The sequence below is a fragment of the Microvirga sp. Mcv34 genome (assembly GCF_024519725.1).
Lineage (GTDB): Bacteria > Pseudomonadota > Alphaproteobacteria > Rhizobiales > Beijerinckiaceae > Microvirga.
Genome location: NZ_JALJRK010000036.1, coordinates 1 through 54,715 on the forward strand (window position 1 = coordinate 1; position 54,715 = coordinate 54,715).

Annotated in this window: 59 protein-coding genes and 1 tRNA gene (1 of these 60 cut by a window edge); 38 read left to right on the top strand and 22 right to left on the bottom strand. The window is 63.4% G+C overall.

Features of this window, described 5'->3' with window-relative positions; all coding sequences use genetic code 11:
- Positions 1–277 precede the first annotated feature (277 nt).
- From OC446_RS18115 to OC446_RS18180, 14 genes are all read left to right on the top strand, one after another.
- The gene (locus OC446_RS18115; RefSeq protein ID WP_262030423.1) at positions 278–751 is read left to right on the top strand and encodes a YidB family protein; all 474 of its coding nucleotides are present in this window, start codon (positions 278–280) and stop codon (positions 749–751) included.
- Between the two features lie 220 nt (positions 752–971).
- Positions 972–1,211 carry a hypothetical protein gene (locus tag OC446_RS18120; RefSeq protein WP_262030424.1) on the top strand — a complete coding sequence of 80 codons (240 nt, stop codon included), beginning with the start codon at positions 972–974 and terminating at the stop codon, positions 1,209–1,211.
- 72 nt (positions 1,212–1,283) lie between these two features.
- Positions 1,284–1,583 carry a hypothetical protein gene (locus tag OC446_RS18125; RefSeq protein ID WP_262030425.1) on the top strand — a complete coding sequence of 100 codons (300 nt, stop codon included), beginning with the start codon at positions 1,284–1,286 and terminating at the stop codon, positions 1,581–1,583.
- A 114-nt stretch (positions 1,584–1,697) separates the two neighbouring features.
- Positions 1,698–1,961, top strand: a complete 264-nt coding sequence (locus OC446_RS18130) for a hypothetical protein (protein WP_262030426.1) — start codon at positions 1,698–1,700, stop codon at positions 1,959–1,961.
- Between the two features lie 565 nt (positions 1,962–2,526).
- A tRNA-Ser gene (locus tag OC446_RS18135) sits at positions 2,527–2,617 on the top strand.
- Positions 2,618–2,941: 324 nt separating this feature from the next.
- On the top strand, positions 2,942–4,468 hold the full coding sequence (locus OC446_RS18140) for an ABC transporter substrate-binding protein (protein WP_262030427.1): 1,527 nt from the start codon (positions 2,942–2,944) through the stop codon (positions 4,466–4,468).
- Between the two features lie 37 nt (positions 4,469–4,505).
- A complete protein-coding gene (locus OC446_RS18145; protein ID WP_262030428.1) occupies positions 4,506–5,513 on the top strand; it encodes an ABC transporter permease in 1,008 nt (335 codons plus the stop codon).
- On the top strand, positions 5,510–6,412 hold the full coding sequence (locus OC446_RS18150) for an ABC transporter permease (protein ID WP_262030429.1): 903 nt from the start codon (positions 5,510–5,512) through the stop codon (positions 6,410–6,412). The genes OC446_RS18145 and OC446_RS18150 overlap by 4 nt, the downstream gene beginning before the upstream one ends.
- 1 nt (position 6,413) lies before the next feature.
- Complete coding sequence (locus OC446_RS18155; protein ID WP_262030430.1) at positions 6,414–7,403, top strand: ABC transporter ATP-binding protein; 990 nt, start codon at positions 6,414–6,416, stop codon at positions 7,401–7,403.
- Positions 7,400–8,398: an ABC transporter ATP-binding protein gene (locus OC446_RS18160; protein WP_262030431.1), complete on the top strand. Its 999-nt coding sequence runs from the start codon at positions 7,400–7,402 to the stop codon at positions 8,396–8,398. The genes OC446_RS18155 and OC446_RS18160 overlap by 4 nt, the downstream gene beginning before the upstream one ends.
- Positions 8,398–9,468, top strand: a complete 1,071-nt coding sequence (locus OC446_RS18165) for a C45 family autoproteolytic acyltransferase/hydolase (protein WP_262030485.1) — start codon at positions 8,398–8,400, stop codon at positions 9,466–9,468. The genes OC446_RS18160 and OC446_RS18165 overlap by 1 nt, the downstream gene beginning before the upstream one ends.
- A gap of 117 nt (positions 9,469–9,585) precedes the next feature.
- Entirely contained in the window at positions 9,586–10,569 is a 984-nt protein-coding gene (locus OC446_RS18170) for a sigma-54 interaction domain-containing protein (RefSeq protein WP_262030432.1), read from the top strand.
- Between the two features lie 184 nt (positions 10,570–10,753).
- Complete coding sequence (locus OC446_RS18175; RefSeq protein ID WP_262030433.1) at positions 10,754–12,112, top strand: DUF1446 domain-containing protein; 1,359 nt, start codon at positions 10,754–10,756, stop codon at positions 12,110–12,112.
- Between the two features lie 11 nt (positions 12,113–12,123).
- Positions 12,124–12,438, top strand: a complete 315-nt coding sequence (locus tag OC446_RS18180; protein ID WP_262030434.1) for a DUF4387 domain-containing protein — start codon at positions 12,124–12,126, stop codon at positions 12,436–12,438.
- A gap of 72 nt (positions 12,439–12,510) precedes the next feature.
- On the opposite strand, the gene OC446_RS18185 is transcribed toward OC446_RS18180, so the two are convergent.
- Positions 12,511–12,738: a hypothetical protein gene (locus OC446_RS18185; RefSeq protein ID WP_262030435.1), complete on the bottom strand. Its 228-nt coding sequence runs from the start codon at positions 12,736–12,738 to the stop codon at positions 12,511–12,513.
- A 92-nt stretch (positions 12,739–12,830) separates the two neighbouring features.
- Here OC446_RS18185 and OC446_RS18190 point away from each other — a divergent pair, with 92 nt between their 5' ends.
- On the top strand, positions 12,831–13,184 hold the full coding sequence (locus tag OC446_RS18190) for a RidA family protein (RefSeq protein WP_262030436.1): 354 nt from the start codon (positions 12,831–12,833) through the stop codon (positions 13,182–13,184).
- A 4-nt stretch (positions 13,185–13,188) separates the two neighbouring features.
- Here the strand turns inward: OC446_RS18190 and OC446_RS18195 are convergent, their stop codons facing one another.
- The 3 genes from OC446_RS18195 to OC446_RS18205 form a co-directional block, all read right to left on the bottom strand.
- On the bottom strand, positions 13,189–13,992 hold the full coding sequence (locus tag OC446_RS18195; protein WP_262030437.1) for a glycosyltransferase family 2 protein: 804 nt from the start codon (positions 13,990–13,992) through the stop codon (positions 13,189–13,191).
- A 63-nt stretch (positions 13,993–14,055) separates the two neighbouring features.
- Positions 14,056–14,670, bottom strand: a complete 615-nt coding sequence (gene gstA / locus OC446_RS18200) for a glutathione transferase GstA (protein ID WP_262030438.1) — start codon at positions 14,668–14,670, stop codon at positions 14,056–14,058.
- Positions 14,671–14,852: 182 nt separating this feature from the next.
- Entirely contained in the window at positions 14,853–15,662 is an 810-nt protein-coding gene (locus OC446_RS18205; protein WP_262030439.1) for an endonuclease/exonuclease/phosphatase family protein, read from the bottom strand.
- Between the two features lie 349 nt (positions 15,663–16,011).
- On the opposite strand from OC446_RS18205, the gene OC446_RS18210 reads away from it, so the two are divergent.
- The 5 genes from OC446_RS18210 (at position 16,012) to OC446_RS18230 (ending at position 21,393) form a co-directional block, all read left to right on the top strand.
- Positions 16,012–18,537, top strand: coding sequence for a heavy metal translocating P-type ATPase (locus OC446_RS18210; RefSeq protein ID WP_315986521.1), 2,526 nt, complete (start codon positions 16,012–16,014; stop codon positions 18,535–18,537).
- A complete protein-coding gene (cueR, locus tag OC446_RS18215; protein WP_262030440.1) occupies positions 18,534–18,989 on the top strand; it encodes a Cu(I)-responsive transcriptional regulator in 456 nt (151 codons plus the stop codon). Before OC446_RS18210 ends, cueR begins: the two co-directional genes overlap by 4 nt.
- A 624-nt stretch (positions 18,990–19,613) precedes the next feature.
- Positions 19,614–20,273, top strand: a complete 660-nt coding sequence (locus OC446_RS18220; protein WP_262030441.1) for a L,D-transpeptidase — start codon at positions 19,614–19,616, stop codon at positions 20,271–20,273.
- A 191-nt stretch (positions 20,274–20,464) separates the two neighbouring features.
- The gene (locus tag OC446_RS18225; RefSeq protein ID WP_262030442.1) at positions 20,465–20,689 is read left to right on the top strand and encodes a DUF2892 domain-containing protein; all 225 of its coding nucleotides are present in this window, start codon (positions 20,465–20,467) and stop codon (positions 20,687–20,689) included.
- Positions 20,690–21,012: 323 nt separating this feature from the next.
- The gene (locus OC446_RS18230) at positions 21,013–21,393 is read left to right on the top strand and encodes a DUF1622 domain-containing protein (RefSeq protein ID WP_262030443.1); all 381 of its coding nucleotides are present in this window, start codon (positions 21,013–21,015) and stop codon (positions 21,391–21,393) included.
- Here OC446_RS18230 and OC446_RS18235 read toward each other — a convergent pair.
- The gene (locus OC446_RS18235; RefSeq protein WP_262030444.1) at positions 21,385–22,335 is read right to left on the bottom strand and encodes a homocysteine S-methyltransferase family protein; all 951 of its coding nucleotides are present in this window, start codon (positions 22,333–22,335) and stop codon (positions 21,385–21,387) included. The two genes, OC446_RS18230 and OC446_RS18235, sit on opposite strands and share 9 nt — an antisense overlap.
- A gap of 233 nt (positions 22,336–22,568) precedes the next feature.
- On the opposite strand from OC446_RS18235, the gene OC446_RS18240 reads away from it, so the two are divergent.
- From OC446_RS18240 to OC446_RS18255, 4 genes are all read left to right on the top strand, one after another.
- Positions 22,569–23,318: an EAL domain-containing protein gene (locus OC446_RS18240; RefSeq protein ID WP_262030445.1), complete on the top strand. Its 750-nt coding sequence runs from the start codon at positions 22,569–22,571 to the stop codon at positions 23,316–23,318.
- Between the two features lie 321 nt (positions 23,319–23,639).
- Positions 23,640–24,491: an alpha/beta fold hydrolase gene (locus tag OC446_RS18245; protein WP_262030446.1), complete on the top strand. Its 852-nt coding sequence runs from the start codon at positions 23,640–23,642 to the stop codon at positions 24,489–24,491.
- Positions 24,492–24,760: 269 nt separating this feature from the next.
- Positions 24,761–25,060 carry a hypothetical protein gene (locus OC446_RS18250; RefSeq protein ID WP_262030447.1) on the top strand — a complete coding sequence of 100 codons (300 nt, stop codon included), beginning with the start codon at positions 24,761–24,763 and terminating at the stop codon, positions 25,058–25,060.
- Positions 25,061–25,149: 89 nt separating this feature from the next.
- Complete coding sequence (locus OC446_RS18255) at positions 25,150–25,278, top strand: hypothetical protein (RefSeq protein ID WP_262030448.1); 129 nt, start codon at positions 25,150–25,152, stop codon at positions 25,276–25,278.
- A 125-nt stretch (positions 25,279–25,403) separates the two neighbouring features.
- On the opposite strand, the gene OC446_RS18260 is transcribed toward OC446_RS18255, so the two are convergent.
- A complete protein-coding gene (locus tag OC446_RS18260; protein ID WP_262030449.1) occupies positions 25,404–26,135 on the bottom strand; it encodes a LuxR C-terminal-related transcriptional regulator in 732 nt (243 codons plus the stop codon).
- Between the two features lie 356 nt (positions 26,136–26,491).
- On the opposite strand from OC446_RS18260, the gene OC446_RS18265 reads away from it, so the two are divergent.
- Positions 26,492–26,755, top strand: coding sequence for a hypothetical protein (locus tag OC446_RS18265; protein WP_262030450.1), 264 nt, complete (start codon positions 26,492–26,494; stop codon positions 26,753–26,755).
- 181 nt (positions 26,756–26,936) lie between these two features.
- Here OC446_RS18265 and OC446_RS18270 read toward each other — a convergent pair whose 3' ends face one another.
- Together OC446_RS18270 and OC446_RS18275 are read right to left on the bottom strand one after the other, a co-directional pair.
- Positions 26,937–27,332 carry a hypothetical protein gene (locus OC446_RS18270; RefSeq protein ID WP_262030451.1) on the bottom strand — a complete coding sequence of 132 codons (396 nt, stop codon included), beginning with the start codon at positions 27,330–27,332 and terminating at the stop codon, positions 26,937–26,939.
- Between the two features lie 99 nt (positions 27,333–27,431).
- Entirely contained in the window at positions 27,432–27,599 is a 168-nt protein-coding gene (locus OC446_RS18275) for a hypothetical protein (RefSeq protein ID WP_262030452.1), read from the bottom strand.
- A 253-nt stretch (positions 27,600–27,852) separates the two neighbouring features.
- Between OC446_RS18275 and OC446_RS18280 the strand changes: the two genes are divergently transcribed.
- Positions 27,853–28,074: a NepR family anti-sigma factor gene (locus tag OC446_RS18280; RefSeq protein WP_262030453.1), complete on the top strand. Its 222-nt coding sequence runs from the start codon at positions 27,853–27,855 to the stop codon at positions 28,072–28,074.
- 46 nt (positions 28,075–28,120) lie between these two features.
- Here OC446_RS18280 and OC446_RS18285 read toward each other — a convergent pair whose 3' ends face one another.
- Both OC446_RS18285 and OC446_RS18290 read right to left on the bottom strand, forming a co-directional pair.
- Entirely contained in the window at positions 28,121–28,483 is a 363-nt protein-coding gene (locus tag OC446_RS18285; protein ID WP_262030454.1) for a hypothetical protein, read from the bottom strand.
- Positions 28,484–28,574: 91 nt separating this feature from the next.
- Positions 28,575–28,970, bottom strand: coding sequence for a response regulator (locus OC446_RS18290; RefSeq protein ID WP_262030455.1), 396 nt, complete (start codon positions 28,968–28,970; stop codon positions 28,575–28,577).
- Between the two features lie 470 nt (positions 28,971–29,440).
- Here OC446_RS18290 and OC446_RS18295 point away from each other — a divergent pair, with 470 nt between their 5' ends.
- Positions 29,441–29,689, top strand: coding sequence for a hypothetical protein (locus OC446_RS18295; protein ID WP_262030456.1), 249 nt, complete (start codon positions 29,441–29,443; stop codon positions 29,687–29,689).
- Between the two features lie 101 nt (positions 29,690–29,790).
- The gene (locus OC446_RS18300; protein ID WP_262030457.1) at positions 29,791–29,940 is read left to right on the top strand and encodes a hypothetical protein; all 150 of its coding nucleotides are present in this window, start codon (positions 29,791–29,793) and stop codon (positions 29,938–29,940) included.
- Between the two features lie 791 nt (positions 29,941–30,731).
- Here the strand turns inward: OC446_RS18300 and OC446_RS18305 are convergent.
- The 6 genes from OC446_RS18305 to OC446_RS18330 form a co-directional block, all read right to left on the bottom strand.
- The gene (locus OC446_RS18305) at positions 30,732–31,991 is read right to left on the bottom strand and encodes a porin (protein ID WP_262030458.1); all 1,260 of its coding nucleotides are present in this window, start codon (positions 31,989–31,991) and stop codon (positions 30,732–30,734) included.
- A 289-nt stretch (positions 31,992–32,280) separates the two neighbouring features.
- Entirely contained in the window at positions 32,281–32,571 is a 291-nt protein-coding gene (locus tag OC446_RS18310) for a hypothetical protein (protein ID WP_262030459.1), read from the bottom strand.
- Between the two features lie 109 nt (positions 32,572–32,680).
- The gene (locus OC446_RS18315; RefSeq protein WP_262030460.1) at positions 32,681–32,968 is read right to left on the bottom strand and encodes a hypothetical protein; all 288 of its coding nucleotides are present in this window, start codon (positions 32,966–32,968) and stop codon (positions 32,681–32,683) included.
- A gap of 25 nt (positions 32,969–32,993) precedes the next feature.
- Positions 32,994–34,649: a hypothetical protein gene (locus tag OC446_RS18320; RefSeq protein ID WP_262030461.1), complete on the bottom strand. Its 1,656-nt coding sequence runs from the start codon at positions 34,647–34,649 to the stop codon at positions 32,994–32,996.
- 505 nt (positions 34,650–35,154) lie between these two features.
- Positions 35,155–35,835, bottom strand: a complete 681-nt coding sequence (locus OC446_RS18325) for a hypothetical protein (protein ID WP_262030462.1) — start codon at positions 35,833–35,835, stop codon at positions 35,155–35,157.
- A gap of 133 nt (positions 35,836–35,968) precedes the next feature.
- Complete coding sequence (locus OC446_RS18330; protein WP_262030463.1) at positions 35,969–39,619, bottom strand: DEAD/DEAH box helicase; 3,651 nt, start codon at positions 39,617–39,619, stop codon at positions 35,969–35,971.
- A gap of 879 nt (positions 39,620–40,498) precedes the next feature.
- On the opposite strand from OC446_RS18330, the gene OC446_RS18335 reads away from it, so the two are divergent.
- Both OC446_RS18335 and OC446_RS18340 read left to right on the top strand, forming a co-directional pair.
- The gene (locus OC446_RS18335) at positions 40,499–41,281 is read left to right on the top strand and encodes a Crp/Fnr family transcriptional regulator (RefSeq protein WP_262030464.1); all 783 of its coding nucleotides are present in this window, start codon (positions 40,499–40,501) and stop codon (positions 41,279–41,281) included.
- Positions 41,282–41,353: 72 nt separating this feature from the next.
- Positions 41,354–42,877, top strand: coding sequence for a sensor histidine kinase (locus OC446_RS18340; RefSeq protein ID WP_262030465.1), 1,524 nt, complete (start codon positions 41,354–41,356; stop codon positions 42,875–42,877).
- Here OC446_RS18340 and OC446_RS18345 read toward each other — a convergent pair.
- Positions 42,867–43,673: a Crp/Fnr family transcriptional regulator gene (locus OC446_RS18345; protein ID WP_262030466.1), complete on the bottom strand. Its 807-nt coding sequence runs from the start codon at positions 43,671–43,673 to the stop codon at positions 42,867–42,869. The genes OC446_RS18340 and OC446_RS18345 overlap by 11 nt on opposite strands.
- Positions 43,674–43,712: 39 nt before the next feature.
- Between OC446_RS18345 and OC446_RS18350 the strand changes: the two genes are divergently transcribed.
- The 4 genes from OC446_RS18350 (at position 43,713) to OC446_RS18365 (ending at position 47,998) form a co-directional block, all read left to right on the top strand.
- Complete coding sequence (locus OC446_RS18350; RefSeq protein WP_262030467.1) at positions 43,713–43,838, top strand: hypothetical protein; 126 nt, start codon at positions 43,713–43,715, stop codon at positions 43,836–43,838.
- 388 nt (positions 43,839–44,226) lie between these two features.
- A complete protein-coding gene (locus tag OC446_RS18355; RefSeq protein WP_262030468.1) occupies positions 44,227–45,444 on the top strand; it encodes a hypothetical protein in 1,218 nt (405 codons plus the stop codon).
- A complete protein-coding gene (locus OC446_RS18360) occupies positions 45,441–45,977 on the top strand; it encodes a hypothetical protein (protein WP_262030469.1) in 537 nt (178 codons plus the stop codon). The genes OC446_RS18355 and OC446_RS18360 overlap by 4 nt, the downstream gene beginning before the upstream one ends.
- Complete coding sequence (locus tag OC446_RS18365) at positions 45,974–47,998, top strand: AAA family ATPase (protein ID WP_262030470.1); 2,025 nt, start codon at positions 45,974–45,976, stop codon at positions 47,996–47,998. The genes OC446_RS18360 and OC446_RS18365 overlap by 4 nt, the downstream gene beginning before the upstream one ends.
- 77 nt (positions 47,999–48,075) lie before the next feature.
- Here the strand turns inward: OC446_RS18365 and OC446_RS18370 are convergent, their stop codons facing one another.
- On the bottom strand, positions 48,076–48,615 hold the full coding sequence (locus OC446_RS18370) for a hypothetical protein (protein WP_262030471.1): 540 nt from the start codon (positions 48,613–48,615) through the stop codon (positions 48,076–48,078).
- A gap of 92 nt (positions 48,616–48,707) precedes the next feature.
- A complete protein-coding gene (locus OC446_RS18375; protein ID WP_262030472.1) occupies positions 48,708–49,514 on the bottom strand; it encodes a GGDEF domain-containing protein in 807 nt (268 codons plus the stop codon).
- Between the two features lie 236 nt (positions 49,515–49,750).
- Here OC446_RS18375 and OC446_RS18380 point away from each other — a divergent pair, with 236 nt between their 5' ends.
- From OC446_RS18380 to OC446_RS18390, 3 genes are read left to right on the top strand one after another with little or no spacing between them, the layout of a single operon-like run.
- Positions 49,751–49,981 carry a type II toxin-antitoxin system ParD family antitoxin gene (locus OC446_RS18380; protein ID WP_262030473.1) on the top strand — a complete coding sequence of 77 codons (231 nt, stop codon included), beginning with the start codon at positions 49,751–49,753 and terminating at the stop codon, positions 49,979–49,981.
- Positions 49,959–51,758, top strand: coding sequence for a PAS domain S-box protein (locus OC446_RS18385; RefSeq protein ID WP_262030474.1), 1,800 nt, complete (start codon positions 49,959–49,961; stop codon positions 51,756–51,758). The genes OC446_RS18380 and OC446_RS18385 overlap by 23 nt, the downstream gene beginning before the upstream one ends.
- A 39-nt stretch (positions 51,759–51,797) precedes the next feature.
- A complete protein-coding gene (locus tag OC446_RS18390; protein ID WP_410055093.1) occupies positions 51,798–52,175 on the top strand; it encodes a response regulator in 378 nt (125 codons plus the stop codon).
- Between the two features lie 33 nt (positions 52,176–52,208).
- Here the strand turns inward: OC446_RS18390 and OC446_RS18395 are convergent, their stop codons facing one another.
- Positions 52,209–52,409, bottom strand: a complete 201-nt coding sequence (locus OC446_RS18395; protein WP_262030476.1) for a NepR family anti-sigma factor — start codon at positions 52,407–52,409, stop codon at positions 52,209–52,211.
- A 237-nt stretch (positions 52,410–52,646) separates the two neighbouring features.
- On the opposite strand from OC446_RS18395, the gene OC446_RS18400 reads away from it, so the two are divergent.
- The gene (locus OC446_RS18400; protein ID WP_262030477.1) at positions 52,647–52,853 is read left to right on the top strand and encodes a GcrA family cell cycle regulator; all 207 of its coding nucleotides are present in this window, start codon (positions 52,647–52,649) and stop codon (positions 52,851–52,853) included.
- A gap of 121 nt (positions 52,854–52,974) precedes the next feature.
- On the opposite strand, the gene OC446_RS18405 is transcribed toward OC446_RS18400, so the two are convergent.
- Both OC446_RS18405 and OC446_RS18410 read right to left on the bottom strand, forming a co-directional pair.
- Complete coding sequence (locus OC446_RS18405) at positions 52,975–53,781, bottom strand: inositol monophosphatase family protein (protein WP_262030478.1); 807 nt, start codon at positions 53,779–53,781, stop codon at positions 52,975–52,977.
- Positions 53,782–53,819: 38 nt separating this feature from the next.
- Positions 53,820–54,715, bottom strand: partial view of a metallophosphoesterase family protein gene (locus OC446_RS18410; protein ID WP_262030479.1) — the 3' portion only. It continues 463 nt past the right edge of the window; the window shows 896 of its 1,359 coding nt (coding positions 464–1,359); its start codon lies off the right edge, out of view — the gene reads right to left on this strand; the stop codon is at positions 53,820–53,822.

A 54,715-nucleotide genomic window follows, 5' to 3' on the forward strand; every position in this document is an offset into this window, starting at 1 on the left:
GATCACGCGCCGCCCCCGACTGGCGAGTTCGAAGAGCGCGGCGCTTCCCATCGCCCCCAACCCGATCACCGCCACATCGAACGTCGCCATCGCTCTCACCCTTCAAGACTCTCCCGAATGCGGGCGCATACATTCGGCAGCGGGCAGAGGTTCGTCAATCCGGCCCTTTGGCCGCCTCCTCGGGCCGCGGATTCCCCGCCATTGCCACAACGCCGCCTGTAAATTGGAACTCTTTCGGGGCGGCCGGGATTCTCGTGCATCGGACGAGGAGGAACACATGAGCCGAGGCTTTCCATCCATGACTGCCCTTCTGGGGCTTCTTGCCATCGCTGGCTACCAGAACCGGGACAAGATCGCTGAAATGCTCGGCGGTGCGGCGTCCAACAACAATCCCGCAGGCACACCACCGGCCAATCCTGGCCAGGCGCAAGGTGGCCTGGGGGGTTTGGGCGGGTTGCTGGGGGGCTTGAGCGGCCAGAACCCGGGCGGTGTCCTGAGCGGCGGCCTGGGCGAGCTGATCGACAGCTTCCGGCAGAGCGGTCACGGCGACGTTGCCGATTCCTGGGTGGGTACCGGCCCGAACAAGGAGGTCGCGCCCCAGCAACTGGAACAGGCCATCGGGCCCGACGTCCTGGCGACCCTGACACAGCAGACCGGCCTCTCCCGCGAGGAGATTCTCTCCCGCCTGTCCAGGGAGCTCCCGCAGGCCGTCGACAAATACACACCCGACGGTCGGCTACCTTCCCTCTGAGCGGACATGAGTGAACCATGACGAACAGGTGCCGTCGGGGTGACCGACGGCACCGGCTTTACGGCGGCCGGCGCCCCTTAGAGCGCAACGGGCAATATTGGGCTCGAGCGGCGGCACAGCTCTATCCCTTTGACCAGCCGCCTACCCCCATCGCCTCGTTCCCGAAGGACCGCAATCGGGTAGCCTGCCAGGGCTCGGTTGCTAGGCATGGGAGGGGCTGATGCATACGGACCGCTTCGTCGTCTTCAAATTCCAGGACGAGTGGCTGGTGACATATGCGGACCGGGAGCAATCAGCCTTCGCAACACGGCAGGATGCGGAGCGATCGGCTTTCGACGCGGCCGACACTCTCGCGTCGCACGGCCATGCGGTCTCCGTGCTCATTATTCCGGATACCACGGGCGATGCTTCGAAGCCCTGCCTTTCTGCACTAGGACCCGAGAAGCAGAGCCTGAATTGACCCGCTCGCCTGCCGGCTCGCATTGGATTAGGATGATCATGAGACTGGGTTCCTCAGGTCGGGAAGTCGGCGATGCTCTGGGCAAAAAAGGCTGTCGATCCCGCTGAGTGGGAGCCGATGCAGGATCGGTTCGAGGAACTGTTCGTCAAGCTCGGAAGCCCGAAGCAGATGATGCTCGCCGCGGCGTGCGACCGGGTATCGGGCGAAGCGATCCTCCTCATGAGCCTCCCGAACACGGCCTATCTTGGACTCTTCCCGGGCTTCGAATCCGTAACCGAGGACACCCTGCCCCCTGAAGCCTCCCTCCTTGTCGGTCATGGAGACGAGCTGCTCAAGCGGTTCAGATATCCGGCCCGCCGAGTCGTGCCTTAGGGTGACCTGCTCTTTTCCGTTGAACGTCCAAGCCTGAACCAAGCTTGGGCATTCGGTTGCCACAATTGCCTGCCAATGCGCGAACCCGTTCGAGACTTCGCAGTGGAGAGCATCGTGACCGCAGCCCACGATTTGGACGAGATGGTGGACCTTCTTGCCCTCACCCGACCCTATGAGCAGTCGGCGGGCATGAACGTGGCGTGCAAAATCGCGACATTGCCTCTTCGCGATGCTGTCACCGTGGTTGTCGAGGATTGGGCCGACGACAAGTTCAGGCAGTTGAGCGCCGTCATTGTCAGGCCCTCCGGTCCCACTATCCGCAGCTTCGAGGAAATTCGACACCTTTACGGGCAAGCCGAGATGAGCCCTGCCTCCTGAGGAAGCCCTTGATTGGCCGAAAACATCGATCTTGCCCGGCATTTAGTCGTAAAGACTCATATTTCACCACCTGTCACTCTTCCCTATCGAGCCCGCAGAGGCTTTGATGGCATCGTCCCGCGGCCGAAGGAGGATCAGGGTGGAATTCGACGAAGCCGATTGCTCATGCCCGAGATGGTTTCCGATCTTCCTGTCAGGAATTGGACTGGCCAGTCTCGTGCTGTCCAACCTGTTCTGGTAGGAGCCCGGCCCTTGCCGTCGGGGTTTGAAGCACGTCTTTGATCCAGAACAATGCCGTAGCGTCAGCGCGTGATAGAACGGACCTCAACCAAAGGGGTCTATCATGCACCCATTTCACCACGACCTCTGGACTTTTGCCCTGGATGCCTTCCTGCTGATCGGCGCCTCCGCGGGGCTCTGCAGCCTGCTTGCCGCTCTCATCACCCTGCCCTGAAGGGTCAAGCAGCAGCCTCGCAATGGGCAATTTTGGACCTTGACGAAAAGACCCTCTTCGCGTCTATTGCGCCACCTGCGAAGCGGGATCCCAAAGCGGACCGTTTCGCGTGGAGACGTGGCCGAGCGGCTGAAGGCACTCGTTTGCTAAATGAGCATACCCCAAAAGGGTATCGAGGGTTCGAATCCCTCCGTCTCCGCCACTATCCTCGCAAGCGACCGACAAGCAAGGTCTCGAGGCTGGCCTGCGGGTGCTTCCGGGTCTAGGACACGCTTCCCCTTCTGCCGGCGCTCCTATCCGAGACATCTTCTCTCATGGGCCCTTGAGGTCATGTGTGCAATCTGCGCGCGACGCGGGATTTTCACGCTAGGCATATCCATCTTCCGTCTGGGATAAAGCGAGGTAAGTAGCTGATCTTCATTCCTAAATGGTCTTCGCTCTAGACTGGCACGTTTTTTGCTTACTTACTCCATTATCCGCGTAAGCATAAGCTCAGGGAACACCGATCGCGGAATGGAGAGGAAGAATGTTCAAGGCCCTCACAGTCACGGCTTTCATAGTCACGACAGCGATATCCGCCCCCGCGGCGGCAAGCGAGCTTCGGGTTGGTTTCACCCTCGATGCTCTGACGCTGGATCCTGCGAACCACCGCAAGCGCGAAACGGAAACCATCATCCGGAATATTTACGACGGTCTCCTGACCCGGGATGCCAAGATGAAGGTCGTTCCGGAACTCGCCGAATCCTGGAAGCAGGTCGATCCCCTGACCTATGACTTCAAGATCAGGCAGGGCGTTACCTTCCACGACGGTTCGCCCATGACCGCCGACGACATCGTCTTCACGTTCGAGCGCCTGACCAAGGACGGCGCCATGGACGGACAGACGAGCCCGCGCAAGGATCTCGTCGGCCCGGTCAAGTCGATCGCGAAGGTCGACGACCGGACGGTGCGGTTCACCTTGAGCGAGCCGTGGCCGATCCTGCCCGCCATGCTTCCGTTCCAGGAAGTGGTGAGCAAGGCCTTCACCGAGAAGGTGGGCACGCAGGGACTGGCGACGCAGACCAACGGCACCGGCCCCTTCAAGCTGGTGGAGTGGCGCAAGGGCGATTCCATCATCATGGAGCGCTTTGACGGATATTACGGCGGCGCGACCGACATTCCGCCCGTCGGCAAGGCGTGCGTCGACCGCGCGATCTTCCGCGTCATTCCGGAAAACGCATCCCGTGTCGCCGCTCTCCTCGCGGGCGAGGTCGACATCATCAACGAGCTGCCCCCCTTCGACATGAAGAAAGTGGAGGCCAATTCGAACACGAAGGTGATGAAGGTCAACGGCACGCGCACGTTCTTCGTCGCCCTCAACAATGCTAAGAAGCCGTTCGACGATCCGCGTGTGCGTCATGCCGCCAACATGGCGATCAACAAGGCGCTTATCATCGACAAGGTCCTGCTTGGAACCGCAGTTCCCCTCAACGGCGTCATGAGCCCCGATGCGTTCGGCTACAATCCCGATCTTCCGGCCTATGCCTTTGACGCCGAGAAGGCCAAGAAGCTCCTCGCGGAGGCCGGTTATCCGAACGGCGTTGATGCGAGCATCGACACCGAGGGCGCCTTCAAGGAGATGACGGAGGCCGTTGCTTCGATGCTGACCAAGGTGGGCATCCGCACCAAGGTCAATGTCGGCGAAGGCTCGACGCTGCGCGCGAAATGGTCGCCGAAGGGCGAGAAGACCGGCGACATGTACTTCACGTCGTGGGGGAACGGCTCGCTCGATCCGGCCGACATCTTCGTGCCGACCCTGAAGACCGGGGATCGCGGCAACAGTGCCTTCTACTCCAACAAGGAAGTCGATGCGCTGCTGGATGCGGCCAATGTCGAACTCGACCAGGCCAAGCGCGCCGATCTCTACAAGAAGGCGCAGGTGATCGTGAACAAGGACGCTCCCTGGATCTTCCTGTGGCTGCCTCAGGATCTCTACGGCGTCTCGAAGCGCGTCAGCGGCTGGGAGCCGAGCGCGGACAGCAAGATCAACCTTCACGACGCTTGCGTGAAGTAAGCATCAGCCCAGCACCTGCTCAGGGAGAAAGAGCCCGATGAAACCGTTGGCGCTCATAGGTCGTATCGCCCAGCTCTTGCCGGTTCTCCTCGGCGTCAGCGTCATCGTCTTCGTGATGATGGCCCTGACGCCAGGCGATCCCGTCGAGATCATGCTGGCCGATCAGCAGGCCACTCCCGAGCAGGCTCAAGCGCTCCGTCACGACATGGGACTGGACCGCCCCGCGCTGGAGCGGTTCGGCATCTTCATCGGAAACGCGCTGACCGGAAATTTCGGTCTGAGCTTCTTCCACCGCCGTCCAGTGTTCGATGTCATCGCGGAGCGTCTGCCCGCGACCATAGAGCTGACGCTCGCGGCCCTGCTCCTGGCCCTCGCGATCTCGATCCCCCTCGGGGTCGTGGCGGCCGTCAAGAAGAACCGTCTCGTCGACAGGCTCGCCGCGATAGGATCGCTTTTCGGCGTCTCATTGCCGGGGTTCTGGTTTGGCATCATCCTCATCATTCTTTTCGCCGTGCAGATGCGGTGGCTGCCGGTTTCCGGGCGCATGGACTTCGCCTGCGAGGTGGCCCCGATCACCAGGCTCATGACCATCGACAGCCTACTGCGCGGGCGCCCCGATTGTTTCGCCGACGCCCTGTCGCACCTGATCCTTCCTGCGCTCACGCTGGCGCTGCCCATGGCCGCCGTGCTCACCCGCGTCCAAAGGGCCGCCATGCTGGAAGTGCTGCGGTCGGACTACATCGTCTTCGCCCAGGCCAAGGGCCTTTCGCGCCGCCGGATTCTCTGGCGCCATGCTCTCAAGAACGCGCTGGTGCCCACCGTCACCGTCGCCGCCATCGAGACGGGCTCGCTCCTCGGCGGCAACATGGTGGTTGAAACCGTTTTCGGCTGGCCCGGCCTCGGCCGCCTTGTGGTCGAAAGCATCTTCGTCCGCAATTATCCCCTCGTGCAGGCGGCGGTGCTGCTCTACGCCGTGACCTACGTGCTGCTGAACTTCGTCGCCGACATCCTCTACACGCTGCTCAATCCGAGGGTCCGCCTATGAGCGCTGCCATTCAAGCCCCTGCCGCCATGCCGGAGCGGGCAGAGACTCCGACATGGCAGAGCCTGAGACGGTTTTCCGGAGACGGTTTCTCCGTCGCGGCCGCCATTGTCGTCCTCATCTTCGTTCTGCTGGCGGTTCTGGCGCCGTGGATCGCGCCTCACGATCCTTATGAGACGGACCTCCTGCGCCGCCTGCAGCCCCCGGCCTGGATGGAGGGCGGCGAGTGGAGCTACATCCTCGGCTGCGATGCGCTCGGCCGGGACATTCTTTCTCGGATCATCTATGGCTCTCAGGTCTCGATCACCATCGGACTGGCCGTCGTCCTGATCTCCACCGCCATCGGCACTGTGCTCGGCCTCGCCGCTGGCTACATGCGCGGGTGGGTCGATATCGCGATCTCGCGCGTCGTGGATATCCTTCTCGGCTTTCCCTACCTCATCTTCGCCATCGCCCTGATGGCCATGATGGGCCCCGGCCTGCAGAACATCATTCTGGCGCTGGTCTACAAGGAATGGGTCGTTCCCGCGCGCGTCGTGCGCGGCGAGGTGCTCGCAGCACGCGAGATGGAATACGTAGAGGCCGCCCGTGCCATCGGCGCGCCGCGCCTTCACATCATGTTCCGCGAGATCCTGCCGAACATCCTGTCGCCGGTGATCGTCGTCTCCACCATCCGCATGGCTCACGTGATCATCTTGGAAGCGAGCCTATCCTTCCTCGGCATCGGCGTTCAGCCGCCAACGGCTTCGTGGGGCTCGATGGTGGCTGATGGACGCAGCTTCGTTCTGGATGCGTGGTGGGTCAGCACCTTCCCGGGCATCGCCATCCTCGTCCTCGTCCTCTCGATCAATGTGGCAAGCCAGGGCCTTCGCGATGCATTCGACCCGAAGTTCAGTGACTGAGATGACGGCGCCTCTTCTCTCGATCCGTAACCTCAAGACCTGCTTTCCCACCCGCGCGGGGCTGGTGACGGCGGTCGATGGAGTGGACCTCGACCTGTATCCAGGCGAGTGCCTCGGCATCGTGGGCGAGAGCGGTTCCGGAAAGAGCGTGACCTTCGCCAGCGTCATCGGCCTTGTGCGTTCGCCGGGCTACGTGGCGGAGGGGACGATCCGCTTCGACGGCACCGATTTGAGAAATCTAGAAGCCGAGCAATGGCGCCAGCTGCGCGGACGCGACATCGCCATGACGATGCAGGATGCGCTCACCGCGCTCAACCCGGCCCTCACGGTCGCCGAACAGATCGAGGAGGTCCTGCTCGCCCACGCCACGGATCTTCCCCGGAAGGGACGTTGGGAGGCAGCGCGGGCGAGGGCGGTCGAGATGCTGCGGCTTGTCGGCATTCCGGCTCCCGACAAGCGCATCGACGATTATCCGCATCAGTTCTCGGGCGGGATGCGCCAGCGCATCATGATCGCCATCGCCCTGTCGTGCCGTCCGAAGCTGCTGATCGCGGACGAGCCGACAACCGCCCTCGACGTGACGATCCAGGCGCAGGTGCTGGATCTCATCGGCGATTTGCGCCGTGAGCTCGGCATGAGCGTGGTGCTCATCACGCATGATCTCGGCGTCGTGGCCGAGCATACCGACCGGGTTGCGGTGATGTATGCCGGCCAAGTCGTCGAGATAGGCCCGACACAGGAACTCATCAGCCAGCCCAAGCATCCTTATACGCGCGGCCTCATCGGCCTGATTCCGCGTTTGTCGGATCTCGATGCGCCCATCAAGCCGATCGAGGGGCAGGTGCCCGAACTCATCGGGCTCGGTGGAATCTGCCGCTTTCACGACCGCTGCGATTACCGCTTGCCCCAGTGCCGGTCCGATATTCCGATGGTTGCCGTCGGGCCGGGGCGTCAGGCGCGCTGCATTCGCGCCAAGGAGAACCTGTCATGAGCGATATGCAGCATCGACCTCTCCTTGAAGTTCGAGATCTCGAAAAAGTCTACCATCTCAACAGCGGCCTCCTGCAAAGGATTGCCCGGCAGCCCGCGCTCAATCTTCGCGCCGTCAACAAGGTGAGCTTCTCCATCCAGCCGGGCGAGACACTCGGCCTCATCGGCGAGTCGGGTTGCGGCAAGTCGACCCTCGCCCGAACAGTCCTGCGCCTGCATGAGCCCACATCCGGCAGCATCACCTTCGAGGGAAGCGACATCACGAAGCTGCCGCATCGGGAGATGACGGCGCTGCGCCGCAGCATGCAGATCATCTTCCAGGACCCCTACGCCTCCCTCAATCCGCGCAAGTCGGTCGAGGAGATCGTCGGGCTGCCGCTCTCCCTCCATGGCATCGCCAAGCGCGGGGAGATCCGCGACCGCGTGGTCGCGATGCTGGAGAGCGTCGGCTTGAAGAGCGCGCATATGGGCCGGTTCCCGCATCAGTTCTCCGGCGGCCAGCGCCAGCGCATCGGCATCGCGAGAGCCCTGATTCTCAATCCGAGCTTCGTCGTCTGCGACGAGCCGGTCTCGGCTCTCGACGTCTCGATCCAGGCGCAGATCATCACCCTTCTGGAATCGCTCAAGCGCGAGCTGGGACTGACCTATCTGTTCATCTCGCACGACATCGGTGTCATCGGCCATGTGAGCGACCGCATCGCCGTGATGTATCTGGGCGACATCGTCGAGATGGGCCCGAGCCGCGAGGTGCTGAAAGCCCCGAAGCACCCTTATACCAAGGCTCTCCTCTCGGCGGTGCCTCAGATCGATGCCGGTGCGAGGCGGGAAAGGGTGAAGCTCACGGGCGATCTGCCGTCCCCCATCGCGCCGCCTCCCGGCTGCAAGTTCCATACGCGCTGCCCCTTTGCTATCGAGCGCTGCCGCCACGAGGTTCCGGCGCTTCGCGATCTCGGGGGCGACATGAAGGCAGCCTGTCACCTGGTGAGTGCATCGTGATGAAAGCCGAACCTGCTTCCCCCGTCCTGCTCACAGGTGACTCCTATACGCGTGGGCGGATGCAGGCGCTCTGCGGAGAGCCACTGGTCGCGGCCGTGCAGAACGCCATCGATACTCGCCTGGCGCAGGCGGGAGCCCTGTTGGAGAAGGCAACCATACGGTCCTTTCTCGATGAGCAGGCGCGCCTGCTTGACATTCTGGACCCGGAATCCGCCGCTGAGGTGCGTGGCATTGCGGACGGGTTCGGGCGCAGCTTCGTATCCGTTCTCGCTTATCTGCATTTAGGGCTTGTTGCCGATCTGGCGGTGGATGGCTGTTCCGCCTGGGGGTGGGGCGCGTCGCCTGCGCATAAGCCTGTCCTGGTCAAGAACCGCGACTATCGCGGCGAACATGCTCTGCTGCAAAGGGTCTTTCTCCATCGAGATCCTGAGCGGCCCGGCAGGGCCATCCTCTGTGTCGGGAGTCTCGGCAGTCCTGGGGCATTCTCCAGCGGCATGAACGCCCATGGCCTTGCCCTCGTGGATACCCATGTCGCAACGCGCGATCACGGCCCGGGACTCCTACGCTACTTCCTCATGACCCGCCTTCTCTGGAACTGCGATTCCATTGAGGAGGCACTGGAACTCATTGCGAAGACCCCACATGCCGGCGGGGGAACGATCATCATGACGGATGCGTCGGGGGATTGCGCGGCCGTCGAACTGGGACACACGGCCTTTTCCATCGAGACCGGTCCCTATGTGGTGCGGACGAACCACTTCATGTCTTCCGCATGCGCTCCCTCGTGGCTTCCAGCGGCGAGCGATCCGATGGCGGCCAGTACGGAGGGGCGCTACGCACGGCTCAAGGCGTGGCTCTCAGGCCGGGATGACGGCCCGTCGCTCCCGGAGATTGCCGCGCTCATGGGATCTCACGCCGAGAACGGTCAGGAAGCCTTGTGCCGTCACGGCGAGGATGGCGATGCGCGGACCATCTCCTGCTCCATATTTGCACCGGCCGAGCTTCGCCTCTACTTTTCATCCCGTGAACCCTGTGCCGGCCAGTGGAGTTCCTTCGAGTGCCGGCCCTAGAGCGGTTTGCGGTTCGCCAGAACCGCAAACCGCTCCGGATTCCTTTATTTGTCCGCCTTTTCGGACGGCGAACCGGGTCCACTTCGCCTGAAAAGGCTCTAGCCTGGATGGAACAGTGTGGCTTACGAAGCAGGTCTGATCGGCGAGCACGCCTCGATCCTCGAAGTCAGACGCCTTATCGAACGCGTGGCAAGGAGCGCGGCGCGTGCCGTCCTCATCTACGGTGAAACCGGCACCGGAAAGGGCTTGATCGCCCGTCTCGTGCACCAGCAGTCGCCCCGGAGCACGCAGGAGTTCATCGACGTCAATTGCGCCGCCATTCCCGACCAGCTGCTCGAATCCGAGCTGTTCGGGCATGAGAAGGGGGCCTTCACCGGAGCCATTTCCCGCAAGCCTGGATTGATCGAGGCTGCGAATGGCGGGTCGATCTTTCTCGACGAGATCCGCGACATGAACCTCGTCATGCAGGCGAAACTGCTGACCGTTCTCGACACGCAGCGCTTGCGCCGCGTGGGGGCCATCGATCCGGTCGAGGTCGATGTGCGCTTCATCGCCGCCACGAACCGCATTCTCCTGTCGGAGGTGAATGCAGGGCGGTTCCGCGAGGACCTTTATTACCGGCTGCAAGTGGTCGCCATCAATGTGCCGCCCCTGCGGGAACGGGGAGACGATATCTTCGTCCTCACCGAGCATTTCCTCCGCCGTCTCAGCAGCCGCTACGGGCGTGTCATTCGGGGGCTGGACAATGACGTGATCGATGTTTTCCGGCGCTACCGCTGGCCCGGCAACGTGCGCGAACTGGAAAACCTGCTCGAGCGCATCTTCATTCTCGAGGATGAGAACACGATCATGCTCAAGCATTTACCTGTCCGCATCCTGCGCGACATCAAGGAAGGCGAAAAGGCCGGGCAACTTTCCGAGATCGGGGAGACGATCGCGAAGGGGAATGTCGATTATTACGAGGCGACCACGGCGTTTCAGATCAAGCTCATCCGCCAAACGCTGGCAGCCACCAACGGCAGCCTGACCGAAGCGGCGGCGCGCTTAGGCCTCTCCCGTCATGCTCTCCGGCACCAGATGCTGAAGCTCGACATGACCTGAATGCGCGCATCCCGCGCGTCCATGCGTGGAAGTCGCCAATACTGAGAGGCGAGGGTCGTGGCTTGTCGCGAAGCCATAGTATTTTGTGTTGTTCTGCAATGACTTGCTTTCCTTTTTGTCAGTTGGCATGACCCTTGCTTATTCCTGGTCGTCACGCTGTGACGCACACCGGAGAACGCCTGTCATGCCGTCCATAAAAATTATTTGCCCGAATGGTCATTTGGGCTTCGCCCCTCTCAAGCCCGATAGCTTCCAGCGTGGTGTGGCGGCAGGGCCGGATTTCATCGCCGCCGATTCCGGAAGCGACGATATCGGTCCGGTTCCTCTCGGAACCGATACATCCACATCGCCCGAGGCCTGGCAGCGTCAGGATCTCGAAGCCATGCTTCTGGCCGCGCGCCGGATCGACGTGCCGATGGTCATCGGATCCGCCGGCGATACGGGCACGAACAGCCGGGTCGACCGTTATGTGGCAATCATCAAGGAGCTTGCGAAGAAGCACAATCTTGCGCCCTTCAAGCTCGGTTACTTCTACTCCGAGGTCGACAAGGAGCGGGTGCGCAAGGCCATCGGAAGCGACGAGCCGGTGCTCGGCCTCGACGGACGCAACGCCCTCTCTGAGGCCGAACTCGACGCGACGGACCGCATCGTCGCCATGGCCGGCATTCATCCCTACCGCAAGCTTCTGGAAGAGGGCTGCGACGTCATCATCGGGGGCCGCTCGAGCGACTGCGCAGTCTTCGCCGCGCCCGCCCTACATCGCGGCACGAGCGAGGCCGACGCTTACTACCTCGGCAAGGTTCTCGAATGCGCTTCCTTCTGCGCCGAGCCCTATGGCGCGAAGGAAACCGTTCTCGGCGCCGTGAACGGCAGCGGCGTGACCGTGACGGCCATGCACCCCGACCAGCGCTGCACCATCGCCTCGGTCGCGGGCCATGCGATGTACGAGCGCTCGAATCCCTACGACGAGTTCGTCGCAGGCGGACGCCTCGACATGCGGGATTGTCATTACGAGCAGATCGACCCGCGCACGACCCTCGTCACCGGGCAAAAGTTCGTTCCGGCCGAGCGAATCCGCGTGAAGCTCGAAGGCGCGGGTAAGGTCGGCGAGCGCTTCATCGGCATCGCCTCGGTCCGCGATCCCTATACCATCGCCCATATCGACGATGTCATCGCGTGGGCGAAGGCGCAGGTCGTCGAGCGCTTCGGCCAGACAGGCTACGAGCTGCACTATGGCGTCTACGGCAAGAACGGCGTGATGGGCGATCTCGAGCCGGTCAAGACTCCGGCTCACGAGCTTTGCATCATCGTGCAGGGCGTCGCCTCGACGGAGGAAATGGCGGAGGAAGTCTGCATGACCGGTACGCGCCAGCTCTTCTACGCACGCCTGCCCGAGGTGAAGGGCACAGCCGGCGGCGTCGCCTTCGTGCTGGACGAAGTCCTGAAGGCATCCCCTGCCTATCGCTGGACCCTCAATCACACGCTGGCCGTCGACGATCCGCTCGAACTCTTCCCGACCCACACCGTCACCGTCGGCGCCTGAGGACATCCATCATGAAAAAGCTGTCAGACCTCGCGAAGACCATTCGCAGTAAAAACGCCGGCGTCGACAAGATCACGTTCGACATCATCTTCACGGACCGAGGCATCTATGAGAAGGTTCTGCGGAGCAAGGCTCTCACGCCTGCGACCGTGGCCAAGCTCTATGCGATCGACGAAAGCCGCATCGCCGATTTCGTCGAATACGATCCGGCCTGCGCCATCAAGTTCACAATCTTCCGACTCCGTCCGAGCGGCAGCGCCGGCGACTCGGATATCTTCGGGGCGCAACAATACGCTCCGCTGCTGGATGTGCAGGTCGATATCTAGAATTCTTCGCGAAGAAGCATGTGATCTTATGAGGTGAGCGGCAGGCTGGATCTCGACCAGCCTGCCGCTTTTTCAAAGCCGCATGATGATATGGTCGCCCTCATCGATCCAAGCCGGATTGCTCAATTCCAGCGATGTGGTGAACACCTGTCCTGGACGACGGCCAAGGCTTTCAACATCTGATCTGAGTTGCCGGGTGCCCCAAGAAAGTGCTACGAAGGGGCATTGAGGCAAACGCAAAAAGCCTTTATTTATCAAAACTTGGCAAGCGTGGCGGTTGAATCCCTCCATCTCCGCCATTTCCTCATTCGCCTGACGATCTTCGGCTGTCCTCGGGGCTTCGACCTGTGGTACGAGCCCGACCTGTGATCGGGCATGAGGAGAAGCGCATCGTGACAGACATTCGGCGGATCGGCGTTGCGGCGCGCTACAGCGACCTCGTGATCCAAAACGGGACGGCCTATTTTTCGGGCTACGTGCCCGAGACGACCCTGGGTCTGTCGGCGGGGGAGCAGACCCGGGACATCCTGGGACAGATCGAGCAATCCCTTGGGGAGATCGGCAGCGACAAGTCCAGGATCCTCCAGGCGACGATCTGGCTCGCGGATATCGCTTTCTACGATGAAATGAACGCGATCTGGGACGCCTGGGTCGTTCCCGGCCAAGCGCCGGCGCGTGCCTGCGTCGAATCCAAGCTGGCCGACCCGGATTACAAGCTCGAGATCCAGGTCGTCGCCGCGCTTTGAGGTATTAAGCCTTGACCCGCTTCGCCTGGGCGTCCGATTTCGCGAGCGCTCCCAGGCGCTTGCGCTCATAGTGCTTCGCTAGGCGCAGGTGACGCCACGTGGCGTAGTTCATGGAGATCAAGAAGCCATAGGTGCCGCGCAGGAAGTGCAGTCGGCCGAAATAGACCTTCAGGAACGCCGCGGGAAATTCGAAATAGACCCGCCATGTGGGGATCGAGACCCCCCTCACCTCAAGGTCGACAGCCTGCTGATCAGCGTAGCTGTTGAGCTTGGCCAACTGATCGCCGAGGGACCGGACGGACCGGTGGTGCACGAGGCCCTTCAGCTTGCCTACCTTAGTCTTCGGCTTCAGATCGACCCGGTCATGGACGAGCGATGACGAGTACCGGCCGGCGTCCCGGCGATAGAGCCGGACGGGTGCGATCCGGTAGGCCAGCGGATGGGGCGCGGCCTCGCCCGGATAGGTCTCGGCGATGCGGATCCCATAGGCCTGGCAGGATGGCTCTCCCTGGGCGAACAACCGTCGGATCTCGGCCAGCAACTCCGGCGAGACCTCCTCATCCGCGTCGAGATTCAGCAGCCAATCGTGTCGGCACTGGTCCTCCGCGAAGCGCTTCTGAAGCCCATAGCCGGGCCATGGGTTGAAGATCACCCGGGCACCGAGCTCCTGGGCCACCGCCTGGGTTCCATCCGTCGAGCCTGAATCGACCACGACGATATCGTCCGTCAGGCCTCGGACGGCGCGGATGGTCGCCCCGATACGGTCGGCCTCGTTCTTGGCAATGATGAAAACGGAAACAGGAAGCATGGCACCGGGTGCCTAGCGCATCGTGCGAGCAAGTGGAACCGGTTTTTCGCCGGCTGCCCCGCGTCAGGCCGCGATCGGCAGTCCTTCAGCCTGCAGAGCCCTCCTGACCATCTCGCGATCCGAGATCCGCCACATGTACTCTAGGACCGCCGCATGACCGGTCAGTTCAATCCTGTGGAAGCGAGCCCATTTCAGGACGGTGAAACAATAGGCATCGGCCACCGTAAACTGCTGGCCGGCCAGGTAGGACTGCCCTCGAAGGCATTGATCCAAGAAGGAGATCCGCTTCTGGAGACGGCGGACAGCAAGCTCTCGGGCTTGGGGAAGCACTGGCGCCTCCCAGAGCGGATCAAACCCTTTGTGAAGCTCCGCGCCGGTGAAGTCGAGCCATTCCTTCACCCGGTAGCGTTCCCAGGAACCGAGATCTGGGAGGAGCTGGGCCGACGGCGCTTGGTCCGCAAGGTATTCCAGAATGACCGGAACCTCGGCCAAGATCTCACCATGTTGCAGAACCAGAGCAGGAACATGACCTTTGGGGTTGATCTGGATGAAGTCACGCCCCGATGCCGTCGTTTTCGTCTTCAGATCGACCTTGTCGTATTCGATATCCAGACCGGCTTCGAAAGCGGTGATACGCGCGGCAAGCGAACTGGCCCCAGGAGTATAATATAGCTTCATCAGATTCCACGCCTTCGGTAATGTATATACTTATAACGTTACTGCGTGGCTTATTACTATGTCACATGCTGACCTGTTCAAGGCATCCATAGCCGCCTAATCCATTATTCCTTCGTGCCGGTAGAACGGCGACCGCCGTGGCTTGGGCGCCTGTCTGATGCGAACTTGGTCTGCGAGGCGTGCTAGAGCAGCTCTCCCGCGCGAGTCCGGCTCGGCAGGGCGGTACCAAGCCGTTTGCGCACGCGCAATTCCGCCAGAAGCGGAAAATGATCCGATGCCACGCGGGTCATCGGATTCCGTACCGGACCGGCATCGACCACTTCGATGGATTTCGTCACGAAAACATGGTCGAGGCGCAGGACGGGCGCCCGCGTGTGGAATGTCGGCTGCGGCTCTCCGAAGGAATTGGACAATTGGGCGTCCTGCATCCGGTTCGCGATGAGACGGTAGGAGCGCGAGTAAGGCGGCGCGTTGAAATCGCCCAGCAGAATCGCCGGGTCGCCGCAATCGGGGTGGCCGATCCAATCGGGCCCGATCAGGGCGGCCGCCTGAGTCCGCCGCTCCCCCGAGCGCAGGGAGAGATGGGCGTTGACCACCTGGACCGTCTGGCCGTCAATCTCGACGGAAACCCAGAGGGCGCTGCGCTTCTCGAAGGATGGCCTTGTCGATTGCGTGGGAAGGCGGCCCGACTGCACGATCCTCGAGGCATGGCGGGTCAGGACCGCGATGCCGTATTGCTCGCCGAGGATTCGGATTGTGGGCTGGAAGTGAAGGTCCATGCCGAGCCGGGAAGCCACAGCCGCCGCCTGATCGATCTCCCCGGCCCGCACACGCCCGACCCTGACCTCCTGCAACGCGACGATATCGGGATCGCAGGACGCGATGACATCCGCGATCCGTTGCGGTGAGATCTTCCTGTCCGTGCCGAGCCAGCGATGGACATTATAGGTGAGGATCCGAAGGGTTGGCCCCTGTTTGTCGCTATGCTTCAAAGGTCGGCACCGGCTCGATGTTCGTTACAGGTCAGAATAGCGCGTCAGTCGCCGAAGCGGAACGTCGCCTCCGCCACCTAGGTGGCAAACGTGTCGGATCAATGACCCAAGTTCAAGCATGGTTCCCTAGCCAAGCCTTGCCTCTCCGAGCCTGACAGAAGGCAAAACCAGGACGAGCCATTCTTCATCCCGGCTTGGCCTGCCCTGTCCAGAGATGGTCCGCAGCGGACGAAGCTTCCTTCGTGTGCTTACGGACGGGATCTCAAAAGCCGCGTTTTCGAACCCGCTTGACCTTCCCATGATTGGAAGGACTAAACCCTCTTCCCATATGAGGATCAGGAGTTTCACCATGAGTGCCGGCAGATCTGCGATGATCGACAGCATCGACATCCCCGTCCAGGGAATGACCTGCGCCTCCTGCGTTGGTCGCGTGGAGAAGGCGATCCGCGCGGTGGAGGGCGTCAAGGCGGCGAACGTCAACCTCGCCACGGAACGAGCCCATGTGGAGTTCGCTCCTTCCGGGGCCGATCCTGCGGCCGTCGCGGACGCGATCCGGGCCGTGGGCTACGAGCCGTCCGAGAGCATGATCGAGCTGAAGATCGACGGCATGACCTGCGCTTCCTGCGTCAACCGCGTCGAGAAGGCGCTTGGGCGTGTTCCCGGCGTCGTGGGTGCTTCCGTCAACCTCGCCACCGAGCGGGCCTCCGTCCGCTATTTCGGCGGTCCCGACATCGTCGGGCGTCTGATCGGCGCCGTGGAGCAGACCGGCTACGAGGCCAAGGCGCTTCAACGGGAGAACGGCGGGACGGACCGGGAGCGGGAGGCCAGGGAGGCTGAGATCGCCGGCCTCCGGCGGGCCGTGCTGGTCGCGGCGATCCTGACGCTGCCGGTCTTCGTCCTCGAAATGGGCTCACATTTCGTGCCAGCCATCCACGACTGGGTCATGGGCACAGTGGGCCACCGCAACAGCTGGTATCTTCAGTTCGCCCTGACCACCCTGGTTCTGTTCGGGCCCGGGCTGCGCTTCTTCCGCAAGGGCATTCCCGCCCTCCTGCGCGGATCGCCGGACATGAACTCGCTGGTCGTCCTCGGTACGAGCGCGGCCTATGCCTATTCGGTGGTCGCGACCTTCCTGCCCGGCCTTCTGCCCGAGGCGATGGACAACGTCTATTACGAGGCCGCGGCCGTGATCGTGGCCCTGATCCTGACCGGCCGCTTTCTCGAAGCAAAGGCCAAGGGCCGCACCTCGGAGGCGATCAAGCGCCTCATGGGTCTGCAGGCGAAGACCGCCCGGGTGGTGCGCGACGGCGAATCCCTTGAGGTTCCGCTCGACCAGGTGGTGACCGACGATCTCGTCCAGGTCCGTCCCGGCGAGAGGATCCCGGTCGATGGCAGGGTGGTGGAAGGATCTTCCTACGTGGATGAATCCATGATCACCGGAGAGCCTGTTCCGGTCGAGAAATCGGATGGCAAGGAAGTGGTCGGCGGTACCATCAACCGGACCGGCAGCTTCACTTTCCGCGCCACCCGCATCGGCGCCGACACAGTGCTGGCCCAGATCATCCGTATGGTCGAGCAGGCCCAGGGGTCGAAGCTCCCGATCCAGGCTCTCGTGGACCGGGTGACTGCCTGGTTCGTGCCCGCCGTCATGGGGGCCGCCGCCCTCACCTTCCTGGTCTGGCTCCTCTTCGGCCCCGACCCGGCCCTGACCTTCGCTCTGGTCAATGCGGTCGCGGTGCTGATCATCGCCTGCCCCTGCGCCATGGGCCTAGCGACGCCGACCTCGATCATGGTCGGCACCGGCCGGGCGGCGGAGCTCGGGGTGCTGTTCCGCCAGGGTGAGGCCCTGCAGAGTCTCAAGGAGGTCGGTGTCGTCGCCCTGGACAAGACCGGGACCCTGACCCAGGGCCGGCCCGAGCTGACCGACTTCGTCACGGCTTCCGGCATCGCAGAGGCCGAGGCGCTTGGGCTCATCGCCGCCGTGGAGAGCCGTTCCGAGCATCCGATCGCGCAGGCCATCGTGACGGCGGCCGAGCGGCGCGGGTTCACCCTGTCCGCTCCCGACAGCTTCGAGGCCGTGCCCGGCTTCGGCGTGTCTGCCGTGGTGGGAGGGCGGAAGGTGGATGTGGGAGCGGACCGCTTCATGGCGAAGCTCGGCCTCCCCGTTTCCGGGTTTGCCGACATCGCCGCCCGCATGGGGGCCGAGGGCAAGAGCCCGCTCTATGCGGCCATCGACGGCAGGCTCGCGGCCATCGTGGCAGTGGCCGATCCGGTGAAGCCTTCGACCCCGGAAGCGATCGCGGCTCTCCACGCGCTCGGGCTGAAGGTGGCCATGATCACCGGCGACAACCGCAGGACCGCCGAGGCCATCGCCAAGCGGATCGGGATCGACGAGGTGGTGGCGGAGGTTCTCCCGGACGGCAAGGTCGAGGTGGTCAAGCGTCTGCGCCAGGCGCACGGCCCGATCGCCTTCGTGGGCGACGGCATCAACGACGCGCCCGCCCTGGCCGAGGCCGATATCGGCATCGCCATCGGGACGGGCACGGACATCGCCATCGAGAGCGCCGACGTGGTGCTCATGTCGGGCGACGTGCGCGGCGTCGTGAACGCCATCGCGCTCTCGAAGGCCACCATCCGCAACATCCGGCAGAACCTGTTCTGGGCCTTCGCCTACAACGTGCTGCTGATCCCGGTTGCCGCTGGCGTGCTCTATCCGCTGGACGGCACCCTGCTGTCACCGATCTTCGCGGCCGGCGCCATGGCGCTGTCGAGCGTGTTCGTCCTCGGCAATGCCCTGCGCCTGCGCGGCTTCAAGGCACCCGTCGCGTCGGCGCAGGCAGCTCTTCAAACTCAAACCGTCGAAGGTGTCGCATGAATATCGGACAGGCCGCCGCGGCTTCGGGCGTATCGTCCAAGATGATCCGCTATTACGAATCCATCGGGTTGATCCCCAAGACCGTGCGGACGGAGTCCGGATATCGCGTCTATTCGGATCATGACGTGCACACCCTGCGCTTCATCCGCCGCTCGCGGGACCTCGGCTTCTCCGTCGAGCAGATCGCCGATCTCGTATCGCTGTGGCAGGATCGCGAGCGCGCGAGCAAGGACGTGAAGGCCATCGCGCTCGAACATGTGGGCGTGCTCGAGCGCAAGATCCGCGAGCTGCAGGAGATGGCATCGACCCTGAAGCACCTCGCGAAGAACTGTCACGGCGATGCCCGTCCCCATTGCCCGATCATCGAGGAGCTGGCGAGCGACGACGCGGCGCCCGCTCCCACGAAGCCGGATGCGAAGTTCGGTGCATTGGGGAAAGTGGCGGCGCGCTAGAGCTGTTTCCACTGACGTGGAATCACCTTTTTTCTTTGTCTCACCGCATTTTTTGACGGTGAACCGGATCCACTTCACCGAAAAATGCTCTAAGGGCCGTTGCGCACCTCTGCACGACGAGTTTCATTCGAAAGGTCGAGCGGGTGCTCCCTCCCTGTCATCACCGGCCCTGTGCCGGTGATCCCGATTGTGTGAAGCGAGGAGCGTCTCGTTATCGGGATGACCGGCACAAGGCCGACCATGACGTGGCGGGTGTCATTCCGGTCCGGCGCTTCACAGGCTCGCGAGGGGCCGACGCGCGACGCTGACCGTGAGGGTGGACACGTCGAAAATTTAACGAACCTTGCCAGAGATTTAAGATCCATCAAGCAGTTGGCTCAAACTGTTCAAAATACTGTGTCTTGCAAACAACAGTGCGGCTTTGCCACATTTCGGCCATGCAAGATCCACCTTGTCGTCACCGGCTAGGCTATGTCTCTTCATGAGTATTGCCGTAGCGTCAGCGCTTCGGCAGATGACACCCAAAAACAGAAACTGCAGGTTGCCCCACTGATGTTTGCTGCCCTGGCTTCGCGCCCGTTACCGCTGAAAAACGCAATCCGCTTCCTTGCGGTGCTTCTTCCGATGGCCCTCGCGGCCTGTGTTTCCACGCAAGGCCCCGCGCAGCAAGCCGTCCGCCGCATCGATCCCGCCTATGCGGCGATGTACGGACCGCGTCCGGACGAGCCGCATCCCCTGCCCGCCACCGACATTTCCGAAGTCGATCCGCGCTTCCTGCGCCGTGAGGTCGCCTATTACGGGCGCGAGGAGCCCGGCACCGTGGTGGTCGATACGGAGGCCCGCCATCTTTACCTCGTGCGCGAGGGCGGCCGCGCGATCCGCTACGGCATCGGCGTCGGCAAGGAAGGTCTCGCCTGGAGCGGCCGCGCCCGCATCGGCCGCAAGGCCGCGTGGCCGCGCTGGACGCCCACCGCGGCCATGATCCGCCGCGAGCCGGAGCGCAACGCCCGCTGGGCCAGCGGCATGGAAGGCGGTTTGAACAACCCGCTCGGCGCCCGCGCGCTGTATCTCTACAACAACGGCGTCGACACCATGTACCGGCTCCACGGGACCACGGAGCCCTGGTCCATCGGCCAGTCCGTGTCGAGCGGCTGCATCCGCCTGTTCAACCAGGACATCATCGACCTCTACAACCGCGTGCCCGTGGGCTCGCCGGTGGTCGTGCTGCGCGGCCAGCGCCTGTTCGAAGTCGAGGACGAAACGCGGGTGTCGTCGGCCTATTGAGGAACACGCATCGGGTTCAAAAGGGTCGGCCGACAGCCGACCCTTTCTCTTTTGTTCCCGGCGGGCCCGATGTACCATCGGCGTGTCTCTGATGGAGGCATGGCCATGACGCGCATCGTGCGGAAAAGTGGACCCGGTTTTCCGCGTCGAACGATGCGCTTTCCAAAAGAGGCATCGGATAAGCCCAAAAAGTGGTTTCCACTTTTTGGTCCGATGCCCTCGAACGCGCGATACTTCTGACCGTCGGCGGGCTCATCATCGTTTCTGTGCTGCTCGCCGTTACCGTCAACATCAACTGGCTCTGGCTCACCGGGCTTCTCGGCGCTCACCTGGTGCAGGCCTCCTTCACCGGGATGTGCCCGGTGGTGATGATGTTCAAGCGCATGGGACTTCCGAGCAAGCCGGGATTCACCTGATCACCGCGCAGGCATGGTCGCGCGTCACCGGATGGGGATCACCGGCATAGGCGCCCCATTGTCATTCCGGCCCGAGATGGCGAAGCCATCGGACGGCAAGGGAATCCATCGCTCAACGCTCGATCGTGGATCCCCTTCCCGGCCTACGGCCACCGGTGATGACACCCGCCACCTCGCCCCTGCCCCGGAGAGGGGATGACATCGCCCCATCATGGACGCTTCCCAGGTGAAGGCTGCGAGATGACCGGATTGCCGACATCGCCCCCCTGGAGGCTTCGCCGCGCTGTCCTATGAATCTAGTCCATGAAGCTGAAGGGTCGCTCATGGACGATTGGTTTTTTTCGGCGCTGAAGCTGACTACCCGCGCCATCGAGGTCGGCGGGATCGCCATCATCGTCCTTGGCATCCTCGGATCGAGCATCGCGGCGCTCTGGCAGATCGCCCACGGGCGGCCGGGATCGGATGCATTCACGCTCTATCGTTCCAACGTCGGGCGCGCCATTCTCCTCGGCCTCGAATTCCTCGTCGCCGCCGACATCATCAATACGGTGGCCATTGAGCCGACGATTCAAAGCCTGCTCATCCTCGGCGGCATCGTCATCATCCGGACCTTCCTCAGCTTCTCGCTCGAAGTCGAGATCGAAGGCCGCTGGCCGTGGGACCGGCACAAAACCGAAATCGAACCTTCACGCCGGTCAGCCTGACGGCGGAATGCAGGCCTCGCAGATCGCCGCGATATGCCGGTGGTCCGTTCCGCAGCATCCCCCGAGCACGGACAGCTGCGTCATGCGCTGGCGCAGCGCCCGGTAACGCCGACCCAGATCGACAGGATCGCCGGAGTCGAGCTCGGTCGAGTCATCGAGTTCCGCATGGCTTTTGGTCGACGCATTGGCGCGCAGCCCCCGGATGCGTCGTGACCATGCACCGCTCTCCGACAGGACGCCCTCGAAATGGGTCGGGTGGGCGCAGTTGATCATGTAATATGCCGGAGCATGACCCGTTTCCCAATCCGTCTGCTCGATGGCGGATCGGAGCGTCTCTCCCGCGGCGAGTCTGCCATCGGTTTCGAGCGTGAAGGAGATCACCACCGGCAGGCCAAGGGAACTGGCCGCGCGGGCGATACCGATGGCCTCCTCCGCGTAGTTGAGCGTGAGGGCGCTAGCCATGTCCGCCCCTGCCTCTCGGAAGGCTTGCAGCTGCGGCGCGTGATAAGCTTCAGCCTCCTTGGCCGTCATCCTGGCATCGGCCCTGTATCCATCCCCGCGCGGTCCGACGACGCCGTTGATCAGGACGCGATCCCGTTCGTCCGAGAGCCGGTCGCGCAACGAGTCGGCCCAGCGCACCGCCTCCCGGTTCACCTCCGCCACTTCGTCGGGCGAGATATCCAGCTTCGCGCCCCAATCGGCATTGGCGCGCCATGTGGGCGTATCCAGGATGAACCCGACGTCCCGCTCCACGGCGGTGCGGAGATACGGCTCGAAATATCGCTCGAGCCGGCCGCGCCCGTCCTCGCTGCTCAGAAGCGGGAAGGCCGCGAAGCACGGAAGATCGAGGCCCTCGTGGAAGACGAGCGTCGTTTCGAGACCGCCGTCGGTCAGAAAGATGGCATCGTCGGAGGGTGGAAAGGCAAATCGGCGACCGACCATGGCAGGGACCCCGCGTTTCTCGCGAATTACAGCGCCACCGGCCTGCCTCGCGATGATGATCGGTATGGCGCCCCTTTCGTTCGAAGCGGAGCCGGCAGGCTGTGGCCATGGGCGAGTCTGACCGAATGCCCGTTTTCTGGATGTGTTCTTCCTCACGTTAGGGCAATCGCAAGATATTTCCCCGTAGGGCTTTGTGAAATTCTCCAATCATCGGATCGGAAACGCCAGTGGACATGAAACCGGGTTGCCGGGGATGCCGGGACAGCGAGCCGCTTCCCTTCGATTTCACCATGGCGTTCCACCCGATCGTGGATATCGACCGGGAGATCGTGTGGGGCTACGAGGCGCTGGTCAGGGGAACGGAAGGACAATCGGCATGGCAGATCCTGAGCCAGGTCGATGAAGAACGGCAGTACAGATTCGATCAGGCCTGCCGGGTGAAAGCCATCGAGCTGGCCGGTCGCCTCTTCCCGAGAACCGAGGAGACGAGGCTTTCGATCAACTTCATGCCGAATGCGGTCTACGAGCCCTCGGCCTGCATCAGAACGTCCCTCGAGAGCGCGCGCCGCGTGGGCTTCGACACGCGCCGCATCATGTTCGAGTTTACCGAAAATGAGCGGATGACGGACACGAAGCACGTCGCGCGCATCATCGCGGAGTACAAGCGCCTCGGGTTCATCACGGCCATCGACGATTTCGGCGCCGGTCATGCGGGCTTGAACCTTCTGGCCAATTTCCAGACCGATCTGATCAAGATCGACATGGAGATCGTCCGCGGCATCACGGATTCCTCCGCCCGTCAGGCCATCATCGCCGGCATCCTGGTGATGGCGCGCGCCCTCGGCATCACGATCATTGCCGAAGGCATCGAGACGGAGGCGGAGCTATCCACCCTGCGCGGCGCGGGCATCAGCCTGTTCCAGGGCTTCCTCTTCGCCCGCCCGGCCATCGAAGATCTCCCGGCTGTCGCGCTCAGCTCCTGAGGCGGAGAGATCGGCGCATCATGTACGCCTCCGAAACCGTCATCCTGAGAGGTCGGTTCGGAGAGAGCCGAACTTGGCCGTTGACGCAACGTCAAAGCCGCATTAGGAACACCCTCCCGGCCGCCAGCCGCCGCCACTCTTCCAGTGTCCGTCGGCTCCATTCCTGCCTTTCGATCCCGCTCCAGCCCATGACTGGCGCGCATTGTCGCCTGCCCTGACGGGAGACGGCATCCGAGGCAGATGTTCATTCCCGTTGCGGCCTGTTCCTCGCCCAAGATCGAACGCTTTCGGAGCGGCCGCTTCCGACCTCACGTATCCACCATGAAGGACTTTCAATCAGGTCTGTTCCTGAACAAGATTTCCTATGTGCGATCGGGCTCAGGCCCGAACCCCATCGTCGTGCTCAATGGTGGACAGGCTTTCGTCAGGCGTCCGACCCCGGCGCGGTCGCTGCGGGACGCCAAACGCATCGTCCGTCTCCTGCCCCCGGGGCGCCCCGTCTACATCCTGGGCTACGACCCGTCGCCGCCCGCCGAGTATGGAGTCGGCACCATCATTGACGACGTGGCGCGGGTCCTGCGCGAAATCGGCCCGGCCACCGTGATGGGCATTTCCTTCGGCGGCTTCGTCGCCGCGCGTCTTGCGGCGGACCGCCCCGACCTCGTGAAGGACCTGATCCTGATGGTCAGCGCGCATCGTTTCTCGCCGGAGGGACGGCGCAGTGTCGACCGGCAGATCGCCTGCGCATGGGCCGGTGACTTCGAGGGCTTTCTCGACGAGTTCGGCCTGGTGTTCCGTCGGCCGTGGCTCAACTGGCTCATCCGCCTGCGGTTCAGGCAGGAGCGCGGACGGCTGCGGGAAACGATGAACGATCCCGTGACCATCGTGCGCGGCCTCAACGCGGTCGCAGGCGAGGAATTCGGCAGCGATCCGTCCTGGCTCGCCCGCATCACGGCGCCGACCCTGGTGGTCGGCGCGACCCGCGACCCGTTCTTCGACGTGGCGGCCCTCGAAGAGACGGCGCGGCTCATCCCCCGGGCGCAGTTGCAGCTCTTCAGGAACGAAACGCACATGCTCCCGGTCGAGCGGGCGCGGGACGTGGCGAAGGTGGTGGCGCGGTTTCTTCGGAATGACCGTGTTCGACGTCCGTGCGCGGATGCACCGCTCCCGTGAGGACTTCGGCGCATCATGCAAGAGGCGTTGTTGCCTCATCCAGGCTGAAGGAAATGGATGGTGACCGGAAGAGAGATCCAACCCGCAGCCCATGCGCTCATCCCCGTCGACGGTAACCCGGACGAGGATGGGCGACGCCTCTTCATCGCCCTTTGTGTGGCGGGAGCCGCTGTGGCCATGAATGTCCTGGCTGCGGTATTATCCTTGCTGGCGTTGTCTTTGTCCTGATCGGGGATCGGGCCGGAGCGCTCCGATTGAGGAGTCTAGCCATGGAACGCATGAAGCTCGCATGTGCCGCCGTCGCACTGATCGGCATCGGCTCCGACGCCATCGCGCAGAGCCACCCTCTGACCACCGGTATGACCTGCGCCGAGGCACGAGGCCTCCTTGCGGCCCACGGCGCGATCGTCCTCAACACCGGCCCGACAACCTATGAACGTTACGTGTCGTCCAGCGGTTACTGCGGAATCAACGAGCTCTCGGGACCAGTCTGGGTTCCTACTCAGGATATCCGTCTGTGTCCCATCGGCGGGCGCTGCGTGCCCGTCGGTCGCGGCGATCGGTCTTGATCGAACGCATCCTGTGAAGCGCTTCACAGCGGCGTCGAACGGGCGGCGTCATCCTCCAGGCCATCGAGGAAAGCCGAAAGGACGACGCCATGAAGGCGATGGATCAGCATCGGAAGGATCACGAGCCGGCCATGAGGCGATTGCCCGTATCGGTCGCGCTGCTGCTCGTGGTCATGGGCATCAACGTCACGGCGACCATCCTGTCGCTGCTGGCCTGAAGCTGTCCGTCTTTCCACGCGCACGGAAGGACGTGATGAAGCACAAATGAAAACATCGGGCGTGAATTCGAATTCACGCCCGATGCCTGTTTCTTTCAGGGACGCCTGAAGCTCTCCCGCGTGTCTCAGCTCAAGCGCCGCAAGTCGCGGACTTCGCCGACCGGCGAACCGGCATCGCGGAGATTGCCCGTCGCCCACATGGCCGCCTGGGTGCGGTTGGCGACGCCGATCTTGCGCAGGATCGCCTTGACGTGAACCTTGATCGTCGCCTCGGTGATGTCGAGCTTGCGCGCGATGACCTTGTTCGGGTCGCCGCCCATCAGGGATTGCAGGATCACCGTCTCGCGCGGCGAAAGCTTCGATACCTTCGGGTCCGGCGTCCGGTGCTCGGCCAGGGGAATGACCTGGGCCGCACCGGCGGACGAGAGATCCTGGGCGAGAAGCTGGCGGACGAGCGAGCTGGGCAGCATCCGCTCGCCCAGCATGGTGAGTTCGAGCGTCCGGATCAGAACCTGGCGCACACTCGTGGCAAGGCAGAAACTATCCACCCCAGCATCCACGGCGGATTGAACGGCCGGGATGGCGAACTGGTTGGCGATCACGACAATTCGGGTGGCGGGATGCCGAGCCTTCGTCTCGCGGACGAGGTCGAGCGCCTGCTGAAAGTCACCCGTCGCATCGACGATGCAGAGGTCGGGACCGCTTGATGCCGATCCGGGCACATCGAAGCAAGTGCCGGACAGAAGCTGTGAGAGGCCGGCCTGCAGCAGGACGTTCCCGCAGAGCAACTTCGTTGCCACGCGCTGCATGGTTTCGTTTGCCGGCGCTCCGGCATTTTCGGAATGATCCTTGATCATCGGTTGCCCCCCTAGGACAAAATGGTGCGGGTTAGTCCTCCTGGGCCTATCAGGACTCAGAATCCTAACTTGATCAAGGCGTTGAAGGCCTCTTCTACTCACTAAGGAGTACTACGTACCCCCTAAGGGCTCCGTTACGGAAAGCATCTGTTAATATCTCCCAGAGTCCGGCCTGAAACCAAACATCGGAACAGGTTCTGAGCGCCCTGGAATCGATCGGAACGCTCCGCCTCTCGCCCTCCGGATTACCGACTTGGAGCCTCGCCATTAACCCGCAAGCTTAGATTGCATCCGTTGCCGGCTCACCCCCGGGAACGATATTATTCCTCACAGGGTCGGATGGCTGGAGGGGAAACATGCCGGTCAGCAAGGCGAGTGTGTCGAATGAACAGCCGAGGCGCAAGGCGCCGAGGGGCATGATTACCGACAATGACTTGAAAATACTATGGGTGGCGCGGACCCTGACCAATATCGACTTTCAATACGGCGAAGACATCCTGAACCTCGAGAGCAGCGCCATCGACACCGAGCAGAAGCGGTATATCGAGACGCAGCTGCTCCTGAAATATCGCGAGAGGCGGGAGCCCTACCAGAAGCTCCTCGAAAGTCTCCAGTCCTGAAGGCCGTCATAGGACGGACAATAAAGGAGGCCCCGAAAGGGGCCTCAGTTCTTCAGAGGGAGCAACCAATGCTGTCGGCCACGCATCGAGTGTCACCCCGTTGGAGACCGCAGTCAATTCACGTATCCTTACGGATCGTGACGCTCGTGAGCGCCCTCCCCCTTTAGGTCGTGAACGATCTTCAACGAGAGCCCGGCGAAGGCTGCTCCTTCGTGCCGGGCCGCTGAATCTTGTTCTCGTGGAACCGGCGGACGATCTCGGTGGAGAGACTCGCCTTCGTGGTGCCCGCGCCCTGCTCGCGCCCGGCCGCGTAGCAATCCTGCATGGCGAAGGTCTCGTTCGCCCGCGGATGGTAAAATGTCTTTTCCGTGCGGTTGTACGTCCACGGCTCGTCGCTGCAGTTCCGTCCGAAAGCCCCGATCGTATTCTCGACCGCCATCCATTTCAGAGCGGAACCGGGACACTGGCCCTCATATTGCCCGCTATAGGGGCCGATGCGGGGATAGCAGCTCGTCTGGGCGTGGACCACGCCGAGGGAGGACAGCAGGATCGCGGTGGACAGGATCGCTCTGGACATGAGTTCGTTCGCGGAAGAGGTTGCGGCTCAGCTTAGCAACAACGATGACGCAAGGGAATGCATCCGACGACTTCGACCAAACTCCGGGCCATCAACCCGTCACCGGCCGTTCCAGGCCCGCAACGCGAGAAGCGGCGTGAGAATGGGCCAGCCGAAACCCGCGATGAGGATATGGTCGAGGCCCACTCCTTCATCGCCGTCGATGGTCGTCGAGACCGCCAGCAGCAGGATCACGCCGCACAAATAGACCATGAGAACTTCACGCATGAACCCAGCCCGCCTTTGTCGTTAAGGTCGAGCTTTGACGCAGTGCTCACGTGAATCCAATGCGACCGGCGGTCGCCGCATCCTTTCGTCGAATATGAGAGGGCGCGGATCGAGCTGGAAAGGAAGCTTGTCCCATTTTCGGGCCAAAGCCTCATTTTTCCCAGAAAAGTATTCTTTTTCATAAACTTAGCTGAAACCCAATCGATCCTTGCCCGTTCTCAAGCTCAAAGACGAGCAGAGAGGGAGGGTATGGATGCCAAAGCGGCACCATCCTTATGACGCTGAGAGCGAACGGGGCTGGAGCATCGATTCCAGTACCCTGACGCCAGCTGGCCAATCCGAACTTCTGAAGGATCTCGGACGGCAGTTGCAGCAGAACTACCAGAGCATGCTGAAAGAGCCTGCCCCCGATCGCATCCAACACCTGCTGGAGCGCCTGGAGCAGACCCATCATCATGACGAGGAAGACCTCTGAAGACCGGGCAGGCCTTCAGAGATCCCTTGCATCGATTAATGCGACCTCACCCTCTGCGTCGGTTCCGCCGCTGTCCGGACGAACCTCCGCGCGGGATGAGATTGTAGACGAGGAAGCCCGTCAGGATCCCGGCCCCGAGCAGAACCAGCGGATAAGCCCTTGCGGTATGAACCACGTCGGAAGCCTTCTCACGCACCACGTAAAGAGGCGCGGAATCATGGATCAGGCGTTCGGCGCGCCTGAGATTCTCACGGCGGGTGTGAATCTCCAGGTCGTAGCCATCGTCGTCCTCGCGCTCGTGGACGGCGATGCTGTTGCGGGCGAAACCGCTCGCGACCAGGCGCTGGACGGCCCGGTTGGCCTCCTTGCGGGACGGGAAGCTGCCTGTGGCGATAGACGTATGCGGCATCAGTCATTCCTTTCAAACTGCTGACGCAAATTCCTGGCAAGCGCCAAGGTTCCACGTCTTCAATCCGGCAGGAAGTCCGATCCCTCAGGGGTCAATGCCGCCGGGACGCATCCGCCGCCTTCTCGGCTTCCATCAGAACGTCGAGCGCCTTCCAGGGCTTGGGCATGAAGCGCACATCCCGCGGAACCTCGCCTTCGCGCTGGTCGAGCGGCCGCCCGGAGGTGAGGACGGTGCGGACCCAGGGCCATTTCAGGCGCACGGTGCGGACGAGGTCCAGCCCATCCATCAGGCATGGAAGTCGGACGTCGGCGAACAGGAAGGCCACTTCATCGGAATGCTGCCGCAGATAATTCAGCGCCTCTTCCGCGCTGGACGCTTCGACAACCTTCAGGTCGGTTTCCTCAAGGAGCGCTGCCGCCAAGCCTCTGACTTCGAAATCATCCTCGACAATCAAGGCGACACGATAAGGCTCGATTCTCTGTCCCATCCGGCCTTCTCCTCTGTAATCCGGCGGCTGTTCTTGGAGCCCTCTGCAGGTGCAACGAGGCTCGGTGATCGGTGGAAAGACCGTCCCGGAAACGCAAAGCGGGTGGTCGTGGTGAACGAAGCAAGGCGCGATGCACATGGCTCCCCGGCCTGTCACGCCTCTCGAGCACCGAACCCGAAAGTGTAGTGGCACTTCTGGGATCGGATCCGATGCTCCAACTCGTGGCTAGCGCATCCTAACGCACGGGCTTCCGAATTCGCTCGATACGCTGGCCTTCTGGTCGAGGATGCGAATACACAAATTCGATTTCCCGATGGTGCGCCATCAGGTGAAGCCCTGATCACAGAACGGTGAATCGCCGGCTCCGTTTCAGCTTGGCCGTTAAGAAATTTGCCGGCGGTACGTTTTTGCCTTGGAGGAACCTGCTCCCAGGCTGTAGCTTAAGCCTGGACCGAACGACCGCAGGTGAGATGCCGATTGTGCTCAAGGAGACCAAGCTTCATCAAGAGTTCTTGGATCTGGAGCAACATATGAGGCTTCTGGATCGGCAGTTGGCAGATGCGATCCAGCGCATCCGCCACGGCTCCTCCCCCGACCTCGTCGAGAAAGCCAAGCAGGACGAGAAGTTTCTTCTTTCGGAGCTTGACCGCCTCATGACCCGGATGCGCGCCGTCGAGGGGCAGCTTATGCAGATTCAGAAGACCGCCACGCGGCATTGACACCGCTTGATTTCATGTGCGGCAGAGCACCTCGCGCAACGCGACGAAGGTCCATGGTGGCACGCGATTAACGTTAGGTCAGTTCACGAAGAGGATGAGGTATGACCCTCGATGGCGCTCATCTCACATCACGAACCGAGAATGCCGGCGATCGGGCCCCCCGACGCATCGGCATTCCCTTGATACCGACATTGCTAGGCGCATTGGCGATCCTGAACGTCGCGTCCGTCGTTCTGGTGCTGATGGAATAGCGCAGGTTCGCAACGGCCATGCGACGCGCAAAAACGAAAAGAACTGCAAGGCGCTCCGTCAGAGAAGCGACCTTGCAGGTTCATGGACATTAGCCTGTGCATCGTGCGGAACGGACGATCCGTGCCGGGCGATGCGCGGGCCAACAACGATGATCGTGTCGCCGAAAAGCGCAGGCGCTTTAGGCGACCGTCGCCTTACCGCAACCCGAGGAACGACAGGATTGCGAGGACGACGACGATTGCTCCGATGAGCCAGATGATGTTGTTCATGATGATGCTCTCCTGACGTTGGCTAGACCCCATGCCAACGGTCAAGGTGAGCCTTCGTTCCGTCGATCGAGCCCGTCCGATCAATCGCCAGCGCAGTCGGTCACATCCCTGCCGGCCACAGCCCCGGCGGGGCCAATCTGCCGTTGCGACACAGTCGTACAGGCCTCTCGCGTCAAGCCGCGGCTCGTATCCGCCTGCACGCTGCCGTCGAAGACGCGCTCTGTCTCAAAACCCGGTCCGGACTGGTACTGCCAAGTGGAAACGCCGGCCGTGCCCACGCATCCGGACAGCACCAAGGCGAGACACGCAACAGAAGCCAGATTTCTGAAGGCTTTCGACATCACTTACCCCGATCTTTGATCTCGTCTGTTGAACGCACCTTACAGGCAGCGCTTCCGATACGGCAACGCAGCGTGCCGCATCTCGGATCGAGGGCGGGACCACATGTCACCCAACCGGACCCGGCAAAAGAAAAACCCCGGTGTTGCCACCGGGGTTTTTCGATTTGATCGGGAAGCCGATTAGAAGTCGCGCTGAACGCGCAGGCGGCCTTCCCAGTTGTCGCTGTCCTGGCCGAAGGTCGGGCCCCGCGGATCGATGTTGGAGTAGAGAACCTCAACACCGAGATCGAGACCCGAAACGGGCGACCAGATCACGTTCGTGCCGGCGCGCCATTCGGAGAAGTCGAACACCGACGCATTGACGAAGCCGCCAGGTCCGACGCCGGGAACAAGGCCGTTGCTGTAGTCGACACGGGCGTACGAACCGAACACGCTCTGGCGAACCGTCGGTGTCCAATAGTGGTTCAGGCCACCGGCGATGGACCAGCCGCGGCCGGTATTGATGTCGCCATTGGCGCCGACGTATGCATCGACGACGTCGCGGGTCGTCGCTCCGGACGTGACGTTCGGGTCGAAGCCCAGGTAGCCGAGTGCGCCGTCGGCATAGGTGGCGGCGAGCCACAGGGCGTCACCCGCACCGAGCGCGGGCAGGTTGACATAACCCTGACCCGTGACAGCCCAACCGAGCTTGGTGTCCGGGTAATCCACGCCACCGCCGGGGAACGTGACGAGATTGTCGCTGCGCAGCTGGTGCAGGGCGGCACCGAGCTGAGCCGAGCCCCAGGAACCTTCGTACTTCAGGTTGCCCACCACGTCCGGCATCGTCTGGCCGGCCGGCGCGAACACCGCGGTGGAAGCGAAGGTGTTGCCGGTGAAGCTGCCCTCTTCGATCGCCAGCGTGGCCGAGAAGCCGTTGCCGAACGAGAAGGTGTAGGCGAAGGCGTTCACCGTCGGAGCGTCATAGAAGCGGAGCGTACCCCAGTTCTCGTTCGGCAGGTCGCTGTTCATGAAGAACGAGATCGTGCGACCGGCCGTAAGGCCGCCGAACTGCACGAAAGCCTGGTCGACATTCGGAGAGGTCGAGCTGAAGCCGTAGGCACCGGTGTCACGGGTCATCTCGAAGCGAACGAAGCTGCGAAGGAGACCGTAGGAGGTGGCGGTACGAGCGTCGAGCTGGATACGGCCGCGGGCGCGGAAGCCGATGGCGTCGTCGGCGCGGGTATTCGGCTCGAGATACAGGAACTCGGCGCGAACGCGGCCGCCGATGCGGAGGCAGGTTTCGGTGCCGGGGATGTAGAAGAAGCCTGCGCCGTAGGTGGAGCAGACGCGCACGTATTCGACAGGAGCAGCCTTCGCGACGGGAAGATCGGCAGCATGAGCTCCGGCAACAGCCGCGAGACCCGCGACCGATCCGAGGAAGAGGCTCTTAGCGAGCTTCATGGTATTCTCCAAAAAATTCCTGAGTCCAGGACTCATATACAACCGTGACCATAATCAAGCGTCGGCTTGGCGCAACGGGGGCAGACGCGGGGTTCGCCCATACATGGCGCAATCTGCTGAAAAGATAAGCAATTTTGGACGACGCCCAGAATTATCTGGGCCGGTGTGTCATTATCTCAACAACGACGGATCGGGATGACGCAAGGTCATTTCGGGACTTCGAAATCCTGCCGTTACGGCAGGAAACGAGGAGGGTTTTCCCCGCCCGATCAGCCCGCCAGCCCTGTCCTCAATCATTGAAGAAGTAATCCGCATCCCGGCAGACGTAGCCGACGAAGCATTGCGGCGTGTCCCGGGTCGGCACGTAACGCGGATCGGTGGTCTCATTGATTTCGCAGAAGCTGCGGTCGCGGACGTAGCGGTCGTAGGTATAGGTGCCTGTGCCGAGAACGATGGCGCCGCGCGAGAACACGAGGCCGCGCGCCTGGTTGCAGGTCATGCCGGGGGTGAAGGGCCGATTTTGAGCGAGTGCGCTCGAAGCGAAGGACAACGCGACCACAACAAGAGCAACTCGTCTCATACCCGAACCCTTCATACGGACTTGACCAAACGGGAGCACATTTCACGCATGACAACGTGGAAATGTGCTCCCGGTTACGCAAGGGTTCGAGGTTTTTCGAGGAGCCGGCCTAGAGCATCGGCTGCAGGCGCCGCGCCAGCTCGACGGCGGCGGCATAATCGGTCTTGCCGGAGCCCAGCACCGGAATGCCGGAGACCAGGATGGAGCGCGGCATCCACAACTCCGGAAATCCCTGCGCCTTCGCATGGGCCAGCAGCACGTCCCGGTCCGCTTCCGGCTTGTCCGTGATGAGGATGATCTGCTCGCCCTTGCGCGGATCCGGCACGGCCACGACCACATGGTTGCTGTCCGGCCAGAGGCTCTGAACGGTCGCCTCGATGGCGGCCAGCGAGATCATCTCGCCACCGATCTTTTTTCACACATTACTCCTTTGTAGGGACAATGTGAAGGAAGGGAGTGTCACCGAAGCTAAACGGAGCAGGGGTGCCACCAGTGGTGGTTGTAGAGGGGACGGCATAGTCCGGATCCTCCAGGATGGCCTTCACCAGGGCGTCGATGGCGGTGACCCCGCCTCCCCGGCGCTCGACCAACTGGGCGATGTTGGCGTAGAACTCCGGCGGTATCCAGCGGTGGTGCGCGGCCATCGCGTTCACGACATGCCGCATGGCCCGGAGCGCGGACTTGGATCCCGCCTTGAAGTACGCCATCCGGCCCAGGTCGAGATAGTGGCGGCACGTCGTGGTCGGTTTGGCATGCCCGAGCGCCTCGGCCACCCTGTCGAGCACGAAGTTCTCGACGCGCTGGTCCCAGCGGAACCCATTGTCCGCGAACGCCTCGGCCCACAGGCGCTCGGCGAGCTTGGTGGCAAAGTACGCGCGGAGCCGATGGCCGCTCCCCTGGACATCACACTTGCTGAAGGCGTGCTTGAGGAGGTTGCCGATCGCGTCGGCTTCCAGCGGACCTCTTGTTTTCTCAGACAGGAAGATCTCCGCGGGACCCGGCGGCTCCAAGGCGTTGCTCCACCGCAAAAGCTGGTCCCTCCGGACGCTCCAAATACCGATCGTCACGAGGTCACGGACAAGGTCGATCGGGAATGGCACCTCCCGCGTGACGTTCCCTTTCCCCGTCACGGCGATGTAAATGTTCGTGCGGCGGCGTCGTTCCAGCCGCTCGAGGCCGTCCAGTACGGCCTGCCGGCCCTCGGCCCAATTCGCGACCGCATCGAGGCCTGCGAACTGTGGCTGCCAACCCGCGCGAACAGCCTCTGCCCTATTCTCGGGTTTTGGAACCTTGATCCCCTCCTTCGCCAGCCCAGCCTCCAGCGCCAACACCGAAAATCGCGCCACCTCATCGCGCCTGAGACCGGCTTCCGCCTCCGTACGCCCGATGAGCCAGTTCCGATCACCGAGAGCCGGGCCCTCGGCGGAGCTCCGAAGATGCGCCAACACAGACGCCACCCCCATGTCGTCGGGGGTTGGCCGTTTCGTGGCCTTTCGTCCTGAGGGTTCCGCGCAGCGCCACACCCGGACGCTGCCGTATGCGGTGGCTTGGGGCGGGATGCTGGCACCGCCCCGCCCCTTGCCCCGGTCCGCAGCCCGGTAAGTGATAGGCCCATTGGCGCCGACCAGTTCCCTGTCCAGCAACATCGCTTCGGCCGCGCTCTCGTAGAACGTGAACAAGGTCGAGAGTTTGCGGCCGATGCGCCGATCGGACAGGAGATCCTTGTCACGGCGAGCATCTGCCCCGAGCTTCTTGTTCGCCTCCTTCAAACGCTCGCGCACCTCCTTCATCCACTCGCGCCAGTCGATCATGACCTGGTCGTCGACTTCGTCCCAGCGACATCCCCGGCCTTCAAGATACGCCCACCACTCCCTCAGGATGTATGCCTCGTCCCGCATGGACGAGATCGCGGTGCGCTTGTAGCGGAACGACCATCCGAAAAAGCGGAGGAGTGGCTCGCTGACGGATCCGTCACGCTCGCAGATGATCGGGAGGCCCGGAGCTCGCTCCCCGGACCACTGGAAATCGTCCGGAGCAAAGATCATGCGGTAGTCCTCGGGATTGTGTTGAGACGCCATTACCTCCCCGCTTCTCCGCCCATGAGCCTCAGGCTGAAGATAGAGCACCAAGTGCGTCATGCGAAGCGTCGCCGCCGGCGCTTCCGAGCCGGCTGCTCCGAGCTTGGTCAGGTGCCCATCCACGGCAGGGGCTCAGACCGAGCTTAACGGCACTTAGCTTTCTGCAGAACCTCAAGGCCCTCAGCTGCGGAAACAGGGCGGGTATTCAGAGAACGGATGGCCAACTATCAGATGAGAAAGCTGACGCAACACGGTAACCATGGAAAGGCAGGATCGGGATGTCTGTCCGAACCGGCACGGCCTTGGCGGGCGGGACCGCCCTCCTCCGGGCCCGGGGCGATCCGACGCCTCGGGAGCAGCCGCGGCCGACCCCTGCCCTGTCCCCGAATTCGGGATCAAAGAGAACGATCAGGGAGAACCTCGACGACATGACCACTTCGGCAGCGAGGCGGCGATCGATATCGTGCTTGAAGCCGTCATGGTGCAGCTCGTTCAGCCGAGGAGCTTACGGGCTGTCGCCCCAGAACCTGCGCATGACGCTCCCGAACCTCGCATCCCAGCCCGAGGCGGCTAACGCTGAGAGGATCCCCGGCATGTTCGACCCGTAGAGGAAGGCTGTCCTGACGAATGGTATTCTCAACCCCTCGAGATGCCTGACCAGAACGCCTGAGGAATACTCGAATCCGGGAGCGGCATGACCGGAGAGGATCACGAACTCAACCCTGTTCAGAAGCGATCGGACTTGGGGGTCGGGGCGGTCATCGAGACAGAGGACGTAGGCGAGGTGTCGGTCGATCGCCGCCTTCGGGACCGCGCGACGCAGACGGGCCTTGTCGCGCGGCGGGGTCTTGTCCGACAACCCGATTGGAAGAGCGTCGGCAAAGACCAGGGGCGCAGCTCGGGCAGCCTGAAACTCCCGCTTGATGGCTGCCGTCGTCATTCCCGGAACGCCGCTGTAGCGGGCGGCCAGTCCCGCCGCGGAATTCCAGAAGGCGCATCTGGGACTGCCCCTGAAATCGTAGGGGCCTGCGCCTGGGGTGACAGCCTTGTCGACTTGGGGCTCGCGGCCGATCACCAAGATCAGAGGAAACGGCTTCGCGGTCGTCTCCCCATAGTAGAGGAACGACGGATGGAGGGCGTCGGCGCCCGTCGGCGTCTCCGCCCCAGTAGCATCACGTTTTGTCATAGGCACTCCCTGGCGGAGCGGAGGGTGCGCCAAGTGACCATGACGCACTGTGACGCCCTGCTCAGATCTCTCTTGCGACTAAGGTTGCCCTTCTTCGAGGCCCCATGTCCCCGGGCAGGGAGCGCCGCGCTCATCATGACACACGCACCCGCGGCAGAAGCTGCGCCATCTCGCTGAAGTTCGGGATCCCCGACCAGGCGCCGTATGAACCGACCACGTAGAGGTTCTGCTTCGCGCGCGTGACGGCGACGTTGAGGATGTTGGGACCGGAGCCGGCCCATCTCCTCGCGCCATGCTGGCCCGCGTTCGGAGCGCCGAGCAGGAGGATCACCGTCTCGGCCTCGCGGCCCTGGAAGGTATGGATCGTCCCGACGCGGTCCCTTGCCCACTCGTCAGGTTGCGCCTGAAACGCCGAGAAGACGTCCCGCTCCCGTTCCAGCCGCCGGCGCATCTCCTGCTCGACGATCTTGAACGGCGTGATCACGAAGATGTCCGGCGAGGTGATGCCGGCTGCGGCGACCGCTCTCAGCATCCGGACGACGATCTCGCCCTCGTCGGGACACCACTTGGTCTCCGCCGTCCCGTCGATGTCGAACCAGGAGGACTGGCCCAGCAGCCTTCCGACAGGCCCGGGATCCTTCGGTTTCGGGGCATGCACCATCTCGCCGGCATAGGCGATCTGGTTGGAGATCCCGAACATGGGATCCTGGCAGCGGCGATGCACCAGCAGCGGCACTCCGACAGTCCGCCTGCCCTGGTCCGACCTGAACGACGCCTTCGTCTTGGAGGCCTTGTCCGCAAGCGTCTGCGCGGAGGCGATCGGCGCCGCCCATTCGGCCATGTCGACCTTGAAGAACGTGCAGATCTCGGCAGTGAGGCGGTCGGGCAGCGAGACCACTGGCGGGATCTGGAGCGGATCCCCGACGACGATGGACCGCTTCGCCCGCATGATCGCTCCGACGGCAGCCTGCGGCAGCGCCTGACCGGCCTCGTCGATCAGAAGCCAACCAAGGCTTCCTGGCTTCAGGTCGCCGAGCATCCGGTCGACGGACGCGAACGTGGTCGACACGACCGGGATGACCATGAAGAGCGTGGACCACAGGTCGCCCAGCAGCGCCTTCTTCTCCTCCTCCGGGAACGCCCCCGCCGTGAAGGCGCTCATCAGGGCACCCAGGTTATGCTGCACCTTCTGGGCCGAGGCGTCGACGAACGCCTTCTGAACGTCCAGGGCGGCCATGAAGAGTTCCTCGCGCTTGCGCTGGAGGGTGTCGGGCAGCCACGGAGCCGTCAGATGGATCTTCTCGTGATCGCCGCCGAAGAAGCCTGGGTCGATGAGCCTGTCCCCAATCTCCGCCCGGCCTTTGTCGACCGCTTGGCGTAGCCGGGATACGAGATCCCTTTGGCCTGTTAGGTCCTTCGCCGAGGCCGAGACCCTGCTGGCCAAGGCGTCGGAGGCGGCACGGGCGTCGACCCTCGCCCTCTCTGCTGCCGCCGCCCTTCCCTGGGCTTCCTTCGTACGGTCGGCAAGTTCCTTCGCCTCCCTCGACCACTCCTTCCAGCTGGCGGTGCCGAACAGGCGTGCGAAGAATCCGGGGCGCAACAAGGCATGGCTTGCCTGGGCGATCTCCTGGCGCCTGGCGTCATCGGCCAGCTCCGCGTGTTCGGAGGTTCGCGCATCGAGGGCACGTCTGGCGTCGGCACCCTGCTGCTCAAGCGCTGCGTGCTGCTCCTCGAGCTTGGCGAACTTGTCGCGCTCTCCGGGCAGGCGCTGGCAGGTAGCCCGCAGCTCCTCCAGGCTCTTGAGTTCGGCCTCGATCTCCCGCATCAGTGCCTTGAACCGGGACCTAGCCTTGCGCCAGCGCGCAGCGGCCGCATCTCCCGATGCCGGCTGCTCCCGGACGACCACCTCGGGCGTGCGCCGTTCGATCACCCGTTCCGTAACGGGATCCTTGATCTCGCGGACGACAGACCCTCCCTTGGCCGCCTTGAGATAGACGCGGAAGCCGAACTCCTCGTCCCACCAGAACTTCTGCTGGAAGGCGGCCCGGTTCTTCGCGTTGCCGAGCACGGCGGCGATCAGGCCCCAGGTTTCGACGGCCTTGATGTCAGCGTCCACATCGTCGTCATCGAGCCCGACGGAGTTCGCGAGGCGGTCGCTGATCGAGCGGAAGTAGGCGACCTCGGTTGGCCGGCCGAACTCCTTCTTCAGAGGCAGCTCGCGGCTAACGTTCTCGACGGCTTTGTTGTTGCTCGACGCGACCAGGATCTCGTGCCCCTTGAGGCTGGGATCGAGCCGGTAGAGGTGGAGGAAGGCGTTGCCTCCGACCGATATCTTCTGTCCCGAGCTGGTGAAGGCTGAAGCCGGATCATCGAACCGCACCATGGCGGCGGCGCGGTCGACGACGCAGCTCGCGACCAAGTCGCGCAGCAGCGTTGTCTTTCCGGTGCCGGGCGGACCGTTGACACCCATGATGCCACCGCCGCCTCCAAGCTCGGAGCGAGCCAAGTTCACGGCAGCCTGCTGGAGCAGCACGAGCGGGTGACCACCCTGTGACGGCCAGCGCGCCGGAGGCATCTGGGCCGGAGCAACCGCGGGCTCGATGAGCGTCAGGTCGGCGAGGACGTCCTCGGTCTTGCCGGGATGCTCCATGCCGAGATAGCGCCGCAGGCCAGGACCGGCGTTGCCGTTGCCGACGAGTTCGGACGCCCTGGCGAGGTCTGCCAGGAAGAAGGAGTTCAGGAGCGAGGCTTCCGGCGGCGTCTTGGACTTGTAGTAATGGTAGACCCGCAGGGCGAATGTCGGCTTCTCGACGAGGTGTGCGGGTAGCCGGAACTGCGCGACGAGCCAATCGTGCGCCCGCCGGACGGTGGCCATGTCCAGCGGCAGTGGCTTCCCGTTAGAGTCCTTCCGCCGCACGATCTGGTCGACGCGGTCGAGCAGGGTCCGTTCGACCCGCGGCCATGCCCCTAGCCCTCCGAGGTTGAGCTTCAGGGCATGCGGCAGGGCCCATGCGAAGGAGGACACGGCGATGGCATTGTCCTCAAGAACGAAACCGGCCTTGTCCACCAGCACGGCTGCGATCGCTGCCTTCTCTCGCTCCCGGCGGCTGCGCTCCTCGTCGGTCCCGAAGGCCTTCATGAGCTCGTCGGTCGCACGGTCCATCGCGATCGCCCCGAGGACCACCTGATAGTAGAGCTTCTTGTTGGGACGCGAGCGCTCGCCCGCCCCCCATGGCACCTGCCCAGCGGCGAGGTCGGCAACACACCGGCGGTCGCCGGCAGCCAGATCCTCCGGCTTCCGGTAGGTCTGGGGCGACAGGGCTTCCAACGCCGTCCATGCGGCGAGCAGGGCACGCGGCTCGTCAGGGCCCGGGGGGCTCGGGAACGTGGGCAGCGTACCCAGGTCCTCGGTCGGGGGAGCTGACTGCTGCCTTGGAGCCTCTCGCGGTTCCACCGGCCTGTGGGAACGCGGTTCGTCAGCTGGCGGCTCAGGGGCCGGTCGAGGTGGAAAGGGCAGGACGGTGGCGGTCGGCGACGGCTCCGGTGCAGCCCTCCCGGTCGCCGGGCACTGCGATCCGCCGGCACCCACGGCCTGAGCATCGGCTCGCCTGAGATGCAGCAGGGCTTCCCCGACTTCGGCTGCCAGATCCCGGGCCTTGGGCCGGTCGCGGTGCTTCAGTTCCTCGGCGAGCGCCTCCAGGACGGCGCGGTTGTCGCGGGAAGCCTCAAACAGAGCTGTGAGCTCAGTAGTCCCCTTATTGAAGTACGGACGTTGCCCCGACATGCAGCACTCGATCTCATATGGCTCTTGAACAGCCTTTTCTGAGATGTCAGCTGCGAAGCTCCGCGTGTCAATTCCGCCTTAGGTGTGGCTGATTATCCAGGACGCAGGTGGTCAGCGCCCAACGCCTTTGCGGATCTCCTCATAAGCCCGACGCACTGTCCCCTGCCCGGAAATCCGTTCCAAGCGATGGGCGGCGAGGTGCCACCGAGGAATCATCCTGAAGCGCTCGGAGGGCGATGTTGGCGGCCATGTGAGACGTCAGCCGTCCGACGACTACGATCACCTCCGTTCGGCCCGTCCTCCGCTGCAGGTCCTCGCAGCCCCGCGCCCTCGGCCAGGTCCCTCCTGCCCATCGACGAGGTGCACGATGAGGCGGTCGAGCTCCGTGCCGGACGGGCATGGCTGACTGGAAGGGACCTGCCGGCCATGGCGCCGTTTAAGAAGGTGGTCGTCGCCTTGGCCAAGAAGATTGCCTGAAGCAAGTCTTATGAGCCAGGAAGCAAGGGAGCTGCCACGCCGGCGGAAGCATTGGCTGCCCGTTTAGACATGTTTGCCCTGTGGAGCGTCCGGGCGGCACGCAAACGACGGGGTCATGTCTCGCCAGAGTGGACGGGACGGCCGGAACCAGACCATCGGCCTCGCACGCGATCCATCGCTTGCAGCGAACCCAATTCAGTCGCGCCTGTTCAGGCCGCCTGCTTTGGCTTCAGTTTGGAAGCCGTTTCACGGGATCCTCAAGAGTGCCTCGAAAATAATGCAAAGCTAAGTCGAGGACTCGACAGACAAAAAGTCTGATTTCTGACAACCTGATTTTTGCACCCTGCTGGTCCGCCCAAGGACAACCCTCAGATTGTCCGGACTGCAGGCTGGGGAAATTTCATGAAACCAAATCGGACGCTCAACGCCGATGCCGATACAGCCGTGGCCAGGCATATGGTGACCAATCGCCTCCTGGTGTCGCTCAGTCCGAGCGATCGCGCTCTGCTCGAACCGCATCTCGAAGCCGTCACTCTGTACCAGGGAGAGATCCTCTTCGATCCGGGCGATGAAGTCACTCGGACTTACTTCCCGGGCGGCAGCACGATGGTCTCGCTCATCGTCCTCATGCACTCGGGACGAGGCGCGGAAGCGGCCACAATTGGGCGCGAGGGGGCGGTCGGGGGTATCGTCTCGTCAGGCCACAAGCCAGCCTTCACGCGCGCCGAAGTCCAGATCCCCGGTCCGGCGCTGCGCATCGAGACGACGCGCCTCGAAGAAGCCAAAGTGCGGTCCTCGACGTTGCGCGACCTGTTCAGCCGGTATGCGGACGCGCTGCTGGCGCAGATCATTCAATCCGTGGCCTGCAATGCCCTGCACTCATTGGAGGCGCGGTGCTGCCGCTGGCTGCTGACGACCCAGGATCGCGTGAACAGCAGCGAAATCCCGCTGACCCAAGAAGCCCTCGCTGAGATGCTTGGCGTGCAGCGCACCACGATCACGGGGGTTGCCAGAGCATTACGCGCCCGTGGGCTGATCCGCTATGCCCGCGGCCAGATCATTGTCATGGATCGGACCCGCCTGCAGGAAGCGTCCTGTGAGTGCTATGCGGCCGTCAACCAGCACTTCAACCGCGTCCTGCCCGAGGTCCGGCCGCAGGGCATTATCACGGCGACCGATCTGTGAGCACGCAGTCAAACCGCCGATCAAACACGAAGACGGTGGCCGAGCGCTCGTTTCATAGGCGGCACACTCGTCATGAACGATGAATGCCTGGGTGCGTCGCCCCAGCCGAAGGATGGCGGCACAGGAGTTATTCCAGGGCAACAGGAGAATCCTGCTGCCGGACACGAGCATCTGCTCGCGCTCGCGCTCAAGGCAAGAGACCTCGGCCTGTGGTGGATTGACCTTGAGAACGACCAGTTCCACGGCGATGCGATCTGCCGCCGTCTTCTGCTTGGTGCGGATGACAGTCCGGGGCCTGACTGGCCGATGAGCATGGCGGCCTTTCTGGCGCTCCTGCATCCGGACGACCGTGCGCTGACGCGCACCCGCCTGCAACGAACCTTCGAGGCTGGATATGGCTCCCGGTACGTCGACGAGTTCCGGGTCCTCCGGCCCAGCGACGGAGCCCCAGTCTGGATCGCCGCGACCGGCATGGTTGACCGACCGCCGGATGGCAAGCCTCATGGCCGCTCAAGCCCCCTCCGCCTTGTTGGCACGCTTCAGGACATGACGAGGGACGATCCGGGCATCGCGGGAGTTCTGGAGGGCGAAGCGCGCCTCAAAGCCATCCTCAACACCATGCCCCAAATGGTCTGGTCGGCGCGGCCGGACGGCTACCACGACTATTACAACGACCGCTGGTACGAGTTCACCGGCACGCCCTACGGATCAACCGACGGGGACGCCTGGAGCGGGATGTTTCATCCCGACGACCAGAACAGGGCGTGGGAGCGCTGGCGGCATTCACTCGCCACCGGGGAGCCCTACGAGGTCGACTACAGGCTGCGCCGTCACGACGGCGAGTATCGCTGGACCTTGGGCCGAGCACTGCCGATCCGGCGGTCTGACGGATCGGTCGAGCGATGGTTCGGGACCTGTACGGACGTCCACGACCTGAAATCGTCGGAAGAACAACGGGAGCTGATCGGTCGCGAGCTGTCCCACCGGATCAAGAACATCTTCGCGGTCGTCTCGAGCCTCGTGACCCTTACGTCGCGCGGCGACGATGCTGCCAAGCCGTTCGCAAGTGAGTTCCTGCAGCGGCTGAACGGCCTTGCGCAAGCCCACGAGTACATTCAACCGCATACCCCGTGGTTCGAAGTCGAGCCGACGCGGCGGACGGTACTGCACCTTCTGGCAATTCTCATTCGTCCGTACGCTCAGGAGCAGGCTGCCCCCCCTGAGCCGTCGAACAGCCCCCATGATCGTCGCGTGGCTGTCGCGGGCGATGATGCTCCTGTCGGAGTCAGCGCAGGTACGGCTCTCGCTCTCATCGTGCATGAACTTGCCACCAACGCCATCAAGTATGGCAGCCTCTCACAACCCGACGGTCGCGTGACGATCACGGGGGAAAGCCTTGCCGGGACCGAATACCGTCTGACCTGGCAGGAGCGGAACGGACCAGCGGTTGAGGGGCCTCCCACACGGCAGGGCTTTGGGACAAGGCTGGCGCAGAAAAGTGCGACCTCCCAGCTGGGAGCCGTCATGGAGCAGGATTGGTCCCGGGATGGTCTTACCGTGCGGTTGACGATGCAGACCGACACCCTCAGTCGGTGACCGAAGGCACGATCGCATCATAGATCCGGCGCACGGTGCCGTAGCAAGAGCACGACGCAGCCTCGAGCCCCGGCCGGTCGAGCACTGTCATCCGCCCGTGGTCAACCCGCAACAAGCCATTCTCCTGGAACTTCGCGGCAACCGCGCTGACGCTCTGACGCCGGACGCCAAGCGTGATGGCAAGGAAGGCTTGGGACAGATCGATCGTGTCGGCGCCGTGTGCCCGGTCATGGGCGACGAGCACCCAGCGGGCGCAGCGGGCCGACAGCGGGTGCAGCCCGTTGCAGGCCGCCGTCTGGATGGCCTGCTTGAGAAGCACCTTGCAGTATCTCAATAGGAGGTCCCTGAGTGGGGCATACGTCCAGGACAAAGCCAGGAGCCCATCAATCGGAACCCGGGTCGCGGTGCCCGGAACCTGGACATCGGCGCGGCTGAGAGCCCGGTGATCTCCGCCGAGAACGGCCCAGAAGCCGAGGTAACCTTCGGCTCCTATGGTCAGCGTGCCGGCTCCTCGACGGTCGCCCATGTCCGAGACAAGGGCGATGACGCCGCTGTGGGGGAACAGCACCTCACGGACCGGCTCTCCAATCTCCTGGAGGACGCGCCCGCGGGCGAGAGGAACAATGCTGGCTTGTTCGGTCAGGGCCGTCAGTACATCTTGGGGCAGGATGGCGAGGAGGCGGTTCTGCCGGTGTAGCCTGTCGGACGATGGATCTCGGCTTGGAAGGGGCACAGGCTTGACATTCACGCTGGTTGCGGCTTCCGCGAACAACGCGCGACGCCGCAACGGGTTCATGGCCCATCACCACTGGCGCCGCCGCGCGAGGGCTACTCAATGGGGGGCACGCGCGACCGCCTGCGCAAAGGGCCGAAGGAGACCATCGACATGATGCCCGCCGAGCTGCCTGAGCAGCGCGCCGAAGCGCCCGTCATCCGGATCGCGACGCGGGATTTCAGATGAGGCTTGCTTGGCATCGACAGATTGGGTGCAACCAACATCGTGCTGTGGCCCAGAGTTATCACATTGAAGCGATATTCTGGTCTCATTCAGTCCTTGCACGCATCCAAGCCATGAAACTTTGCCCTCTGCCACAGGGCGCGACCGTTTACCCCTAACGGGCGCGGCCTCACCATGACTAAAAGCCTCGTTGCCCAAACCCGCCGGATCCGGATAAGCAAAGCACGACTTCCGCGACCAAGCACTGCCCGCTAGGGTGTTTCCAGGTTAATTATCCTACATGCAGCCAACCTCAATCCAAGAAGGCGTTTCTGCCGCCTTCGATTCCTTGCTTGGCGACCGCCTTGCAATCCTCTGTGGTGCAGGGCTCTCTATGGCGGAGCCAAGCTCCTTGCCGAGTGCGGCAACGCTGGCGAGGGAGGCCAAACGCAAGTATGACGCGCAGTATGGCGCTACCCGAGATCCGCTACCACCCGGCATTGAGGACCAGGCGGAGTTCTTCTTCCGCCGCGGTGAGCTTGCGACGGTCTATCTCCGCAACCTGATCGACCCGAACGCTTTCGCCGGGCACCCCAATTCCGGCCATCACGCGGTCGCCGACCTGCTCCTTGTCCGAGGGCTTCGGATCGCCGTCACGACCAATGTCGACTGCATGATCGAAGCGGCCGGACACATGCTTTTTGGTCAGATCGGCATGGGCATAGATGGCGTCAGCGTCGCCAGGCTTCCGCCCGTATCCTCGCCTCTCCTAAAAATTCACGGCTGCCGAACCTGCGATCCCGACAATACGGTCTGGGCTCCCGGCCAGATCGATGCCGACCCTGTGGCGCAGCGCATCGCCTCAAGCGAGAAGTGGCTGAGCGCCAACCTTCTCGACCGGGACCTCCTCGTCGTCGGGTACTGGAGCGATTGGGACTATCTCAACGCCGTGCTGGAACGCACGCTAGGGGCTGCCCGCCCGTCAAAGGTCATCGTCGTCGACCCTGCAGACAGCGCTGCATTTCCCGAAAAGGCCCCCTCACTTTACGCCCTGGGCCAGAGGGCAGCGGCCGGCTTCCATCATGTCAGGGCGTCAGGGGCAGAGTTCCTCGACCGCCTGCGGCTGGATTTCTCGAGATCGTTCGTGCGCCGTGTCCTGTTCTCGGGCCGAGACGAGTTCGAGGTTGAGACCGGCAGCTTGGCCGAACCCGCATGGTTCGAGCTCCCGGACGCCGACAACGATACATTATGGCAGATGCGCCGGGACCTGGAAGGGCGCAAACCACGCGAGCCATCTCGCGAAACCGTTCCTCCGGAAGAGGCGCTGCTTGGGCTTATCCTGTTGAAGCTGAGGGCTGGCGGCGCAGTCCCTGACGGGCCATACTGGCGCTTGAACGGCCGCCTGATCCGGGTCCTGCGTACGCCCAACCAGCCGCTCCACCGAGTAAAGGCTGACTTCGAGCGAGAGACGGCACCGTCCGTAGCGCCAGATATCGTCATTGCCGTGGGTGCCGAGGCTTACCCGCTCCCGTCCGATATCGTCCGAGGCGCGACGACGCCGACCATCACGCGGGGGAGCTCGAGCCGCTGGCTCACCCGACCTGAAGCCGTCCAGGAGTTGGGCCTATGATCGACATCACATCGGCCAGCGCCGAAATCCTGTCGGAGGCCGGCTTCTCCACGGACATCATCGACCTGGGCGAGCGAACCGGACTTGCGTTCGAGAGCGACACCGTCCTCGGGTTCCTCATCGCTTATGACGGCCCAGAGGACCTATTGGCCGCTTGGGACAAGGATGCCGAGCGGGCTGTCGCGTCCCAACAGTTCGGCCTCCGCCGCGCAGGCCAAAAGGCATGGAATACCTACATGGTCCTGCTCGCCAGACGGGATGCCGACTTTGCCGGCGCGACGACCCTGGGAGCGATCGAGGAGGACCTCGTAGGCACGCGTAAGATCGCACGGGCCGGCATTGCCGACATGTCGGATCTGCGGGCTGCCCTCCTGCCGCTGCTCCCGCTTCAAGCCGCCCCCATGCTCGAGGCCGTCAACATGCCCGACGAGATCCGCGAGCGCACGACCGAGCTGCCTGTGCGCGCAATCGAAGCCTTCTTCTCGAACGCCGACGAAGCCGCGATCATTCAAGTCCTAGAGGAGGCACCGTGAAGCTCGCCTATGTCGACCTTTGCGGCTTCCGCGGGTACCGGAAGCCGATCCGCATCGAGTTTGCCGAACGGTTCACCATTATCGACGGCCGAAACGGCGTCGGAAAGAGCACGATATTCGATGCGATCGAATTCGCGCTGACCGGCACCCTGAGCAAGTACAACGACGCGAAGGCTGCCGGCCAGTCCGTGGCGGACTACATCTGGTGGACTGGCAAGGGACCGTCCCCGGACGATCGGTACGTCGACGTCGGTTTCCGGAGCGGGGATGAGGAGATCAACATCCGCCGCACGCAGTTCGGGGAGCCCGATCCCGCGCAGCTGGAGAAGGTTGCCGCAAGACTCTGCGACTCCGCTCTCGCCCCCCAATCGCCGTTGAAGCAACTCTGCTCAACCTCGATCATTCGGGACGAGCACATCGCCAGCCTCAGCCTCGACCTCAAGGAAACGGAGCGATACGCGCTCCTGCGCGAGGCGCTCGGAGCCAACGACGCGGACGAGTGGATCACGAAGGCTTCGCAGCTTTTGGCCGCGTCAAAGCGCAGAACGACTGCGGCGCAACAGGAAGTCACCGCGGCAAACAACGCCGTCGCGCTCACCGCCCGTCGGATCGATGAAGTCCGCGCAGGCCTCGTCGCAGACGAGGTCATGTCCGAGGCAGTTGCGCGGCTACGACTGTTCGCTGACACGCAAGCGTCGCCAGACAAACTCGCGGGTCCAGTCCGCGAGCGCCTTGCCGCCGCCGTCGCACGCATCGACGCGCTTGAAAGCCTCGCCTCCCGGTGGGAGGCGGCCCGCGAACAACGCCTGCGCCTGCCAGACCTCGCCAAATCCCGGCAGGAGGCAGAGGACGCCAGCGACGACGCCGCAGAGGCGTTGAAGACTGTGTCACAGAAGCCTGCAACAGCGTCTGCATCTGCCCTGGCCGCGCAAGCTCGCGACTTGATCGGCCTGATTTCGCTCGGCCGCAAAGTCGGCCTCCAGGGCGGATGCTGCCCGCTGTGCGCGAAAGGCCAGCCGCACGAGGACTTTGAGAACGGCATAGCGGTCGCCGAAGCACTCGCGCGACGGCTGGACGACCAAGCCGCTGAGGAGGCGAAGCGCGAGCAGGCAATCGAGGCGGCCAAGAGCGCTCTTGCGACCGCTCAAGCGAATGCAGCGGCGTGCTATGCCGCCTATCGCAAGGTGGAGGACTTCCTCAAGACGTTCGACAACGACCTCAAGCTGAATGGCTTGGCGGAAGGACCGACACTCGACGAAATCAAGAACCGTCAATCCGAGCTCCGGACATCAATCGAGGCCGCTCGCAAGGACCTGCGCATTCTTGAGACGCTCCGCCTCAGCGGCGAACTTGAGAGGGCCCAACATGCCGAGGCCGAAGCCAAACAGATCCTCACGCGGACCCAGGAACGGGCCGGTCAAGCACGGCGGGCTGAGGCCGTAGCGTCCGCCATCCATGATGCGGCCCGAAGGGCAGCCAGCGAAACCCTCGATCGGCGGCTTGATCGGGTTCTTCCGCTCATGGCGGAGTTCTACCGTCGACTGCGTCCGCATCCGGTCTGGCGCGACATCGAATACTCCATCCGAGGCGACGTGAAGCGTTTCCTGAAGCTCCAAGTCGGCGAGAACCTCAATCCGCAGTTTCTCTTCTCCAGCGGGCAACGAAGGGCGACCGGCTTGGCATTCCTGCTATCCATCAACGTCTCGCTGGCATGGAGCCGGTGGCGCACGATCCTGCTCGACGACCCAGTCCCGCATGTCGACGACTTCCGCACCGTCCATCTGGCGGAGGTCGCCGCCCAGCTGGTGGCGGAGGGGCGCCAGATCATCTGTGCGGTCGAAGATGCAGCGCTTGCGGACCTCCTTTGCCGACGGCTGCCGGTCGACCGGCTCGGCGGTGCCAAACGCGTCACTCTCGGCACGGATTCGGACGGTGCGCTCGCGAAACTGAACGAGCGTGACCTTTCGCCAATGATACGCCGGGCACTTGTCAGCCAGCCGGAACGCTCTGTGGCAGGATAGCAAATGCAACGATCCTGGGAGTAGCTTGCAACCTGCATCAGTGATTCAAATTCGGTCACGGATGCCGCCGCGTTCGATCAAACGACTAGGCCGACGACAGTGCCGTTGCGGTTAACCAGTGCGATTTTGATACCGGCCCGACTGACGAGCGGGCGTTCCCGCCAGACCTCAGCCAGCCGGCGGAAAAAAAGCGTGTCCGGCACCGCGACGACCGCAATGTCGTCGGCGGAAACGTCGAACAGGAGCGTCTGGCCAAGCGCCGTCGTGAGCAGCGAGTGCTCTGCGCGTCCGGCCTTGTGGACCAGGGGTCCGTTCGTGCATTCCGCGATGATCCGGCGGCCGTCGACCGTCGCGACCACATCACCTTCGCCCGGCCGCGAGTGCACCCGGATCGTCTTGTCACCGCGCCGGTAAGCGCCGGTCCAGGCGTTCCGGCCGAGCTGCGGCTCTTTGATCGGCTCCCATCCAGTGACCGCCATGAAGCGGCCGATATCAAAGGTAACGGTCTCGCGGACCTTTGTGCTGGCAGCGTCGATCGCGACGCTGGCCATCGCACCGGAGCCAGGAAGCGACAGGATGAACTCGGCGAGCCGCAGGGCCACTTCGGCTTCCAGCATGCGGCCGACTGGCAATCCGAGCTCTGACGAAGCTTGGTCACTCATTCCGTTCGGCAATGGCTTGTTCCGTCTTATCGCCGCACCGAGCGCTTCTATGCCATGCTCGGGTGATCAGCTTGCTGATCGGCTGGAAGAGCCTCCCTGGCCCGAGCCGACAGCTCGATCCGGTTCCGGCCAGAACGCTTGGCGAGGTACAGTGCCTCGTCGGCCTCCGAGTACAGCCGCTCGAACGGCTCCGACTGATCCCGGATGGCAACGCCGGCTGACATCGTGATCCGGACCGCGCCGCCGGGCGTGACAAACGGTGTGGTCTCGATCGCCCGCAACAGGTCACGGAGCGCGGGAATGATCTGGTCGAGCGAGGCGTTCGAGGAAATAAGAGCAAACTCCTCCCCACCGAGGCGTCCTACTAGCCCGTGGCTGGCCAGACGTTGGGTCATGATCCGACCGACAGCCCGGAGCACGGCATCGCCGGCCCGATGGCCATAGGTGTCGTTCACGGCCTTGAAGCGGTCGATGTCCGCGATGACCAGCACCATCGTCCGTGAAGTTGGAGCCTCGCTGGCCTCCATCAGGGCGCGTCGGTTGGGGAGCCCCGTGAGGGGATCAGTGCGGCTGAGATCCTCCAAGGCGTCCTTAGCGCGCTGCAACTCCCATTGCGCGCGAGCGAACATTGTGGCGACTGGCGTTGCGATCACGGTCACGGCGACGACCGTCACGGCCCACGACCTGAGGGCAGTTGTCCACGTGGAGAAGAACAGGAGTTGCTGGGTGATATCGATCGCAAGGGCGACAACGAGGCTGAACACGGTCACGAAGACGACGTAGCGAACGAGATCACGCCGGCTGGCAATCGTGGGTCTCGTCAGGCGGGTCAGGAAAGATCGGACAGGGGGCATTGTTCTCTGCTCGGTGGGCCCCGCCTGTTACCATGCCTAGGTTAATTTCCCAGGCAGGGGTGGTATCGCATCGGACTTCTCGCCTCCGTTCAGGCCTTCGCCTCTAATGCAATTCACCTGGTGAAGCGGCTGAGCATGCTGCCTGTGACCGGGGATGAGGCCCTGCGACAATTCTGCACCCACCGGGCTGTAGCAGTCTTTGACACAGGACTGCCGGTATGGCCATGGTTTGTTCCATGCCGATTCGCAAATCCATGAATGTCTCGCTCACCCCTGAACTCGAACGCTTCGTCGCCGGGCGTGTCGCCTCGGGCCGCTACCAGAACAACAGCGAGGTCGTCCGCGCGGCACTGAGGCTGCTGCAGGTCCAGGAGAGTAAGGACGTCGTCGGGATCGACGGCGCCGAACCACAACCATCCAAAGCTCCGTCATCCGTGAACCCCAATGCCGACCCGTTTGCTTCGTAAGCTGCTCCAATCGGACCGCGAGCGCTTCCTTGAGAGCCTGCTTGAGAGCGCGACCGACTACGCCATCATCACCCTCGATCTCGACGGCTGCATCACCAGCTGGAACAGCGGAGCCGAGCAGGTGCTGGGCTGGTCCGAGGCCGAGGTGCTGGGGCAGAACGCCAGCCTGTTCTTCACCCCTGAGGATCAGGATGCGGAAGTTCCGGCCCAGGAGATGGCAATCGCCCGCGATTATGGCCGGGCGTCTGACGAGCGCTGGCACGTCAGAAAGGGCGGCGAGCGCTTCTGGGCCAATGGCTCCCTGATGCCACTCGTCGACGAAGCCAGTGGCGTGATCGAAGGCTACCTCAAGATCCTGCGCGACCGCACCGAGCAGAGGCTGGCCGAGGAGAAGACCCGCCAGAGCGAAGCCTTCCTACGCGGCGTACTGGAGAGTTCGGGCGACACGATCACAGTCCTCGATCTCGCGGGCCAGATCGAGTTCATGAATGAGGCTGGGCTGCGGGGAATGGAGGCCGAAGACGCCGAGGCCATCCGGAGCCTCCTCTGGGCAAGCCTCTGGGAGGGAGACGGGGCCGCCGCAGCTGGGGAAGCCATGTCGGCCGCCATGACTGGCGGCACCGGGCGCTTCAGCGGCTTGGCCAAGACCCTGAAGGGCACGCCGCGCTGGTGGGACGTGCAGGTCACGCCGATCGCTGGTTCCGACGGCCGGCCGGACAGGCTGCTGGCGATCTCACGGGACGTGACGGATCACAGGCAGGCCGAAGCCACCTTGCGCGAGACGGTCGAGCGCTACAGCCTCGTCACCCGCGCCACCAACGACGCCATCTGGGACTGGGACCTCGTGCGCAACCATGTCCAGTGGAATGAAGCCCTCTACACCGCCTATGGCTACACTCCCCACGAGATCGAGCCGAGTGGCGAATGGTGGTTCGCTCACATTCATCCTGATGACCGTCAAAGGGTTGAGGACGACATTCGCTCGGCGATCGCAGGGGGCGGCGAAGAATGGAGCCATGAGTATCGCTTCCGGTGTGCTTCCGGCCACTACGCGACCGTGTATGACCGCGGGTACATGGTGCGGGATGCGGCAGGGCGTCCGGTACGCATGATCGGCGCGATGCTCGACATCACTGCCCGCAAGCGGGCGGAGCAGGAATTGGAGATGGTCCATCACGAGCTTGGCCACCGGCTCAAGAACGTGCTGACGATGGTCCAAGCAATCGCCTCCCACACCCTGCGCAACGCTCCGTCCATGGAGGTCGCCCGCGAGACCCTCGCGGCGCGGCTGGTCGCGCTGGGCAAGGCCCAGGACCTGCTCATCACCAAGAGTTCGGAGGAGGCCGAGATCGGAACGCTGGCCCACGCGGTGCTCGAGGCTCACCGCGCTTCGGAGCCGGAGCGCTTGCGCATCCGAGGCCCGCGCGTGCGCCTCAGCCCGCAAGCGGCCTTGTCCCTGGCCCTGATCCTGCACGAGCTCGCCACCAATGCTGTCAAATACGGGGCGTTGTCCAATGAGCAGGGTTATGTCGACTTGGTCTGGACAGTGACTGAGACCACGCCGGCGTGCTTGGCCTTGCGCTGGTCGGAACACGGCGGTCCGAGGGTGGCCGAGCCCCAGCGCAATGGATTTGGCTCGCGCCTGATCACCCGCGGCCTGGCGGGCGACATCGGCGGCGACGTGACGCTCAGCTACGAGCCCGCCGGCGTGGTGTGCACCATCACGGCTCCGCTTGACAGTCTAGCCGCCTCCTCCGTTCAGGAGACCGCCGCATGAGCATGGAACCTTCCCGCAGGGATAGGCTTTGTGCGGGTCATGACTGAGACTGACCCTGCCCCGCGCTTCGTCCTTGTCGTCGAGGACGAGCCGATTATCCGCATGAATGCGGTCGACATGCTGGAAGAAGCTGGATTCGAGGTTCTGGAGGCTGGCAACGCCGATGTGGCCCTCAAGCTTCTGGAAACCCGCGCACATGAAATCGCGGCGCTGTTTACGGACATTCACATGCCAGGCTCGATGGATGGTATGGCCCTGGTTGCCTTGGTCGCCGAACGTTGGCCGCACATCCGGCCTTTCGTCACGTCAGGGCACACAACACTTCGGAATACCGACATCCCTGATCATGGCCGCTTCCTGGCCAAGCCCTATCGTTCGGCGCAGCTCACCGCAGTTGTCGGCGAGGCGTTTGGATAGGCGTGCGCAAGCCATCCGGGTCGTGGATCAGATTCATACGTCGTTGGCCGAAAAGGATCTCCGGTCGGCGTCATTGAGCTTGGCGATCAGGGGAAGGAACCGCTCAGGCGGCGGCTCCTTGAGATAGCTCTTGTAAAGCTTTCGCAAGGCGACACCCAGCATATGGATGCTCTCGCGCTGCGAGAACGTCAGGGGCGCGGGGATGGAACGTCCACGGTTGTTTGTCTCCGACATGGCGACTCGCTGTGCAATTCACTCGGGCTCGTGAGAGGCGAACACGCCCAATGACGAACCGGTTCCCACGGCAAGACTCGCAGCATTGCAGGCTTTCGATTCCAGTCGGGCTTCACTGGCGGACCTTCTCGTCGTCGCGGTCGCTGAACCCTCGGAGGAGCGCGTCGAAGCCCCTGCCATCTGGACTGCGACGAGGGACTTCCGTTGATCCGCCCCGCCGTGCCATAGGTGCCCGTCATGCAAGAGCCCGACCCAAAACAACGCACGAAGCTCATCAAGCTCGGAACGCGGCAGTGCCGCTACATCGTCTCGGAGGACCTTCGCAGCGCCGTCTGGTGCGGAGGCCCAACGCCCGAAGGATCGAGTTGGTGCGACTGGCACCGCAGGCTCGTCTACGTCCCGGCACAGCCCCTGAAGATCCGGCGCGAGGCGCTGGCGTCGTGAGCCGGACGGGTCGTGCGGGCCGCTCGATTCCAGGCCGGAGCGTGCAAGTGACAGTTTATGCGCGGTACCTTGAAAAGCCCTGATCCCTCCTGAAAGGTCCCGCTCAATCAGCTCACCCGCCTCAGCGTTTCAGGAGCGTGCTCCGGACGACATCCCAGACCTCGCGGTTCTGGCCAACGAGCAGGCCGGGGCGTTGGTCCGAGGGCCGGTACTCCGATCCGTCGAGGCGGGCGACATGCCCTCCGGCCTCTTCGACGAGGAACGCGCCGGGGGCATGATCCCAGGGCAGGAGACGCCAGAACATCAGGAAGTTCTGAGAGCCCCGGATGATCGAGGGATAGTCGACGCCGGCGCACTTGGCTCCTGGCAGCACGTCAGCGAGCCCGGACGATCGTACCGCTACCTGCTCCTTGAGCTCCTCCGGCAGGAACCGCGTGAGCACGGAGCCGCGGCATTCCGAGGCGGACAGGGATGCCGTCGGCGTACGAACCCGCACGCCGTCGATGAAGGCTCCATCGCCGCGGGAAGCGACCGACAGCTGGCCGCTGACCGGGTCCAGCAGCCACGAGGCCGTCGTCCGGCCATCTTGCAGGAGCGCGACCATCACAGAGAAGGCAGTCGAGCCTGCCACGAAGTTGGCGGTCCCGTCGAGCGGGTCGACCAGCCAGACACGACCTTCGTCGAGCCCGTCCATCAGCGACGGATTCTCGGCGACGGCCTCCTCGCCAACGACGCGGGATCCAGGCAGAAGCGCCGCCAGCCCGGGGCTGATGATCTGCTCGGCCTCGCGATCGGCGACCGTGACGACCTCGCCAGGTGTCTTCTCCTCAACGTCGCCTTCCAGCAGCTTCCGGTAGCGCGGCAGGATGGCCTCGGCAGCGGCGTGCCGCAGGATCGTCGCCACCTCGTCCATGACGTCTGAGCGCATTGAAGTATCCTTCGTGCCGTCACCAACTCGCCGAACCTTTAGCCGACGGCGAACGAAACCGTCAGCTCCGGTCCGGCGAAAGGCCGGTCCTCGCCGCCATGCTGCCCATGCCCGACGCTCCACCGGTCCGGCCAAAGCAGCGTCTCCAGCCCTGTCGGGGATGCCGCCGATAGCGAGGTCCATCGCTCCTCATCCCAAGGCCGATACAGGACACCGCCCGGTCCCATATCGGGGCCTATGGCGAGATGAATGTCGAAGTCCTGGCCGGCCGGAATGCTGGGACCGATCCAGTAGTGCGGGCTCCGGCCCGGCTCTCGTCCCATGATCAGGGTGAGGGTTTGCCCCGGTCCCTGCAGCCCGATCCAGACCGGGGCGATGCTTCCGGGCGAAAAAGCGGAGAGAAAGGTCTGCGCTGAACTGACGGTGTCGGCTGCCGTTCGGCCCCGGAAGCGGAACTCGACTCTGCGGCACTGGCCAAGTCGTCCGGTGAGGGGTGGCTCTCCCTCGCCTCTGGCAAGGTCCCGCCAGCGATCGCCGGAGAGCGGTGCCATGGGCCACTCCAGGCGCTCACGCGCGATCCCGTCCGTGTCGAGGACCTGATAGCGCAAACCGCGATCATCGAGAGCCGCCTGGACGCAGTGGAGATACTCGACGCCTTCGGGCATGCGATGGGCCGTTCCCGCTCCTGCGGTGCAGATCTGGAGCACGCCCCGGTGCACCTGCACGTCGAAGGCTAGGATGTGGCTGCACAGGTAGGCGAGCACGTTCGCCTCCACCAGGATGTCCCAGAAGCGGCTGGCGTGCTCTGGCCCGATCTCGCGTTGGTAGGGACCCGAGAAGCCGTTGACGGGAAAGACGGGATGGTGGCCCAGAACCATCTTGTGCCGGGCGTCCGCGTGCTGGCGCAGCACGCTCTCAAGCCACGCGGTCTCGA

Excerpts from the sequence above, each read along its gene's own strand:
- OC446_RS18115 (WP_262030423.1), top strand. The coding sequence starts at position 278 with ATGAGCCGAGGCTTTCCATCCATGACTGCCCTTCTGGGGCTTCTTGCC.
- OC446_RS18120 (WP_262030424.1), top strand. The coding sequence starts at position 972 with ATGCATACGGACCGCTTCGTCGTCTTCAAATTCCAGGACGAGTGGCTG.
- OC446_RS18125 (WP_262030425.1), top strand. The coding sequence starts at position 1,284 with ATGCTCTGGGCAAAAAAGGCTGTCGATCCCGCTGAGTGGGAGCCGATG.
- OC446_RS18140 (WP_262030427.1), top strand. The coding sequence starts at position 2,942 with ATGTTCAAGGCCCTCACAGTCACGGCTTTCATAGTCACGACAGCGATA.
- OC446_RS18145 (WP_262030428.1), top strand. The coding sequence starts at position 4,506 with ATGAAACCGTTGGCGCTCATAGGTCGTATCGCCCAGCTCTTGCCGGTT.
- OC446_RS18150 (WP_262030429.1), top strand. The coding sequence starts at position 5,510 with ATGAGCGCTGCCATTCAAGCCCCTGCCGCCATGCCGGAGCGGGCAGAG.
- OC446_RS18155 (WP_262030430.1), top strand. The coding sequence starts at position 6,414 with ATGACGGCGCCTCTTCTCTCGATCCGTAACCTCAAGACCTGCTTTCCC.
- OC446_RS18160 (WP_262030431.1), top strand. The coding sequence starts at position 7,400 with ATGAGCGATATGCAGCATCGACCTCTCCTTGAAGTTCGAGATCTCGAA.
- OC446_RS18165 (WP_262030485.1), top strand. The coding sequence starts at position 8,398 with ATGAAAGCCGAACCTGCTTCCCCCGTCCTGCTCACAGGTGACTCCTAT.
- OC446_RS18175 (WP_262030433.1), top strand. The coding sequence starts at position 10,754 with ATGCCGTCCATAAAAATTATTTGCCCGAATGGTCATTTGGGCTTCGCC.
- OC446_RS18180 (WP_262030434.1), top strand. The coding sequence starts at position 12,124 with ATGAAAAAGCTGTCAGACCTCGCGAAGACCATTCGCAGTAAAAACGCC.
- OC446_RS18185 (WP_262030435.1), bottom strand. The coding sequence starts at position 12,738 with ATGGCGGAGATGGAGGGATTCAACCGCCACGCTTGCCAAGTTTTGATA.
- OC446_RS18195 (WP_262030437.1), bottom strand. The coding sequence starts at position 13,992 with ATGCTTCCTGTTTCCGTTTTCATCATTGCCAAGAACGAGGCCGACCGT.
- gstA (WP_262030438.1), bottom strand. The coding sequence starts at position 14,670 with ATGAAGCTATATTATACTCCTGGGGCCAGTTCGCTTGCCGCGCGTATC.
- OC446_RS18210 (WP_315986521.1), top strand. The coding sequence starts at position 16,012 with ATGAGTGCCGGCAGATCTGCGATGATCGACAGCATCGACATCCCCGTC.
- cueR (WP_262030440.1), top strand. The coding sequence starts at position 18,534 with ATGAATATCGGACAGGCCGCCGCGGCTTCGGGCGTATCGTCCAAGATG.
- OC446_RS18220 (WP_262030441.1), top strand. The coding sequence starts at position 19,614 with ATGGCCCTCGCGGCCTGTGTTTCCACGCAAGGCCCCGCGCAGCAAGCC.
- OC446_RS18230 (WP_262030443.1), top strand. The coding sequence starts at position 21,013 with ATGGACGATTGGTTTTTTTCGGCGCTGAAGCTGACTACCCGCGCCATC.
- OC446_RS18235 (WP_262030444.1), bottom strand. The coding sequence starts at position 22,335 with ATGGTCGGTCGCCGATTTGCCTTTCCACCCTCCGACGATGCCATCTTT.
- OC446_RS18240 (WP_262030445.1), top strand. The coding sequence starts at position 22,569 with ATGAAACCGGGTTGCCGGGGATGCCGGGACAGCGAGCCGCTTCCCTTC.
- OC446_RS18245 (WP_262030446.1), top strand. The coding sequence starts at position 23,640 with ATGAAGGACTTTCAATCAGGTCTGTTCCTGAACAAGATTTCCTATGTG.
- OC446_RS18250 (WP_262030447.1), top strand. The coding sequence starts at position 24,761 with ATGGAACGCATGAAGCTCGCATGTGCCGCCGTCGCACTGATCGGCATC.
- OC446_RS18255 (WP_262030448.1), top strand. The coding sequence starts at position 25,150 with ATGAAGGCGATGGATCAGCATCGGAAGGATCACGAGCCGGCCATGAGG.
- OC446_RS18260 (WP_262030449.1), bottom strand. The coding sequence starts at position 26,135 with ATGATCAAGGATCATTCCGAAAATGCCGGAGCGCCGGCAAACGAAACC.
- OC446_RS18265 (WP_262030450.1), top strand. The coding sequence starts at position 26,492 with ATGCCGGTCAGCAAGGCGAGTGTGTCGAATGAACAGCCGAGGCGCAAG.
- OC446_RS18270 (WP_262030451.1), bottom strand. The coding sequence starts at position 27,332 with ATGTCCAGAGCGATCCTGTCCACCGCGATCCTGCTGTCCTCCCTCGGC.
- OC446_RS18275 (WP_262030452.1), bottom strand. The coding sequence starts at position 27,599 with ATGCGTGAAGTTCTCATGGTCTATTTGTGCGGCGTGATCCTGCTGCTG.
- OC446_RS18280 (WP_262030453.1), top strand. The coding sequence starts at position 27,853 with ATGCCAAAGCGGCACCATCCTTATGACGCTGAGAGCGAACGGGGCTGG.
- OC446_RS18285 (WP_262030454.1), bottom strand. The coding sequence starts at position 28,483 with ATGCCGCATACGTCTATCGCCACAGGCAGCTTCCCGTCCCGCAAGGAG.
- OC446_RS18290 (WP_262030455.1), bottom strand. The coding sequence starts at position 28,970 with ATGGGACAGAGAATCGAGCCTTATCGTGTCGCCTTGATTGTCGAGGAT.
- OC446_RS18295 (WP_262030456.1), top strand. The coding sequence starts at position 29,441 with ATGCCGATTGTGCTCAAGGAGACCAAGCTTCATCAAGAGTTCTTGGAT.
- OC446_RS18300 (WP_262030457.1), top strand. The coding sequence starts at position 29,791 with ATGACCCTCGATGGCGCTCATCTCACATCACGAACCGAGAATGCCGGC.
- OC446_RS18305 (WP_262030458.1), bottom strand. The coding sequence starts at position 31,991 with ATGAAGCTCGCTAAGAGCCTCTTCCTCGGATCGGTCGCGGGTCTCGCG.
- OC446_RS18310 (WP_262030459.1), bottom strand. The coding sequence starts at position 32,571 with ATGAGACGAGTTGCTCTTGTTGTGGTCGCGTTGTCCTTCGCTTCGAGC.
- OC446_RS18315 (WP_262030460.1), bottom strand. The coding sequence starts at position 32,968 with ATGATCTCGCTGGCCGCCATCGAGGCGACCGTTCAGAGCCTCTGGCCG.
- OC446_RS18320 (WP_262030461.1), bottom strand. The coding sequence starts at position 34,649 with ATGGCGTCTCAACACAATCCCGAGGACTACCGCATGATCTTTGCTCCG.
- OC446_RS18325 (WP_262030462.1), bottom strand. The coding sequence starts at position 35,835 with ATGACAAAACGTGATGCTACTGGGGCGGAGACGCCGACGGGCGCCGAC.
- OC446_RS18330 (WP_262030463.1), bottom strand. The coding sequence starts at position 39,619 with ATGTCGGGGCAACGTCCGTACTTCAATAAGGGGACTACTGAGCTCACA.
- OC446_RS18335 (WP_262030464.1), top strand. The coding sequence starts at position 40,499 with ATGAAACCAAATCGGACGCTCAACGCCGATGCCGATACAGCCGTGGCC.
- OC446_RS18340 (WP_262030465.1), top strand. The coding sequence starts at position 41,354 with ATGAACGATGAATGCCTGGGTGCGTCGCCCCAGCCGAAGGATGGCGGC.
- OC446_RS18345 (WP_262030466.1), bottom strand. The coding sequence starts at position 43,673 with ATGAACCCGTTGCGGCGTCGCGCGTTGTTCGCGGAAGCCGCAACCAGC.
- OC446_RS18350 (WP_262030467.1), top strand. The coding sequence starts at position 43,713 with ATGGGGGGCACGCGCGACCGCCTGCGCAAAGGGCCGAAGGAGACCATC.
- OC446_RS18360 (WP_262030469.1), top strand. The coding sequence starts at position 45,441 with ATGATCGACATCACATCGGCCAGCGCCGAAATCCTGTCGGAGGCCGGC.
- OC446_RS18370 (WP_262030471.1), bottom strand. The coding sequence starts at position 48,615 with ATGCTGGAAGCCGAAGTGGCCCTGCGGCTCGCCGAGTTCATCCTGTCG.
- OC446_RS18375 (WP_262030472.1), bottom strand. The coding sequence starts at position 49,514 with ATGCCCCCTGTCCGATCTTTCCTGACCCGCCTGACGAGACCCACGATT.
- OC446_RS18380 (WP_262030473.1), top strand. The coding sequence starts at position 49,751 with ATGCCGATTCGCAAATCCATGAATGTCTCGCTCACCCCTGAACTCGAA.
- OC446_RS18385 (WP_262030474.1), top strand. The coding sequence starts at position 49,959 with ATGCCGACCCGTTTGCTTCGTAAGCTGCTCCAATCGGACCGCGAGCGC.
- OC446_RS18390 (WP_410055093.1), top strand. The coding sequence starts at position 51,798 with ATGACTGAGACTGACCCTGCCCCGCGCTTCGTCCTTGTCGTCGAGGAC.
- OC446_RS18395 (WP_262030476.1), bottom strand. The coding sequence starts at position 52,409 with ATGTCGGAGACAAACAACCGTGGACGTTCCATCCCCGCGCCCCTGACG.
- OC446_RS18400 (WP_262030477.1), top strand. The coding sequence starts at position 52,647 with ATGCAAGAGCCCGACCCAAAACAACGCACGAAGCTCATCAAGCTCGGA.
- OC446_RS18405 (WP_262030478.1), bottom strand. The coding sequence starts at position 53,781 with ATGCGCTCAGACGTCATGGACGAGGTGGCGACGATCCTGCGGCACGCC.